The organism is Phocaeicola paurosaccharolyticus JCM 15092 (assembly GCF_000613805.1).
GTDB classification, from domain to species: Bacteria; Bacteroidota; Bacteroidia; order Bacteroidales; family Bacteroidaceae; genus Phocaeicola; species Phocaeicola paurosaccharolyticus.
Genome location: NZ_BAJR01000014.1, coordinates 1 through 57,671, shown reverse-complemented (window position 1 = coordinate 57,671; position 57,671 = coordinate 1). Strand labels below are relative to the sequence as shown.

General features: G+C 37.0%; 34 protein-coding genes and 4 pseudogenes (1 of these 38 running past the window's edge). 25 read left to right on the top strand and 13 right to left on the bottom strand.

All coding sequences use genetic code 11. The features are described from left to right. From recQ to JCM15092_RS07520, 14 genes and pseudogenes are all read left to right on the top strand, one after another. Positions 1 to 2,176 carry the 3' portion of a DNA helicase RecQ gene (recQ, locus tag JCM15092_RS07585; RefSeq protein WP_024994140.1) on the top strand. Its footprint begins 5 nt before the window's first position, so the window shows 2,176 of its 2,181 coding nt (coding positions 6–2,181); its start codon lies off the left edge, out of view; its stop codon occupies positions 2,174 to 2,176. A 169-nt stretch (positions 2,177 to 2,345) separates the two neighbouring features. Next, positions 2,346 to 3,824, top strand: a complete 1,479-nt coding sequence (gene guaB, locus JCM15092_RS07580; RefSeq protein ID WP_024994139.1) for an IMP dehydrogenase — start codon at positions 2,346 to 2,348, stop codon at positions 3,822 to 3,824. Between the two features lie 3 nt (positions 3,825 to 3,827). Beyond that, positions 3,828 to 5,117 (top strand): peptidylprolyl isomerase, encoded by a 1,290-nt coding sequence (locus JCM15092_RS16565; protein WP_024994138.1) that lies wholly within the window; start codon positions 3,828 to 3,830, stop codon positions 5,115 to 5,117. Between the two features lie 74 nt (positions 5,118 to 5,191). Beyond that, complete coding sequence (locus tag JCM15092_RS07570) at positions 5,192 to 6,559, top strand: peptidylprolyl isomerase (protein ID WP_024994137.1); 1,368 nt, start codon at positions 5,192 to 5,194, stop codon at positions 6,557 to 6,559. A gap of 16 nt (positions 6,560 to 6,575) precedes the next feature. Then, positions 6,576 to 8,239 (top strand): annotated as a pseudogene (locus JCM15092_RS15370) (OstA-like protein). 5 nt (positions 8,240 to 8,244) lie between these two features. Beyond that, positions 8,245 to 8,541, top strand: coding sequence for a hypothetical protein (locus tag JCM15092_RS07560; RefSeq protein ID WP_024994136.1), 297 nt, complete (start codon positions 8,245 to 8,247; stop codon positions 8,539 to 8,541). Positions 8,542 to 8,555: 14 nt separating this feature from the next. Continuing rightward, on the top strand, positions 8,556 to 10,421 hold the full coding sequence (gene mutL / locus JCM15092_RS07555) for a DNA mismatch repair endonuclease MutL (RefSeq protein ID WP_024994135.1): 1,866 nt from the start codon (positions 8,556 to 8,558) through the stop codon (positions 10,419 to 10,421). Positions 10,422 to 10,684: 263 nt separating this feature from the next. Beyond that, positions 10,685 to 12,624 (top strand): annotated as a pseudogene (abc-f, locus tag JCM15092_RS15365) (ribosomal protection-like ABC-F family protein). A 17-nt stretch (positions 12,625 to 12,641) separates the two neighbouring features. Continuing rightward, the gene (locus JCM15092_RS07545; RefSeq protein ID WP_024994134.1) at positions 12,642 to 14,672 is read left to right on the top strand and encodes a M13 family metallopeptidase; all 2,031 of its coding nucleotides are present in this window, start codon (positions 12,642 to 12,644) and stop codon (positions 14,670 to 14,672) included. 167 nt (positions 14,673 to 14,839) lie between these two features. Then, positions 14,840 to 15,265, top strand: a complete 426-nt coding sequence (locus JCM15092_RS17045; RefSeq protein ID WP_148296619.1) for a DUF6769 family protein — start codon at positions 14,840 to 14,842, stop codon at positions 15,263 to 15,265. A 72-nt stretch (positions 15,266 to 15,337) separates the two neighbouring features. Further along, the gene (locus JCM15092_RS07535) at positions 15,338 to 16,546 is read left to right on the top strand and encodes an efflux RND transporter periplasmic adaptor subunit (protein WP_024994133.1); all 1,209 of its coding nucleotides are present in this window, start codon (positions 15,338 to 15,340) and stop codon (positions 16,544 to 16,546) included. Positions 16,547 to 16,560: 14 nt separating this feature from the next. Further along, positions 16,561 to 19,653 carry an efflux RND transporter permease subunit gene (locus JCM15092_RS07530; protein ID WP_024994132.1) on the top strand — a complete coding sequence of 1,031 codons (3,093 nt, stop codon included), beginning with the start codon at positions 16,561 to 16,563 and terminating at the stop codon, positions 19,651 to 19,653. Then, positions 19,650 to 20,837, top strand: a complete 1,188-nt coding sequence (locus JCM15092_RS07525) for a TolC family protein (protein ID WP_024994131.1) — start codon at positions 19,650 to 19,652, stop codon at positions 20,835 to 20,837. Before JCM15092_RS07530 ends, JCM15092_RS07525 begins: the two co-directional genes overlap by 4 nt. Positions 20,838 to 20,979: 142 nt before the next feature. Continuing rightward, positions 20,980 to 22,647: a peptide-N-glycosidase F-related protein gene (locus tag JCM15092_RS07520; protein WP_024994130.1), complete on the top strand. Its 1,668-nt coding sequence runs from the start codon at positions 20,980 to 20,982 to the stop codon at positions 22,645 to 22,647. Between the two features lie 68 nt (positions 22,648 to 22,715). On the opposite strand, the gene tatC is transcribed toward JCM15092_RS07520, so the two are convergent. Next, on the bottom strand, positions 22,716 to 23,501 hold the full coding sequence (gene tatC, locus JCM15092_RS07515) for a twin-arginine translocase subunit TatC (RefSeq protein ID WP_024994129.1): 786 nt from the start codon (positions 23,499 to 23,501) through the stop codon (positions 22,716 to 22,718). A 2-nt stretch (positions 23,502 to 23,503) separates the two neighbouring features. Beyond that, a complete protein-coding gene (locus JCM15092_RS07510) occupies positions 23,504 to 23,704 on the bottom strand; it encodes a Sec-independent protein translocase subunit TatA/TatB (protein ID WP_024994128.1) in 201 nt (66 codons plus the stop codon). A gap of 190 nt (positions 23,705 to 23,894) precedes the next feature. Here JCM15092_RS07510 and JCM15092_RS07505 point away from each other — a divergent pair, with 190 nt between their 5' ends. From JCM15092_RS07505 to JCM15092_RS07495, 3 genes are all read left to right on the top strand, one after another. Next, entirely contained in the window at positions 23,895 to 25,013 is a 1,119-nt protein-coding gene (locus JCM15092_RS07505) for a glycoside hydrolase family 88/105 protein (protein ID WP_024994127.1), read from the top strand. 182 nt (positions 25,014 to 25,195) lie between these two features. Further along, entirely contained in the window at positions 25,196 to 28,828 is a 3,633-nt protein-coding gene (locus tag JCM15092_RS07500; RefSeq protein ID WP_024994126.1) for a beta-sandwich domain-containing protein, read from the top strand. Positions 28,829 to 28,896: 68 nt separating this feature from the next. Further along, positions 28,897 to 30,039, top strand: a complete 1,143-nt coding sequence (locus tag JCM15092_RS07495; protein ID WP_235782303.1) for a glycoside hydrolase family 76 protein — start codon at positions 28,897 to 28,899, stop codon at positions 30,037 to 30,039. An 88-nt stretch (positions 30,040 to 30,127) separates the two neighbouring features. Here JCM15092_RS07495 and JCM15092_RS07490 read toward each other — a convergent pair whose 3' ends face one another. Further along, positions 30,128 to 31,267: an aldose epimerase family protein gene (locus JCM15092_RS07490; RefSeq protein WP_024994124.1), complete on the bottom strand. Its 1,140-nt coding sequence runs from the start codon at positions 31,265 to 31,267 to the stop codon at positions 30,128 to 30,130. Positions 31,268 to 31,519: 252 nt separating this feature from the next. On the opposite strand from JCM15092_RS07490, the gene JCM15092_RS07485 reads away from it, so the two are divergent. Beyond that, entirely contained in the window at positions 31,520 to 33,337 is a 1,818-nt protein-coding gene (locus JCM15092_RS07485) for a glycoside hydrolase family 2 protein (protein ID WP_024994123.1), read from the top strand. A 592-nt stretch (positions 33,338 to 33,929) separates the two neighbouring features. Here the strand turns inward: JCM15092_RS07485 and JCM15092_RS07475 are convergent. The 3 genes from JCM15092_RS07475 to JCM15092_RS07465 all read right to left on the bottom strand — a co-directional run bounded on the left by JCM15092_RS07475 (position 33,930) and on the right by JCM15092_RS07465 (position 35,950). Next, positions 33,930 to 34,892 (bottom strand): glycoside hydrolase family 43 protein, encoded by a 963-nt coding sequence (locus JCM15092_RS07475; RefSeq protein WP_024994122.1) that lies wholly within the window; start codon positions 34,890 to 34,892, stop codon positions 33,930 to 33,932. 59 nt (positions 34,893 to 34,951) lie between these two features. Then, a complete protein-coding gene (locus JCM15092_RS07470) occupies positions 34,952 to 35,353 on the bottom strand; it encodes an alpha-glucosidase domain-containing protein (RefSeq protein ID WP_024994121.1) in 402 nt (133 codons plus the stop codon). 246 nt (positions 35,354 to 35,599) lie between these two features. Then, the gene (locus tag JCM15092_RS07465) at positions 35,600 to 35,950 is read right to left on the bottom strand and encodes a DUF4890 domain-containing protein (protein WP_024994120.1); all 351 of its coding nucleotides are present in this window, start codon (positions 35,948 to 35,950) and stop codon (positions 35,600 to 35,602) included. Between the two features lie 188 nt (positions 35,951 to 36,138). Here JCM15092_RS07465 and metA point away from each other — a divergent pair, with 188 nt between their 5' ends. From metA to JCM15092_RS07450, 3 genes are read left to right on the top strand one after another with little or no spacing between them, the layout of a single operon-like run. After that, positions 36,139 to 37,056, top strand: coding sequence for a homoserine O-acetyltransferase MetA (gene metA, locus JCM15092_RS07460; protein ID WP_024994119.1), 918 nt, complete (start codon positions 36,139 to 36,141; stop codon positions 37,054 to 37,056). Next, the gene (locus tag JCM15092_RS07455) at positions 37,056 to 38,885 is read left to right on the top strand and encodes a peptidase U32 family protein (RefSeq protein ID WP_024994118.1); all 1,830 of its coding nucleotides are present in this window, start codon (positions 37,056 to 37,058) and stop codon (positions 38,883 to 38,885) included. The genes metA and JCM15092_RS07455 overlap by 1 nt, the downstream gene beginning before the upstream one ends. Beyond that, positions 38,872 to 39,834, top strand: coding sequence for a hypothetical protein (locus tag JCM15092_RS07450; protein WP_024994117.1), 963 nt, complete (start codon positions 38,872 to 38,874; stop codon positions 39,832 to 39,834). Before JCM15092_RS07455 ends, JCM15092_RS07450 begins: the two co-directional genes overlap by 14 nt. Before the next feature lie 69 nt (positions 39,835 to 39,903). Here the strand turns inward: JCM15092_RS07450 and JCM15092_RS07445 are convergent, their stop codons facing one another. After that, a complete protein-coding gene (locus JCM15092_RS07445) occupies positions 39,904 to 41,265 on the bottom strand; it encodes a glycoside hydrolase family 43 protein (RefSeq protein ID WP_024994116.1) in 1,362 nt (453 codons plus the stop codon). 893 nt (positions 41,266 to 42,158) lie between these two features. On the opposite strand from JCM15092_RS07445, the gene JCM15092_RS07435 reads away from it, so the two are divergent. Next, positions 42,159 to 43,295, top strand: a complete 1,137-nt coding sequence (locus JCM15092_RS07435) for a hypothetical protein (RefSeq protein ID WP_024994114.1) — start codon at positions 42,159 to 42,161, stop codon at positions 43,293 to 43,295. A 212-nt stretch (positions 43,296 to 43,507) separates the two neighbouring features. On the opposite strand, the gene JCM15092_RS07430 is transcribed toward JCM15092_RS07435, so the two are convergent. From JCM15092_RS07430 to radA, 6 genes and pseudogenes are all read right to left on the bottom strand, one after another. Further along, positions 43,508 to 45,940, bottom strand: a complete 2,433-nt coding sequence (locus tag JCM15092_RS07430; RefSeq protein WP_024994113.1) for a TonB-dependent receptor — start codon at positions 45,938 to 45,940, stop codon at positions 43,508 to 43,510. 74 nt (positions 45,941 to 46,014) lie between these two features. Next, positions 46,015 to 46,614 carry a response regulator transcription factor gene (locus tag JCM15092_RS07425; protein ID WP_034541736.1) on the bottom strand — a complete coding sequence of 200 codons (600 nt, stop codon included), beginning with the start codon at positions 46,612 to 46,614 and terminating at the stop codon, positions 46,015 to 46,017. Between the two features lie 7 nt (positions 46,615 to 46,621). Beyond that, positions 46,622 to 48,229 (bottom strand): NAD(P)/FAD-dependent oxidoreductase, encoded by a 1,608-nt coding sequence (locus JCM15092_RS07420; protein WP_024994111.1) that lies wholly within the window; start codon positions 48,227 to 48,229, stop codon positions 46,622 to 46,624. 11 nt (positions 48,230 to 48,240) lie between these two features. Beyond that, entirely contained in the window at positions 48,241 to 48,921 is a 681-nt protein-coding gene (locus tag JCM15092_RS07415) for a hypothetical protein (RefSeq protein WP_024994110.1), read from the bottom strand. After that, positions 48,918 to 50,774, bottom strand: coding sequence for a WD40 repeat domain-containing protein (locus tag JCM15092_RS07410; protein ID WP_148296618.1), 1,857 nt, complete (start codon positions 50,772 to 50,774; stop codon positions 48,918 to 48,920). Before JCM15092_RS07410 ends, JCM15092_RS07415 begins: the two co-directional genes overlap by 4 nt. 30 nt (positions 50,775 to 50,804) lie before the next feature. Next, a pseudogene (gene radA / locus JCM15092_RS15360) lies at positions 50,805 to 52,171 on the bottom strand (DNA repair protein RadA). A gap of 460 nt (positions 52,172 to 52,631) precedes the next feature. Here radA and thrA point away from each other — a divergent pair. The 3 genes and pseudogenes from thrA to thrC all read left to right on the top strand — a co-directional run bounded on the left by thrA (position 52,632) and on the right by thrC (position 57,597). Beyond that, positions 52,632 to 55,062: pseudogene (thrA, locus tag JCM15092_RS15355) on the top strand (bifunctional aspartate kinase/homoserine dehydrogenase I). Between the two features lie 5 nt (positions 55,063 to 55,067). Continuing rightward, positions 55,068 to 56,285 carry a cofactor-independent phosphoglycerate mutase gene (locus JCM15092_RS07395; RefSeq protein ID WP_024994108.1) on the top strand — a complete coding sequence of 406 codons (1,218 nt, stop codon included), beginning with the start codon at positions 55,068 to 55,070 and terminating at the stop codon, positions 56,283 to 56,285. 7 nt (positions 56,286 to 56,292) lie between these two features. Beyond that, positions 56,293 to 57,597, top strand: coding sequence for a threonine synthase (gene thrC, locus JCM15092_RS07390; RefSeq protein ID WP_024994107.1), 1,305 nt, complete (start codon positions 56,293 to 56,295; stop codon positions 57,595 to 57,597). Positions 57,598 to 57,671: the final 74 nt, after the last annotated feature.

The window sequence follows — 57,671 nt, the reverse complement described above, 5'->3', positions numbered from 1 at the left end:
TGAGAAATCATATTTAACTGATGCACTTAAAAAGTATTTTGGATTTGATAAATTCAAAGGTAATCAGGAGGCAATCATAGTCAATCTGCTTTCTGGTAATGATACCTTTGTTCTCATGCCAACAGGTGGAGGAAAGTCACTTTGCTATCAATTACCTTCGCTTTTGATGGAGGGGACAGCAGTTGTTATTTCACCTTTGATTGCTCTTATGAAAAATCAAGTTGATGCAATGAGGAACTTTAGTGAAGAAGATGGCGTAGCTCATTTTATAAATTCTTCGCTAAACAAATCTGCAATAGATCAGGTTAAAGATGATATAGTTTGTGGTAAGACAAAATTGTTGTATGTAGCTCCGGAGTCATTGACCAAAGATGAGAACGTAGAGTTTCTAAAAAGTATAAAGATATCTTTCTATGCTGTTGATGAAGCTCATTGTATCTCTGAATGGGGACATGATTTCCGACCTGAATATAGAAGAATTAGACCTATTATTAATGAAATAGGTAAAGCACCTGTCATAGCTCTGACTGCAACAGCTACTCCTAAGGTGAAAATGGACATTCAGAAGAATCTTGGCATGCAAGATGCTGTCGAGTTCAAGTCTTCTTTCAATCGTCCAAACCTTTATTATGAAGTAAGGCCGAAAACCAATAATGTCGACAAGGATATTATTAAGTTTATAAAGAATAATCCTGGTAAATCCGGAATTATCTATTGTCTTAGTAGAAAAAAGGTAGAGGAGTTGACTGAAATACTTCAAGCAAATGGTATCAGCGCAAGAGCATATCATGCAGGCATGGATTCAGCTACACGTTCGGAAAATCAAGATGCCTTCTTAAAAGAGGATGTTGAAGTGATTGTAGCAACCATTGCCTTTGGAATGGGTATTGATAAACCTGATGTAAGGTTCGTTATTCATTATGATATTCCAAAGAGTCTTGAAGGCTATTATCAAGAGACCGGTAGAGCAGGAAGAGATGGCGGAGAGGGATTGTGTGTTACTTTCTACTCAAGTAAAGACTTGCAGAAATTGGAAAAATTTATGCAGGGAAAACCTATAGCCGAGCAGGAGATAGGAAAGCAACTTTTGCTTGAGACAGCAGCATATGCAGAATCTTCTCTTTGTAGACGTAAATCATTATTGCATTATTTTGGTGAAGAATATACAGAAGATAATTGCTGTAATTGTGATAATTGTTTAAATCCTAAAAAGCAAGTGGAAGCTCAGGATTCATTGTGCGCTGTGATTGAAGCAATCATAGCAGTAAAAGAAAATTTTAAAGCAGACTATATAATTGATATACTTCTTGGTAAAGAAACTACAGAGGTATTAGACCATAAACATGAAGAGCTCGAAGTATTCGGCTCATCTATGGGAGATGATGAAAAATTATTGAATGCTGTTATCAGACAGGCATTAATTGCCGGATATTTAAGTAAAGATGTAGAAAATTACGGTTTACTTAAGATAACTTCACAAGGACATAAGTTCCTGAAGAAACCAGTATCATTTAAAATAGTAGAGGATAACGATTTTGACGAAGAAGAGGAGGAAACTCCTGCAAGAGGTGGCGCTTCATGCGCTGTAGACCCTGCGCTATATTCTATGCTAAAAGACCTTCGAAAGAAGTTGTCTAAGAAGTTAGATGTTCCGCCTTATGTTATTTTCCAAGACCCATCGCTTGAGGCTATGGCAACTATATATCCTGTTACACTGGATGAGTTGCAGAATATTCCTGGAGTTGGAGCTGGTAAAGCTAAAAGATATGGTAAGGAGTTCTGTGAACTTATAAAGGTTCACTGCGAAGAAAATGAGATTGAACGTCCTGAGGATTTGAGAGTAAGGACCGTAGCTAACAAGTCTAAGCTTAAAGTCTCTATAATTCAAAGTATAGACCGTAAGGTTGCTCTTGATGATATCGCTGTATCGAAAGGTCTTGAATTCGGAGAACTTCTAGATGAGGTTGAGGCAATAGTATTTTCTGGAACAAAACTGAATATTGACTATTTCCTCGTTGAGATAATGGACGATGATCATTTGCAGGATATATACAGCTACTTCAAGGAATCTACTACCGACAAGATAGAAGATGCTATCGAGGAGTTAGGTGATGACTATTCTGAAGATGAAATAAGACTTGTAAGAATCAAGTTCATTTCTGAAATGGCAAACTAATATACTTATATATATTGAATAGCTGTTCCGGGTGTATTTAAAACAAATTGTAGTTTTAAATAACACTCGGTTTTTTTGTTGTCTTCATAATAAAACTCATAATATTCAACAAAACATATGAATAAAATATGTATATTTGCACGCAATAAAAATATAAAGCATATTCCTTATGTCATTTATTGCCGATAAAGTAGTTATGGACGGATTAACTTACGATGACGTACTTTTAATCCCTGCCTATTCAGAAGTATTACCTAAAACAGTCGAGCTCTCGACTAAGTTCTCACGCAACATTGAGTTGAAAATTCCTTTTGTGACAGCTGCTATGGATACTGTTACCGAGTCAAAAATGGCTATTGCCATAGCTCGTGAAGGTGGTATTGGTGTTATCCATAAGAATATGTCAATAGAGGAACAGGCAAGACAGGTAGCGATAGTAAAACGTGCCGAAAATGGTATGATTTATGATCCAGTCACAATCAAACGTGGCTCTTCTGTGGCTGATGCTCTTGCTTTGATGGCTGAATATAGAATTGGTGGTATACCGGTTGTTGATGACGAAAACCATCTTGTTGGTATCGTTACTAATCGTGACTTACGTTTTGAGAAGAATATGGAGAAACGTATCGATGATGTAATGACTAAAGAGAATATAATAACAACTAACCAAGCTACTGACTTGGAGGCTGCTGCAGATATACTTCAGCAGAACAAAATCGAGAAACTTCCTGTTGTTGATAAGAATAACAAACTTATTGGTCTTATAACATATAAAGATATAACAAAAGCTAAGGATAAACCTATGGCTTGCAAAGACAGCAAAGGAAGATTGCGCGTTGCTGCCGGTGTTGGTGTTACTAATGACACTCTCGACAGAATGAAGGCATTGGTTGAGGCTGGTGCAGATGCTATAGTTATTGATACAGCTCATGGCCATTCAAAATCTGTTATTGAAAAGTTGAAAGAGGCTAAGAAAATGTTCCCTGGAATTGATATAGTTGTAGGTAATATAGCTACAGGAGCTGCTGCTAAAGCTTTGGTTGAAGCTGGAGCAGATGCAGTAAAAGTAGGTATCGGCCCTGGTTCTATCTGTACAACTCGTGTTGTTGCAGGTGTGGGTGTTCCACAACTTTCAGCTGTATACGATGTTGCAAAAGCACTTGAAGGAACAGGTGTACCTCTTATTGCAGATGGTGGACTTCGTTACTCAGGAGATGTTGTTAAGGCCTTAGCTGCCGGTGGATACAGTGTTATGATCGGTTCTCTTGTAGCTGGTACAGAGGAATCTCCAGGTGATACTATAATATTCAACGGACGTAAGTTCAAGTCATATAGAGGTATGGGCTCTTTAGAGGCTATGGAGAATGGTTCTAAAGACAGATATTTCCAAAGCACTACTACAGATGTTAAGAAACTTGTTCCAGAGGGTATCGCAGCACGTGTACCTTATAGAGGAACACTTTATGAAGTAATATATCAGCTTGTTGGTGGTCTTCGCTCAGGTATGGGATATTGTGGAGCTTCCAATATCGTTGAACTTCATAATGCTAAATTTACTCGTATAACAAATGCGGGAGTATTGGAGAGTCACCCACACGATGTGGCTATCACAAGTGAGGCTCCAAATTACAGCCGCCCAAATAATTAATAGATGTATCGTCTATTAGTAACAATAATAACATATCTTCTTGTATCTGTGCATATAGCACAGGCACAAGGAGATATTGTAATGAAAATAGGGGGCAGTCCGGTATACAAAAGCGAGTTTATAAAGGAATATAGCAATAGCCAATCTATTTCTGTTGACGAGTTCCTTCCTAATTTCATTTTGCGTAAGATACGTATTATGGATCTTCAGCAGAGAGGGGTAGATACTCTTACTTCATTTAAGATTCTTCTTGCTAATTATCAAGGTGAGAAATTAAAATCTCAACTTATAGATAAGTATAAAAACTCTCTTGTTAAGCAGGATGCAAACAACCGATTTGCTGATAACCGCTGGGTTAAACTTCAATTAATAGAGAAATATATTCCTCAAAATAGTTCAAAGCAATTTATCGATAAGCAGAAAGCTAGTTCTGATTCTATTTATAATGCATTAAACAGAGGCGCTGACTTTGATGCATTATCAATAAGCTGTTCTGATAGAAAGGATGAGCTAGTTCCGCGGTGGAATAGGAAGAGTTTATTGCCACTAGAGGTGTTACCTATGATAGATAAGGCCAAATCAGGTGATATATTACCTCCAGTATTGACTCCATCAGGCTATATTATAATAAAAGTTCATGAACAGTCAGAATCTCTTCCTGTTGAAGTGGTTGACAGAAACTCTGTGAGATATCTTTCGGATATTGATAAGAAAAGATTGCCTGAAAACCTGGATATAGATGCTCTAAAATCGGAACTACTTTACAAACTTGCTGCAGAGAAAGACACAGCATCTGAGGAGATAAGTGAATCCGATCTTAAGGAGTATTTCAATAAAAATTCATCAATTTATCGTTATGACGAGCCAAGATTTAAGGGTGCAGTGATTCATTGTTCATCAAAGAAAATGGCTAAGGTTGTAAAAAAATATCTAAAGGATTATGATTTTGCCAACTGGCAGAAAGCATTGGATAATTTGACCGGTAACGATAAGGTGAAGATGATAAAGATGGAAACCGGTATCTTTAAAAAGGGTGATAATAAGTTTGTTGATAAGTTGGTCTTTGAAGTAAAGGATGGAGATGTAACAGCTCCTCAGTCCTTGCCTTACTCTTTTAAGATGGGTAAGAAGCTAAAAAAGAAACCTGATAGCTATTCCGATATACGTGATATAGTGAAGTCCGATCTTATAAGCAGCCGTTTGATGTTAAAAAATCAGGACTTGGTAGAGAAATATAAGGTGGAAATAGATCATGACGTTTTAAAAACCGTTAATAATAGTGGAAGTAATTAATTATTCCATTATCTTCGTTCGTTATTTCATTTTTAGAGAGTTATACCAAAAATATAAGATATATTTATATTCAAATGAATAAATTCAGAAATATAAAGGTTTGTTCCTTATTCTTTTTACTGTTTGCCTCCGTTACGACACAAGCTCAAGACAATGTGATTGATGAGGTAGTTTGGGTAGTTGGAGATGAAGCTATTCTTAAATCAGATGTTGAAAGTGAGAGACTGAATGCTCAATACGAGGGCAAAAAATTCGATGGTGATCCATACTGTATTATACCAGAACAATTGGCAATTCAGAAATTATTCCTTCATCAGGCTGCAATTGATAGTATTGAAGTCTCAGAACAGCAAGTAATAAACCAAGTTGACCAACGTTCTAACTGGTTAATAGACCAGATTGGTTCAAAGGAAAAAGTTGAAGAATACTATAATAAGACATCTTCACAGATTCGTGAAATGCTCCGTGAGAATATCAGAGACGGACTTACAGTTCAGGAGATGCAGAAGAAGATTATAGGTGAGATAAAAATTACACCTTCCGATGTAAGACGTTATTTTAAAGATCTTCCACAGGATAGTATACCATTCATCCCTACACAGGTTGAAGTTCAGATAATAACTAGAGAACCAAAGATTCCACAAGAGGAGATAGACAGAGTTAAGAAGACTCTACGTGATTATACTGACCAGATAAACGCCGGCACTATCTCTTTCTCTCTATTGGCTCGTCTCTATTCAGAGGATGAGGCAAGTCGCCGTAATGGTGGTGAGTTACCTTTTATGGGTAAGGCTGAGCTCGTTCCTGAATATGCTAATGTAGCATTCAACCTTCAGGATCCTAAGAAAGTATCTAAAATTGTAGAATCAGAATTTGGTTACCATATTATTCAACTTATTGAGAAGAGAGGCGATAGAGTTAAGACTCGCCACATCCTTCTTAAACCAAAAGTTGAGGAGAAAGATATTGAAGCTTCATTGGCTCGCCTAGATTCTATTTCGGATGATATACGTAATCAGAAATTCACTTTTGATGATGCTGCTGTATTGTCACAGGATAAAGATACACGTAACAACCACGGATTGATGGCAAATCCTGGTTCAGGAACAGCTAAATTCGAGATGCAGCAGTTGGCACAGGTGTCTCAGGAGATTGCAAAAACTGTTGAAGGTCTTCAGATTGGTGAAATCTCTAAGCCATTTACAATGGTTAATAGTAAGGGTAAAGAGGTTTGTGCCATCGTTAAGTTGAAGAGCAGAATAAATGGTCACAAAGCAACAATGAGCGAGGATTATCAACGTCTTAAGAGCATTGTACAAGAGAAAAAGAGCAGCGAAAAGATTGAGAAGTGGATAAAGGATAAGCAACAACATACCTATGTTCGTATTAACGACAAGTGGAAAAAATGTGACTTTAAATATCCAGGCTGGATAAGCAATTAAAAATATTGTTTTGCATATGCTTGATAATAAACGAGAAAAAAAATATACAAGCAGGCATAGGATATTATTATTAAGTATCTTATGCCTGTTTGGCTTTTGTCTGCTGGCACAGAGACCTGTGAAGAAAGGGGCAACAAAAGCTCCAAAAAGCAAGGTTTTCTTGCTTCATTCTGATATAATAAAGAAAGATCCATATTCTGCAGAACCTGATGCTCAGATATTGGTTGGAAATGTAGCATTCAAGCATGACAGCCTCTATATGTATTGCGACAGTGCTCTTTTCTTCCAAAAGAACAACTCCTTCAAAGCTTTCAATAAAGTGAAGATGAAACAGGGAGATACCTTGGCATTGTATGGTGACTATCTCTACTATGATGGAAATACTCAGATTGCGCAAGTCCGTTATAATGTAAAGTTGGAAAACAGAAAGACCACACTTCTTACCGATAGTTTGAATTACGATAGAATCTATGAGCTTGGTTACTTCTTTGATGGTGGTACCTTGATGGATGAGCAAAACGTCCTTACATCGGAATGGGGAGAGTATAGTCCTAAGACTAAGATGTCTGTCTTCAATTTCGATGTTAAGTTGGTAAATCCTAAGTTTACTCTTACTTCGGATACACTTAAGTATAACACAGCTACCAAGGTTGCAAATATTGTGGGACCATCGAATATCATTAGTGATAAGAACCACATCTATTCTGAGTCAGGGTTTTATAATACAGCTAAAGGACAAGCTCAGCTGTTGAACCGTTCGGTAATTACTAATGAAGGAAAGAGCCTTACAGGCGACAGTCTTTATTATGACAGAAACAAAGGTTTTGGAGAGGCATTCAATAATGTTTTGATGAAAGATACTATTAACAAAAATCTCCTGAAGGGTGATTATTGTTACTACAATGAGAAGACCAAATATGCTATGGCTACCAAAAGGGCTGTCGCTGTGGATTATTCTCAAGGAGATTCACTTTTTGTGCATGCCGATACTCTGAAACTCTTCACATACAATATTGATACAGACTCTCTTTTCCGTCAGGCAAGAGCTTATCATAAGGTGCGTATGTTCCGTAGTGATGTGCAGGGAGTATGCGACTCACTTACATTCTCATCAAAAGACAGCTGTCTTACTATGTATGGTGAACCTATTCTGTGGAATGGAAATCGTCAGCTTCTAGGAGAGCAGATAATGGCATATTTTAATGACAGTACTATAGATTGGGCTCATATACACAATCAGGCACTCTCTATAGAGAAACTTGACTCGGTTAACTATAATCAGGTATCGGGTAAGGATATGAAAGCCTATTTCAAAGATGGCGATATGAAGATGGTGGATGTCATTGGTTCTGTTCACTCAATCTATTATCCTACGGAGAAAGATAGCTCACTCATAGGCATGAATGTATCTGAGACAAGTCTCCTGAAGATATATCTTGAGAATAGGAAACTTAAAAAGATGACTATGAGTCCTAAGTCTACCGGTACTCTATATCCGATGCTGATGTTGCCGAAAGATAAGATGAGACTGGATGCTTTTGCTTGGTTTGACTATATTCGCCCTATTGACAAGAATGATATATTCCAATGGAAAGCTAAGGCAGAAGGCAGGGACTTAAGAAGAATACACGTGGTGATGTCCCGTTGCCTAATCGTAATTTGTTTAAAAAGAAAAAATAGTTACTATGGGACTTTTTAAATCACAAAAACCGCGCCGTTTCTCACATCAATATATTTATGTTGATGAGAGGAAAGAGAAACTTGATAAAATAGAAGAACAGGCTAAAAGAGATTTAGGAATGATCCCTCCAAAAGAGTTCTCTCCTGAAGATATAAGAGGAAAATTCATTGAAGGGACAAAACATCTTAAACGCAGAAAAGAGAGCAACCGTAAACCTCTTGCTTTCGGAACCATTTTAATGGCTATAATTGTACTTCTTTATATTCTTCGCTACCTTGTTACGGGAGAGTGGAAATTTTAAATGTTTGATTTCTTATGAGTGATATAATACGTCTTTTGCCTGACTCTGTTGCTAATCAGATTGCAGCAGGTGAGGTTATTCAGCGCCCTGCTTCTGTAATAAAAGAACTTGTTGAAAACTCTATTGATGCTGGGGCTAAACATATTGATGTCATTGTAACAGATGCTGGAAAAAGCTCTATTCAGGTTATTGATGATGGAAAGGGAATGTCGGAGACTGATGCACGACTATCTTTTGAAAGACATGCAACATCAAAGATAAAGGAGGCTTCCGACCTGTTCGCACTTCACACCATGGGCTTTCGTGGTGAGGCTTTGGCATCTATCGCTGCTGTTGCTCAAATTGACTTGAAGACACGTCAGGAAGGTGATGACTTAGGTACTCATCTCGTTATCTCAGGCTCTAAATTTGAAAGTCAGGAGGTTATACCTTGTCAGAAAGGATGTAACGTATCCGTTAAAAATATATTCTTCAATATACCAGCACGTCGTAAATTCCTGAAATCAAATCAGACTGAGCTGACTAATATATTGAATGAATTTGAACGTATTGTTTTGGTAAATCCTGATATAAACTTTACTCTTCATAACAATGATTCAGAGATGTTGAACCTACCGGCTACTCAATTACGCCAGAGAATAATGGGTGTATTCGGCAAGAAGATTAACCAGGAACTATTCTCTATAGAGGTCAACACAACTATGATAAATATTTCCGGTTTCATTGGTAAACCGGAATCTGCAAGAAAGAAGGGAGCAAGACAGTTCTTCTTCGTTAATGGCAGATATATGCGCCATCCATATTTCCATAAGGCAGTCATGGATGCATACGAACATCTTATACCTACAGGTGAACAGGTATCATACTTTATATATTTTGAGGTTGATCCATCAAATATTGATGTGAACATACATCCTACAAAGACAGAGATTAAATTTGAGAATGAACCTGCAATATGGCAGATACTCGATGCAGCTGTAAAGGAATCTTTGGGTAAGTTCAATGCTGTACCTTCAATTGATTTTGATACAGAGGATATGCCCGACATCCCAGCTATAGATACAAGTTACTATTCTGGAATAGAGCCTCCTAAAACTACATTTAATCCTGATTATAATCCGTTTAATACATCTACTTATTCGCCATCTTCATATTCTAACGAAACTCGTAACTGGTCATCACTATATGAGGGATTAGAGAAGGCAAATGGTGATGAATTAGCACCTTATGATATTGATCTGGAGGATAGTCAAACTTCCGGTACACAATCATTTCAGATTACACATTCAGAGAGACTCACAGATGCCGTACAAGAGAACTCTACACAGCATTATCAATTTAAAGGCAGATTCATACTTACATCTGTAAAGTCAGGCCTTATGATAATAGATCAGCAGAGAGCTCACATACGTATACTCTATGAGAGATATCTTAACCAGATAAAGAATCGTCAGCACGCCTCACAAGGAATGCTGTTCCCTGAAATAGTGCAATTCCCTATGTCAGAGATTCCTGTTCTTGAAAATATAATGGAAGATCTTTCATTTCTTGGATTTGAACTTACACCACTAGGTGGAGGAAGCTATGCTATTAATGGTGTTCCATCAGGAATAGAGGGACTAAATCCTGCTGAGCTGGTAAAAAACATGGTGAATTCTGCCGTAGAAAAGGAGTGTAAGGTAAAAGATGAGGTAGAAAATATACTTGCTCTTACTCTAGCTAAATCGGCTGCTATTGTTCCGGGACAGGTATTGACCAATGATGAGATGAATAGTCTTGTAGATGGTCTATTTGCTTTGGCAACACCAAACTATACACCAGATGGTAAGACTGTTTTGCATGTACTTGAAGAGGATGAAATTGAAAAAATATTCAAATAAAAAAAGGGAATAAAAAAAGGCTATCTTCCCAGACAGCCAATCTTTGTTAACCTTAAATCTAATACTATGAAAAACACATTACAAAGGTATGCCTTTTTTATTATCAGCAAATATTATATTAAAATTGAGCTCATTTATAACACGTTTTAATAAATAGTTGCAACTTATTAATAATTAGGGGTATTCATCAAAGCTTTATTTACATTTTTTGTGTATTAAATTATACCTTTGTTTGTAATTATATAGGAAAAAAAAGATAGACGATGGTTTCAGTCGATAATTTAAAAGTTGAATTTGGAGTTACTCCTCTTTTTGAGGATGTTTCATATGTAATAAATAAACGTGACCGAATTGCACTTGTAGGAAAAAATGGTGCAGGAAAGTCCACAATGCTTAAGATTTTAGCAGGAAAGCAGCAACCTACAGGAGGAACTGTATCTGTTCCTAAAGAGGTTACATTAGGCTATCTACCTCAGGTAATGATACTGAGTGATAACCATACAGTAATGGAGGAGGCTGAGACAGCCTTTGAACATATCTTTGAACTGCAGGAGAGCATAAATAAGATGAACAATGAGCTTGCAGAACGTACAGATTATGAGTCGGAAAGTTATCATAAACTTATAGAGCGATTCACTCATGATAATGACCGTTTCCTGATGATGGGCGGTACAAACTATAAATCTGGAATAGAACGTACTCTTGTTGGTCTTGGATTCAATCGTGAGGACTTTGATCGTCCCACATCTGAGTTCAGTGGTGGATGGAGAATGCGTATTGAACTAGCTAAACTATTGCTTCGTCAACCAGATGTACTGCTTCTTGATGAGCCTACCAACCACTTGGATATAGAGAGTATTCAGTGGCTTGAAAATTTTCTGAAGACAAGTTCAAGCGCAGTGGTATTGGTAAGCCATGACCGTGCATTTATTAATAATGTAACCAATAGGACTATAGAGATATCCTGCGGACACATATACGATTATAAGGTTAACTATGATCAGTTTGTAGAACTTCGCAAAGAGAGACGTGAACAGCAAATTCGTGCTTACGAGAATCAGCAGAAGCAGATACAGGATACTGAGGATTTCATAGAACGTTTCCGATATAAGGCTACTAAGTCTGTTCAAGTACAGAGCCGCATTAAACAGCTTGAAAAGATTATCCCTATAGAGATTGATGAAGAAGATAATTCGGCACTAAGATTAAAATTCCCTACAGCAATCCGCTCAGGAAATTACCCGATTATCTGCCAGGATGTTAAGAAAGCATATGGTGAGCATGTTGTATTCCATGATGTCAATCTTACAATTGAGAGAGGAGACAAGGTGGCGTTTGTAGGGAAAAATGGTGAAGGAAAATCTACTCTTGTAAAGTGTATAATGGACCAGATACCATATGATGGGAAACTAAAGATTGGACATAATGTGCAGATAGGATATTTTGCACAGAACCAGGCACAACTCCTTGACGAGAATCTTACAGTATTCGATACCATAGACCGAGTTGCCGTGGGTGATATACGCCTTAAAATACGTGATATCCTCGGTGCATTCATGTTTGGAGGAGAGGCTTCGGATAAAAAGGTTAAAGTACTATCGGGAGGTGAGCGTAGCGACTGGCTATGATAAAACTCCTTCTTGAACCAGTGAACCTTTTAATTCTCGATGAGCCGACAAATCACCTTGATATTCGTTCTAAAGATGTACTTAAGGATGCAATAAGGGATTTTGATGGAACAGTAATCGTGGTATCTCATGACCGTGACTTTCTGGATGGCCTTGTGACTAAGGTTTATGAATTTGGTAGAGGAGAGGTCAAGGAACATATCGGAGGAATTTATGAATTCCTGAAGAAAAAGAATATTGATAACCTAAATGAGATCCAACTATCTACTTCACCTAAGAAGGGGACTGATGAAATAGTGCAGAACACTCCTGTAAGCGAGAATAAAGTATCATATGAGAATCAGAAGGAGCTCAATAAGAAGATAAAAAAGGTCGAAAAAGTCATAGCCGATTGTGAGAAGAGAATAGAAGAGCTGGAGGAAGAGGTCGCTAAGATTGAGACAGAGATGGCAACTCCTGATGGTGCTTCTGATATGTCGCTATATGAGAAACATCAAGCAAAAAAGAAGGAGATAGACAAGATTGTTGAAGAGTGGGAGAATGCATCTCTTGAGTTGGATGAACTAAAGAAATAATATTTAATGATAAAAAAATGAAAGCAAAAGATTATTTACCTATTGTTGCATTTGGACTAGCTATGGCTAGCGGATGTCAATCAAAGAAAGATGTAGTATCATCGGGATTGAATTATGCCAATATGGATACTACTGTTGCAAGAGGAACCGATTTCTATAATTATGCTTGTGGAGGTTGGATGAAAGCTAACCCTCTTTCAGCTGAATATTCTCGTTTTGGCTCATTCGACCTTCTTGCTGAGAACAACAAGAAGCAGCTTAAAGAGCTTATATCTGAAATCGCATCTAAACCTCAGAGCGAAGGAACTGTTTCACAGAAGATAGCTGATGTATACAACCTTGCTATGGATAGTGTGAAACTTAATGCAGATGGAGCAAAACCAATTCAGCAGGAACTTCAGGCTATCGCTTCAATTAAAGATAAGTCGGAAATCATTCCAATGATTACTAAACTTAACTTCTTTGGTATATTCCCATTCTTCTCATATTCTGTAGATGCAGATATAATGAACAGCAAGAATAATCTCTTTCAGATAGGTCAAGGCGGGCTAAGCTTGGGACAGAAGGAGTATTATCTTGACAACGATGATGCGACTAAAAATATTCGTGATAAGTACAAAGAACATATTGTTAAGATGTTCGAACTTGCAGGGTTTGATGAAGAGACAGCAAAAAAGAACATGGAGTCTGTACTAGAGATTGAGACAGCTATAGCTAAAAAGTCATCTAGTAATGTGGAACTTAGAGATCCTGCAGCCAACTATCACAATATGACTATGGAGCAGTTGAAGAAAGAGTTCCCTGGCATAGACTGGACTAATTTCTTTAAGGGCCTAAGTGTTGATGTCAAGACACTCTCTGTAGGACAGATTGCTCCTATTAAGGAGGTAGAGACTATAATCAATACTATTCCACTTGATAAACAGAAAGCATATATGCAGTGGTTCCTTATAAATGAATCATCTAGTTATCTTAGTGATGACTTCGTTGCACAGGACTTTGATTTCTATGGAAAGGTTCTATCAGGTAAAAAAGAGAATTCTCCTCGTTGGAAAAGAGCTGTAGGTACAGTTAATGATGTTTTAGGTGAGGCTGTCGGACAGATGTATGTTGAGAAATATTTCCCTGCTGCAGCAAAAGAGAGAATGGTAGAGCTTGTTAAGAACCTTCAGCAATCTCTTAAAGAGAGAATCATGGTCCAGGAGTGGATGAATGACAGTACTAAAGCAAAAGCTATAGATAAACTCAACTCTTTCTATGTGAAAGTTGGTTATCCTGATAAATGGAGAGATTATTCATCTCTGAACATTAAGAAGGACTCTTATTGGGCAAATATTAAGCGTTCAAGTAAGTTCGCTGTAGATTATATGTTGGCTAAGGCAAACAAACCTGTTGATAATAACGAGTGGTACATGACTCCTCAGACTGTCAATGCATACTATAATCCTACAACAAATGAGATATGCTTCCCAGCTGGTATACTTCAGTATCCTTTCTTTGACATGAATGCCGACGATGCTTTCAACTACGGAGCTATTGGCGTTGTCATTGGTCATGAGATGACTCACGGATTCGATGATCAGGGTCGTCAGTTCGATAAAAACGGTAACTTAAAGGATTGGTGGACAGCAAATGACTCAAAACAGTTTAACGAACGTACAAAAGTTATGGTCGATTACTTCAACAATATAGAGGTATTACCCGGACTAAAAGCTAACGGTGCACTTACACTTGGTGAGAACATTGCAGACCATGGAGGTTTGAAGATTGCTTATAATGCATTCAAGAATGCTACAAAGAATTCTACTCTCTCTTCAGAGAACGGATTTACACCTGAACAGCGTTTCTTCATAGCTTATGCAGGACTATGGGCTGCCAACATCCGTGAAGAGCAGATGAGATTACAGACTAAGGCTGATCCTCACTCTCTTGGTAGATGGAGAGTTAACGGAGCTCTTCCTCATATTGAAGAGTGGTATCAAGCATTCAATATAAAGAATACTGATCCTATGTATGTTGCTCCTGAAAAGAGATTATCTATCTGGTAAGAATTTAATCTATATATAAATAATAGGGCGAAGTATCTTTCAAGATATTTCGCTCTTATTGTTTATATATACTAATAAGCAATAAGGTTTTAGATAAACTTAGATTTATTTATACAAAAGATATTCATTTGAGGTAATATATAGTAAAAAAGATATATTTTTGCACTATGAAAAGAAGGAGTTTTATAAGCTATGTACTTTTAATGGTATGCATGATAATGCTTACTGCCTCCTCTATGCCTCATCACCATCATCAGCAGAACATATGTATTCAGCATGATTTAACTGAGTGTGAATGTACATGTGCCAATAATCATCATTCTTCTGATAATAGTATGAGCAATGAACATCATTCATGTTCATCATTATGTGTGACAAAGTTCAGCAGCGTCACACCTCACACTATAGATGCCGTTGCCAGTCCTGATTTAACCTTTGTGGCAATACTCTTTTCCATTAATAATGTTTTAGATTTATCATCATATATATCTGCTCGGATTACTCAAAAAGATTACTACTATCTCGAGCATCTCCATTCCACGCTTCTATACCAGAGTGTAGGACTTCGTGCACCCCCATATTCTGTTATTTGACCTTTTATCATTATTTGTTTATCCATAATATGGATAGACTAATTTCTTGTTCAAATAATTAGAATAAACAAAATGAAGAAATATTTTCTATTTTTAATGTTACTGAGTACAGTAACTCTATTTTCTTGCAGTAAAAACAGTTCAGCCAATGATGGTCATGACCATAGTAATGAATCAGAGCAAGCTGACGCACATGGGGCAGAAGGCGAAGATGTCCATTCAGAGGAAAGCCATAGTGAAGGAACTAAATCAGCTCATTCAGATGAGATAGTAGTAACTCCTGAAAAGGCTAAGGAAGCCGGTGTTGAGACTTTGGTTGTAGAGCCTAAATCATTCCGTCAGGTTATAAAGACAAGTGGACAGATCGAGTCTGCTCAAGGTAATGAGTCGACTGTTGTTGCCAATGTTGCTGGTATTGTATCTTTCAATCGTCCTGTAGTAGCTGGAATGAGTGTCACTAAAGGAACAGCACTCCTGTCGGTAAGCTCAGAAAATCTTCCTGATGGTGATCCGGTAATAAGAGCACGTAACGTTTATGCTACTTCAAAGTCTGAGTATGAAAGAGCGAGTAAGCTTGTAAAAAGTCAGATAATTTCTCAAAAAGAGTTTGAACGCATAAAGGAAAATTATGAGAATACACGACTCTCATATGAGGCAATATCCAAGCATAGAAGTGGTAAAGGTGTCTCTGTAGTATCGCCTATTAGTGGATATATAAAGTTGTGTATGGTAAACGAGGGGGATTATGTCACAGTAGGCCAGCCGCTGATGAGGGTCACTCAGACAAAGCGTCTATACCTCCGCGCAGATGTATCTGAGAAATATTACAGCGACCTTGCAAATATAAAGTCGGCTAATTTCAAGACTCCATATAATAACCAAATATATCAATTGGATGAGCTTAAGGGGCGTCTCCTCACTTATGGAAAGTCTTCGGGCGAGAACTCATATTTTATTCCTGTGACATTCGAATTCGACAATAAGGGAGATATTGTTCCTGGAGCATTTGTCGATGTTTATCTTCTCTCGTCTGAGATGCAGAATATCCTCTCTCTTCCTATCTCTGCTATAACAGAAGAGCAAGGATTATATTTCATATATAAGAAGATAGATGAAGAGGGCTATAAGAAGCAAGAGGTTAAGCTTGGTATGAACAATGGCAAAGAGGTACAGATTCTCTCTGGTCTTCAAGCCGGTGAGACCATAGTTGTAAAGGGTGCTTATCAGATAAAACTTGCTTCAGCTTCAAATGCTATTCCATCACATAGTCATGAACATTAAAAGTTGAGTAGACTATGTTGAATAAGATAATAGCATTTTCGCTGCATAACCGTATTACGGTTCTGTTGGCGTCACTCCTGCTTATAATATGGGGTTTATATATTGGTAGAAACACAGAGGTAGATGTCTTTCCTGATTTGAATGCACCTACAGTAGTTGTCATGACCGAAGCAAAAGGTATGGCAGCCGAGGAGGTGGAGCAGTTGGTTACATTTCCTATAGAGACATCTGTAAATGGTGCCAGTCATATCCGTCGCGTCCGCTCTTCATCAACAAATGGTTTTTCTGTAGTGTGGGTTGAGTTCGATTGGAATACCGATATCTATTTAGCCCGTCAGATAGTAAGCGAAAAACTGAGTGTAGTAGGTGAGACTTTACCTGAGAATGTAAGCAAACCTACTCTTGGTCCACAATCATCTATTCTCGGTGAGATGCTCATTGTGGGACTTACTTCCGACAGTACATCTATGCTAGACCTACGCACATTAGCCGACTGGACTATACGCCCACGACTTCTCTCCATGGGAGGTGTTGCGCAGGTTGCCGTTCTTGGAGGTGATGTGAAAGAGTATCAGATATCTCTTGATCCAGCAAGAATGAAGCATTATAAAGTCACACTCGATGATGTGCTAAAAGTTACTCGCCTGATGAACCAGAACTCAAATGGTGGAGTGATAAATGAATATGGTAATGAGTATATAGTCCGTGGAGTAATATCTACTCATGATGTTGATGAGATAGCCCGTGCTGTTGTAAAGAGCAGCGACGGTGCACCTATCACTCTAGAAGATATTGCAGATATAAAGATTGGTTCGCAACAGCCGAAAATGGGGACAGCTTCCGTAGAGGGTAAGCCTGCAGTATTGATAACTGTCACCAAGCAACCTAATACAGGGACAATAGAGTTGACAGGAAAACTCGATGCAGCAATAAAAGATTTGCAGAAGACAATGCCGAAGGATGTGCATGTCTCTACAGATATATTCCGTCAGAGTAACTTTATAGATAGCTCTATAAACAATGTAAAGGATTCGCTTTATGATGGAGGTATATTTGTTATAATAGTGCTCTTCCTTTTCCTTGCCAATGTAAGGACTACATTAATTTCACTTATCACTTTACCTATATCACTCATTGTTTCGATATTGGTACTCTATTATATGGGACTAACTATAAACACGATGAGTCTTGGAGGTATGGCTATTGCCATTGGCTCTTTGGTAGATGATGCTATAGTGGATGTTGAGAATGTATGGAAACATCTACGACAAAACAGATTGTTGCCTAAAGAGGAGCAGAAGCCGGTATTAAAAGTTGTATATGATGCCTCTCGCGAGGTGCGCATGCCTATACTAAACTCTACTCTTATAATAGTAGTGAGCTTTATTCCTCTCTTCTTCCTTACAGGTATGGAGGGTAAGATGCTTGCTCCTCTCGGCATAGCATTTATTGTAGCTCTCTTTGCTTCTACTATAGTGGCACTTACGCTTACCCCGGTACTGTGTTCATATCTTTTAGGTAGTGAGAATGACAAAAAAGTCCATAAAGAGGCTTTTCTCTCTACATTCCTTAAAAAACATTATGCAACTTCATTGAGATGGGCACTTAACAATAAGAGGATTGTCGTTGGAGGTACATCTATACTATTTATTGTTTCGTTCGTAATGTTGTTCACCCTTGGACGCTCTTTTCTACCATCATTCAATGAGGGCTCATTTACTATAAACGTAAGTTCACTTCCTGGAATTTCTCTGGAGGAGTCGGATAAAATAGGACAGAGGGCAGAGAAACTCCTGATGACCGTACCTGAGATAAAGACAGTTGCTAGAAAGACCGGTCGTGCTGAACTTGATGAACATGCTTTGGGAGTTAATGTCAGTGAGATTGAGGCACCTTTCGAATTGAAAGACCGTTCTCGTAAAGAGGTTATTGCTGATGTCCGTCAGAAACTATCATCAATAACAGGAGCTAATATTGAGATTGGTCAGCCTATAAGTCACAGAATAGATGCAATGCTATCTGGAACAAAGGCAAGTATTGCCATAAAACTCTTTGGTACCGACCTTAATAAAATGTTCTCTATAGCAAATAATATAAAGGATAAAATAAAGGATGTTGAAGGTATCGTCGACTTGAATGTAGAACAACAGATAGAGCGTCCTCAGCTTAAAATTGTTCCAAAGCGTGAGCTTCTTGCACGTTATGGCATCACACTCCCTGAGTTCACAGAGTTCGTGAATGTTAATATGGCAGGTGAAGTGGTATCTCAGGTTTATGAAGATGGAAAGACATTCAACCTGGTAGTTCGTAGTGGTGATGAATATCGTGACGATATGGAAAAGGTGAAGAATCTTATGATTGATACCGGTAACGGTGAGAAAATACCTCTGGCTTATGTAGCCGATGTAATCTCCGCAATGGGACCAAATACCATAAATCGTGAAAATGTTGAAAGAAAAATTGTAATTTCTGCCAATGTTGGCGAACGAGATTTAAGAAATGTTGTTAATAATATAAGGGAGAGAGTTGAAGACAATATAAGTTTGCCGGAAGGCTATCACATTGAGTATGGCGGACAGTTTGAAAGTGAACAGGCAGCAAGCCGTACCCTGCTTATTACATCTATAATTAGTATTGTGATTATATTCCTTCTTCTCTATTCTCAATTTAGAAGTGCAAAACAGAGTGGAGTGATACTTTTGAATCTTCCACTTGCTTTGATAGGTGGTGTTTTTGCTCTTGTGATTACAACAGGTGAACTGAGTATTCCTGCTATAATAGGTTTCATTTCACTCTTTGGAATTGCTACGCGTAATGGAATGCTTCTTATAAGTCACTATAACAGTTTGAGAGATAGCGGCCTTGATCTGAGACGAAGCATCATAAGTGGCTCACTGGATAGGTTGAATCCTATACTTATGACAGCTCTCTCATCAGCTTTGGCACTTATTCCTTTAGCTTTACGTAGTGACTTGGCAGGTAACGAAATACAGAGCCCTATGGCTAAAGTTATACTTGGAGGTCTGCTTACATCTACGTTCCTGAATGCATTTATAATACCTATCGTGTACGAGATGTTGAATAAGAATAAAAAAAATAAGATATGAAAAAAAGGACTCTCTTAGGCGCTATTTTATTACAATTTGCCTTTTCTATATATGCTCAGACAGTTCCAAACACTGTAGACAAGATTCTGCAGAGTATTGACAGGAACAATAAGGAGATTAAAGCTATGAATGAAGATGCTAAGGCAAAGAAGATGGAAAACCTGTCGGTTAATAACTTGTCGGACCCAACTTTGAGCTATGCCTCTACTTATGCTAATGATGCTGATAATAATCATAGCACAGAATTTATTGCATTGCAGTCATTCGATTTTCCTACTCAGTATATATCAAGACATAAACAGGCTAAACTACAGAATGTAGCAGTGACTAAGGAACAGGAGATTGGAAGAAGAGATCTTCTTTTAAAGGCAAAACACTTATGTCTTGATATCATTCTCTTGAACAAGGAGAAGGAGTTCCTTAACAAAAGAGTAGAGGTGAGCAATCATCTATATTCACTCTTCAACAAGAAAATGGAAGAGGGAGAGAGCAATGCCATTGAGTTTAATAAGCTGAAAATGGAGGTGATGAATCTTAAAACTCAGGTTTCACAGAACAATGTTAACCATCGTACTGCACTGCAGCAACTGCTTGCCATGAATGACAACATACCGGTGGAACTTGAACAGGCAAGCTATCCTGAGGTAAAGAGTGTAGACGATTTGAACAAGTTCCGTGAAGAGATGATGGCTTCGGATATTGACTTGCAAGCGATAGCAGCATATACAAAGGCAGCTGATAAGCAGGTGACTGTGGAGAAACAGTCATGGTTGCCAAAATTTGAGGTCGGTTTTCGTCGCAATACAACAAGTGTAAATGCAGAGAATGGATTTATCATTGGAGGTACTCTTCCTATATTCGAGAACAGGAAAAAGGTAGGTATAGCTAAAGCCAAAGCTCTAAGTACTAAATATATGCAGGAGTCAGTTCGTATAGATAGAGAGAATGCAATAATAGCTATGTTCAATGAGATACAGCAGATGAAGGCATCTATAGATGCATACGATCTTAGTCTGATGTATAACTACCTCGACTTGCTGAAGATATCTCTTGAGTCAGGTGAGATATCTCTGATAGAATATTATGTTGAAGCTGAAGATGTCTTCTCAAAGTTCCAGTCATTTTTTGAACTCGAGAACAGATATCAGAAGCTTATAGCTGATGTCTATAAGAACAGTTTATAGTAATATACAATAGGGGACAAATCTACTATTATTTATGAGAGTAGGTTTGTCCCCTTTATAATCAAAAACAAGTGAACATTGGTGAATGATATTTTAGTGTTATATAATTTGTCTATTTTTGTATAAAATATAATTAATACAAATGAGAACCAAAACCTTACAACTATTATCCCTGTTCTTGTGCTGCAATTTAGCACTGAATGCTCAGGATCTTGCAAAGAAATTGAAGAATGCCAAAGGCATCGAAGTTACTTACCAAACCCTTTATAAGGGTAAGGTAATTCCCGACGAGATGATTATGAGAGTGAAAGGTGATGAGGTATCACTTACCTCTTCAACTCCACAAACAGAGTTCCCTAAGACAGAGAGTTTCTTAAACTATTCGTCCGGCAAATTCTATCGACGTGCCGTCCTTAGTGGAGGCAAAGTAATATCTACCATAACACTATTCAAGTCTGGTGAAGGATTCAAAGATATTGGTAAAGAGAAATTTCTTGGTCTTGATTGTACTCTCCTAAGGACTTCAATAAATTCTAATACCATAGATGTATGGTATACTACAGCCATTCCATTTCGTGGAACTCCTCAAGCAGGAGTTGGAGTACCTGACGGATTAGTATTGAAGATTGTACGTAACGGTGACATGATTCAGCAGGCTACTTCCATAGTAAAACTAAAGGATACAGCTTCTATCTTGCCTACAAACTGGGGAGAGGAGATGGATGCATCTTACTATCAATATAGCATAAACAATAGCAATGTTATCACTGTTCCTGTCTTCTTGCATCAAAGCATAAACTTCACAGGGGCTAAGTTGCCTGCAGAGTTGAATGGTGCTGAGGTATATAATGCAGGTGGCGGTACAATCATCCTTAAGAAGGTGAAACTTCCTGATAATGTAAAAGATAGAAGTATCTTTGCTGAGGTAGCGCAATACTCTGATGGTGATGCATATGACCGTACAGGCTCAATCTTTATGATACCTGTTGATAAGAAACTATCTTTTCTAGATGCAATGAGAGATTTGAAGAGCGTACCCTCTTTCAAAGCAAAGGATGGTGATTATCCGGCTTTAGTTTCCGATTCTACTTATGATGTTCCTGTAGAGTTGATGCGATTCTTCACTGGCTTCGGAGTACGTAAGTTTAATAACAACAAAGTACCAGGTCAGAATTGGGTAGACTCTGTACTATATAAGAGTGAAATAACTCCTCTTGCTGAAAGACTGAAAGGAGAGGTATGGATAGGTGCTTATATAGGTAACTGGGATGCAAAGGGTCACAAGCTCTCATTAACTTTGAAATATTATCCTGAAGGTGAGAGGAGGGCTTATCACACCATACCTCTCTTCAATACATTAAACTATCTTGAACAGGCTGGACAGAAATATCCTCTCCTTTTTGGCAGCGATTCACTGAGGGCTACATTCACTATTGAGGAGCCGATAAAGAATGCATTGCTGTTATATACAACTACCGGACATGGTGGTTGGGGTAATGGCGATGAGTTTAATCAGAAGCCAAACAGTATATTCCTTGACGGACAGAAAGTTATAACATTCATCCCTTGGCGTGACGATTGTGGAACATACAGAAACTGGAATCCATGTTCAGGTAACTTTTCTAATGGATTGAGCTCTTCTGATCTAAGTCGCTCAAACTGGTGCCCTGGTACTGTAACCAATCCTGAATATATATACTTGGGTGACCTTTCTGCAGGAACACATACCATCTCTGTAGAGATACCTCAAGGAGCTCCTGAAGGTGGTAGCAACAGCTATTGGTGTGTTTCAGGTACACTGCTATATTGAATATCTACAATTATAATAATTCTTTGATTAAATACTGCCTAATAAATAGAAAGGAATCAATAACTTAATTATTCTTTGCAAGAATGATTAACAATGCATATGCTTATTTCGTATAGTAGATATATTGGTATAGCAACCATTAATAGAGTAATTATATCACTTGTAGGAGTAATTATTGCTGCTATTACAAGAATTATAATGATAGCATGCCTCCTATGCTTCTTCATAAATGATGAACTAAGGAAACCAAGTTTTGCGCAGAACCAACATATAATTGGCAATTCAAAGACTATTCCCATCATCAAGCTTAGCATAATAAGTGTATCCATGTAGGAGGTAAGAGTGATAATATTTTCAACCTCTGTGCTTACCTGATATGTTCCAAGGAAGCGAAATGTAAGAGGAAATATTATAAAGTAATTAAGTAATACACCTGAAATAAACATAACATATCCCCACGAAATTATCATTAATGAATGACGTCTTTCGTTTTCGTATAATGCAGGAAGTATGAATTTGAAAATTTGGTATATTATATATGGAGACCCAAGAATGAGCCCTGCATATAGAGCTGCATTCATATGTATTAGAAACTGTGATGCAAGTTGGGTATTTATCAGAGTAATATCAAAATCATCAGGACTAATAGATGGTATATCAGTAATTCTGGAAATCTCTGTAAAAATCCTATATGTGATAAAATCGCTATTCTTTGGAGCAAGAATAATGCTAAAAAGGGTCTCTTTAAAACAGAAAGCAGCAGCCATTAATGCAACAACAGAAATTGCGACACGAAAAAGTACGCGTCGCAATTCCTCTAAATGGTCCCAAAAGGTGAGTTCTGTCTTTTCCATTATTATTTTTTCTCTTCTTTTGAATCGATTTTATCTAGACTCTCTTCAATACCATTGATACCATCTTTAAAACTTTTGACTCCTTTGCCTAGTCCTTTCATTAGTTCAGGGATTTTCTTTCCACCAAATAGGAGTAGTACAATAAGTGCAATAAATATAATTTCAGACCCTCCAAGACCTAAAAGTAATAATGTCATTTCCATGTTATTTTATTTTTTTTTGCCAAAGATATTGAAATGAAGTTCTTTTGCAATAAATGATTTATCTTTTATTCATTCGTATGCTCCTATTGATTGTTTTGTTTTATTTTTTGATTTAAAATTTATATTATCTATCATTACGAATAGCTTATTTTGCTTTACAATACTTTTTTAAAATTAAAATAATTAATTGATTATGAAAAACAGATTCATTTTTAGTCTTCCTGTAATTTTATTAGCTTTCCTTTTTTCAATAAACTTAGAAGCTCAAAACTATTTTGATAATTTCCCAGTTAAAGCTGATCCTAAGTTAGTAGGTAATAATTTATGTAAACGTCTTCTTGAAACAAAACATCAATTGTATTTTGATAAAGGCATCCATTATGCAGAAGTTTGTACATGGTATGGTGCTTTGAGATTTGCAGAACAGACAGTTAATAAGGATATGATAAAAAAACTAAGGGCAAGATTTGAACTATTGTTTGAAATCGAAAAAGAGTTGCTTCCACCTCCTGTTCATGTTGATCAGAATATGTTTGGATGTTTACCTTTACGTTTTTATAGCATCACAAAAGACAAGAGATACCTGGACCTTGGTTTACCATATGCAGATTCTCAATGGACTCTTCCAAAAAATGCAAATGAAGAGGAGCAGAAATGGAATAAAAAAGGTTATTCTTGGCAAACACGTCTGTGGATTGATGATATGTATATGATTACAATAGTACAGTCGGAGGCTTATAAAGCAACAGGCGATGTTAAGTATATTAATAGAGCAGCTAAAGAGATGGTTTTGTATCTTGATGAACTTCAACATGATAATGGGCTTTTCTTTCATGCTCCAGATGTACCATATTATTGGGGTAGAGGAGATGGTTGGATGGCTGTTGGTATGACTGAATTATTGGCAAGTCTTCCAGATAATGATTCTAACAGAGCAAGAATAATGAAGGGCTATCAGTTAATGATGAAAAATCTTAAGAAATATGTTAATACTGATGGACTTTGGAATCAGTTAATTGACCAGCCTGATTTTTGGACAGAGACATCTGGCTCTGCTATGTTTGCCTATGCTATGATTATCGGTGTTAAGAATGGTTGGCTTAATAATGAAGAATATGCACCAATAGCAAGACGTGCTTGGCTTGGACTATGCAACTATTTGGATTCAAACAACGACATTACAGAGGTGTGTGTTGGTACTGGCAAGAAGAATAGTAAAGAGTACTATCTAAAACGTCCTCGTATTGCCGGAGATTATCATGGACAAGCTCCAATTCTTTGGTGCGCTTATGCTTTGCTTGAAAAATAATTATTATAATAAATAAGATTATATTCCTTCTTCTGACTATGTAGATAATGTTTTTCAATAGATTTATAATATTATAAGAAGAGGGTCAATAATATGGATAGTACAGTAATTTGTGTAGTGGAAATTGTATTGCAAGGATTTGTACTAATAAAAATAAAACATTAACCCATATAAATATTACTATGGAGATTAAACAAGTATTGACATCTGGCATATTGATAGGAGGATTCCTTTTGCCTAGTAGTGTCGCTTATTCTCAGAATACACAGAATGAAAAGAGTAAAGTATATGTAGTTGCGGATGCTCATCTTGATACCCAATGGAATTGGGATATACAGAAAACAATAAAGGAATATGTTTGGAATACAATCAATCAGAATCTTTTCTTACTTAAGAAATATCCTGATTATGTATTTAATTTTGAAGGTGGAGTAAAGTATTCATGGATGAAAGAGTATTATCCACGTGAATATGAAGAATTAAAGAAGTATATAAAATCGGGTCGTTGGCATATCTCAGGTAGTAGCTGGGAGGCATCTGATGCTTTGGTACCTTCTGTTGAGTCGTTTATCCGTAATATTATGCTTGGACAGACATATTATCGACAGGAGTTCGGTGAAGAAGGTACAGATATTTTTCTACCAGACTGCTTTGGCTTTGGATGGACCCTTCCAACAATTGCAAATCATTGTGGACTTATAGGTTTCTCTTCTCAGAAACTTGATTGGAGAGTGAATCCTTTTTATGGTGATAGTAAGCATCCTTTCACTATTGGTTTGTGGAAAGGTATTGACGGGTCTTCTATTATGCTGGCTCATGGATATGGCTATGGAAAACGTTGGGATGATGTAGATTTGTCTAATGATAAAGAACTTTCAACTCTGGTAAAACGTTCACCTCTGAATAAATTGTTCCGTTACTATGGGACAGGTGATATGGGTGGGTCACCAACATTGGAATCTGTATCATCGGTCGAAAAAGGAATAAAAGGTGATGGACCTTTACAGATAATCAGTGCAACAAGTGATCAGCTCTTTAAGGATTATCAGCCTTATTCAAGTCATCCAGAACTACCTTCTTTTGATGGCGAACTATTGATGGATGTTCATGGAACAGGATGTTATACATCTCAAGCTACAATGAAACTATATAATCGTCAGAATGAACTATTGGGTGATGCTGCTGAACGTGCATCAGTAGCAGCTGAATGGCTAGGAATGTCAACATATCCTAAGAAGACACTAACAGAATCATGGAAACGTTTTCTTTTCCACCAGTTCCACGATGACCTTACAGGAACAAGTATTCCGAGAGCCTATGAGTTTTCATGGAATGATGAATTGCTATCACTTAAGCAGTTCTCTGGTGTACTCTCTTCTGCTGTTGCTGATTTGTCGGAAAGACTTGATACAAAAGTTAGTGGTATACCTGTAGTATTATGTAATGCATTAGGTTTTGAATCAACTCAGAATGTAGAACTTCATATAAAATCAAAGACTATTCCTGCTAAAGTAACAATTCTCGATGCTTCTGGCAATAAAGTTCCTTCACAGATTCTTTCATATAAAGACAACAAAGTAAATATTCTTGTTCAGGCAACAGTTCCTGCTAATGGCTTCTCTGTTTACGATGTACAACTGACAGGAAGAGGTTCACAGCCAATTGTTAACATAGCAACAACACAGATTGAAAATTCAGTATACAAGATTGTTTTTGATAAGTTTGGTGATATTGTTTCTTTGATTGATAAGAAGAACAATAAAGAGTTGGTCAAGAGTGGCAAAGCTATTCGTCTTGCTATGTTCGAAGACAATAAATCATACAGTTGGCCTGCTTGGGAGGTATTAAAGAGTACTGTAGACCAGTCTCCTGTATCCATAGGTCAAGATGTAAAGATTATTTTTTGTGAGAATGGAACTTTGCGCAAAGCTGTATGTATAGAGAAAAGACATGGAGAATCTTTATTCCGTCAATATGTTCGTCTTTATGAAGGAAAACTGGCTAATAGGATAGACTTCTATAATGAAATAGACTGGAAATCAGCTCATTCATTACTGAAAGCTGAATTTCCATTGAACATTGAGAATGAAAAGGCAACATACGATCTTGGTGTAGGAAGCGTACAAAGAGGTAACAATACAAAGACTGCCTATGAGGTCTATTCACATTACTGGGCTGATATGACAGATAAGAGTGGTGATTATGGTGTATCTGTACTAAATGACTGTAAGTATGGATGGGATAAGCCTGATAACAATACTTTCAGACTGACATTACTCCACACACCTGAAACGAAACGTAACTATGCTTATCAGAATCGTCAGGATTTTGGCTTTCACTCATTTACTTATAGCATTATAGGTCATAATGGTGTTCTTGATAAGGTAGCAGTTCGTCAGGATGGTGAGGAGTTGAATCAGGCAATAAAAGGTTTTGTTACAACCTCTCATAAAGGTGAATTGGGACGTTCGTTTTCTTTTGCTTCAAGTGACAATAAAAACGTACTTATCAAGGCTATCAAGAAGGCGGAATGTTCTGATGAATATGTTGTCCGTGTATATGAGACAAGTGGTATAGCAGCTCAGAAAGCAAATATTATTTTTGCAGGTGATCTTGAATCTGCAGTTGAGGCTGATGGTACTGAGAAGAATCTTTCAAATGCAAATTTCTCTGGCTCACGTCTTGAAGTATCAATAAAACCAAATAGTATTAAGACATATAAAATACGCTTGAAAAAATATTCTAATGCTATTGTATCAAATAGAAAATACGAAGTGCTGTCAATTCCTTATAACAAAAGTTGTTTTAGTTGGAATGAGTTTCGTAAAGATGCCGATTTCGAGTCTGGCTACTCATTTGCAGCTGAATTGTTACCTGAGTCATTGACTGTTGAACAGATTCCTTTCAAGTTAGAGATAAAGGAGTTGAAGAATGGATTATTATGTAAGGGAGATACATTGAAGTTTTCTCCACAGAACAAATCACGACGTCTTTATATTTTGGCTGCTGCTGCTACCGATGGCAGAGATGTTAATGGCCAATTTGGTGTTGACAAGAAAAAGGTAAGCTTGACTATTCCGTCATATACTGGATTTATTGGTCAGTGGGAACATGAAAATCATACAAAAGGGTTCTTGAAGGATGCTGATGTAGCATATATCGGGACACACCGTCACTCATCTGATGGAGATCATGCTTATGAGTTTACTTATATGTTCAAACTTGCTATTGATATTCCAAAGAATGTATCTGAAATCTGTTTACCCAACAATAAAGATATTGTGATTTTTGCTGCTACTCTTGCAGATACTGAACCTTCGGATGTAGAGGTTACAACAACTTTGTTCAGGACAAACAATAAAAGTGAAAATCTTGATTCTGTAAAGGACGTTCGTAAGCATAGTGTCCTTAGTGTGAAGAATATTATTGGTTGGTCAGGCTTTGTGAATAATAGCGAGAAGCCTGAGATGTTGGTAGACGGTAAGGAGGACACAAAATGGTGCGATGTATCTCTTCTCCCAAATTATGTGGATTTTGATTTGGGCGAGGAGAAAAAGCTATCTTCTTGGCGCTTGTTGAGTGCTGCAAGTGAGGATGGATCATATATCACAGGTTCATGTTTCCTTATGGGAAAGAATAAACAGTCTGATGAGTGGCAGTCGTTGGATTATGTTGTAGGAAATAAGAAGAATGTAATTGACCGTTCCTTCGAGAATCAGAATAAGTTCAGATATCTCAGACTTATGGTTGTTCAACCAGATCAGTCTGTGGCTGGTGGAGCTTCAAGAATATACGAATTGGAGGTTTTTGAATAATAGTAAAAACGATGTCTATGATAAGAGCGTATATTGTTATAACAAATTTGCTTATATGCTTGTTTTCGATGTTTGGATATAAAAATTATCACGTTGAAGCTGAGTATAATAATCAGTTTTTAGAAAGGGCAGAGCAAACTTTGGATTCATTGTATTCAAACTACTCTTGTAAAGGAACTTTTCTTCTTCGTGAGAACTATTCTTCCAAGGACAACTATACAGCTACATATCTAGCATCACAGAGACCTAAAAGCCCGAATAATCCCTATTCATATTTATGGCCTTATTCGGGTACTTTCTCGGCTGTTTCCGCTATAATGTCATCTGATATTAATTATAAGAAAATTCTTGATAGGAAGGTATTACCAGGATTAGATGAGTATTATGATAAAAAACGGAAGCCATATGCATATTCTTCTTATATCTCTTCAGCACCATTATCTGATAGATTTTATGATGATAACATTTGGTTGGGTATTGATTACACTGATGTATATATGCTTACTCATGAATCAAAGTATATCACTAAAGCTAGAGATATATGGAACTATATAGAGAGTGGTATTGACGAAGAACTTGGAGGAGGTATATATTGGTGTGAACAAAAGAAAGAATCGAAGAACACTTGCTCAAATGCCCCTGGAACTGTATTGGCTTTAAAACTTTTTATAGCAACTAATGATAGCTCTTTACTTATCAAAGGAGAACGTTTGTATGAATGGACTAAGTCTCATTTGCAGGATCAGAATGATGATCTTTATTTTGATAATATTGGTCTGTCTGGAAAAATTGGGAAAGCAAAGTATGCATACAATAGCGGGCAGATGATGCAAGCGGCTTCGTTACTGTATAAGGTTACTTCAAAGAAGAAGTATCTTGATGATGCACAACGTATAGCAGCAAGTTGCTATCAATATTTTTTCACAGAATTCTTACCTATGAATGGAATTTCATTCCGTATATTGAAGAAGGGTGATATATGGTTCAGTGCTGTAATGTTACGTGGATTTATAGAGCTATATCATATAGATAGAAATAAAACCTATTTGAATTCTTTTATTAAGACACTCGATTGGGCTTGGGAAAAAGCTCGCGATGAAAAAGGATTGTTTTATACAGATCTGAGTGGAAGAGTAAAAGATAATCGAAAATGGTTACTTACTCAGTCTGCTATGGTTGAAATGTATGCGCGATTGGCTAAAATAGAATGACTAGATAATTATTTATCTTTGGCTGAATTATTAAATAAGTGCAGGTGCTCATCAACACCTGCACTTATTTATAATAGAGAGATTATAATTATTTTTCAGCCGAGAATTTGAATATTGTGTGGCTACTATATTTCTCTCCAGGAAGTAATACACATGAAGGCCATAAAGGTTTGTTTGGTGAGTCGGGATACTTTTGTGTCTCAAGACACACAGAAGCTCTGAATTGGTAAATTATATTATTCTTGCCAGTCTGTGTGCCATCAAGGAAATTGCCTGTGTAGACTTGAATGCCTGGCTCAGTGGTATATACATCAAGCTTTATTCCTGTATTTGCTGATTTTAGTGAAGCACATATCTTGTTTATATCGCCTTTTGTATTCAATACCCAATTGTGATCTATTCCATGTCCGTTTTCAATTTGTTCATCATCTAAATCCATTCTGTCACCTAACTTTGTAGGTTCTCTGAAATCCATAGGAGTATTCTTTACACTTGCTATTTCTCCAGTTGTCATGAATGTACTGTCTACAGGAGTGTATGAGTCTGCATTAATTGTGAGCAAATATTCTGAATTGTCTTTTGAAGGATCTCCGTCAAGATTGAAATATGAGTGATTGGTCATATTTATAATAGTAGGTTTATCGGTTTCTGCCTCATATGATAGTTCTATAGCATTATCATCAGTAAGATGCATAGTCACAGAACAAGTAGTGTTACCTGGGAATCCTTCTTCTCCATCTTTTGCATGATATGTAAGTTTTATCTCATTATCCTTTATTTCATCTACATTGAACATTACATCCTGAAAGCCCTTTAATTCTCCATGGAGGCAATGTCCGTAATTATTTTGTGGAAGTTGATATTCTGTGCCCTCCAATGTAAATTTCCCATTTTTTATTCTATTGGCATATCTTCCAATAGTTGCACCGAAATTGGAAGGGTTGTCAATATAATCTTGAATAGATGGGAATCCAAGAACTACATCTCTCATAGCTCCGTCTTTATCAGGAACCATAATTGAGACAATTCGTCCACCGAAGTTTGTTACACACACTTCCATTTTGTTTTTGTTCTTTAATACAAAGAGTCCTGTCTTGACACTATCAATCTCAATTTCAAAATGGGCTGGATTCAAACCTGAATCTGTTAGAACTTCGCTTTTCTTTGTCGTGTTACATGAAAATAGAGTTGTAGCAGCAAGCACTGAAATAAGCAGTTTGTTTTTCATAAATGTATAATTGTTTTTTTGTTATTTTCAAAAGAATAAAAATATCCTCTTTACAAGCAAAAAAATAAATTCAAATAATGTAAATTATTGAGCAATCTACAGGATACTATCTATTTCTAGATGTTTTGTATTTACAAAGAAAGAAAAGGTACAATATTACTATTATTTGAATTATTTGTTTTCTGTCGTTTCTCTTCAAAAGAATAGCTTTGCGCAGCGGAAATCAACAATAAACACAAAAAATAATAATATATGAAGAATATCTTTTTGTTGATGTTTATTCTTATACTTACTCCTTTTAAGGTTGCTGCGCAATGGAAGCCGGCAGGTGATAAGATAAAGACGGAATGGGCATCAAAGGTTAATCCTGAGAATGTATTACCAGAATATCCACGTCCTATTATGGAGCGTAACGAGTGGCAAAACCTTAATGGGCTTTGGAAATATGCAGTCATTAATAAGGGTGACATAATTCCAAAGGTGATGAATGGAGATATATTGGTTCCATTTGCAATAGAGTCTTCTCTTTCTGGTGTAGCAAAAAGAGTAAACGAAAATCAGGAACTTATATATAAAAGATCTTTTTCTGTACCATCTAAATGGAAAGGAGAGAATATCTTGCTGCATTTTGGAGCTGTTGACTGGAAGGCTGATGTATGGGTGAATGGTATTAAGGTGGGTGTTCATACAGGTGGATTTACTCCTTTCTCTTTTGATATTACAAAAGCTTTGTCTTCGAAAGGGAACAATGAGTTGGTCGTTAAAGTTTGGGACCCTACAGATAAAGGGTATCAACCAAGAGGAAAGCAGGTTACTAACCCTAGTGGTATATGGTATACTCCTGTTACTGGTATATGGCAGACTGTATGGATGGAACCTGTTAATAAGAACCATATAGAGAATCTACACATCACTCCAGATATTGATAATAAGATATTGACTGTTGATGCTCAGATTGCAAATAATAGTTCTAATGCTTTGTTACAGGTCAGTGTATATGATGGAGATAAATTGATCGCCTCTAGTAAAAGCATCAATTCACAACCTGTAGAGATTGCAATGCCTGAACATATGAAGCTATGGAGTCCTGATTCTCCATTTTTATATACACTAAAAGTTTCTTTAATAAAAGACGGAAAGGTCGTTGACAATGTAAATAGCTATGCTGCAATGCGTAAGTATTCAACAAAACGTGATAATAGCGGCATTGTGCGTATGGAATTGAATAATAAGGCATTGTTCCAATATGGACCTTTGGATCAGGGATGGTGGCCTGATGGTTTGTATACAGCTCCTACCGATGATGCTTTGGTTTATGATATAAAGAAGACAAAAGACTTTGGATTTAATATGATCCGCAAGCATATTAAAGTTGAACCAGCTCGCTGGTACACTCATTGTGATAAACTTGGAATTATTGTATGGCAAGATATGCCAAGTGGCGATAAAAATCCTGAGTGGCAGATGCATAAGTATTTTGATGGTGTTGAAAGAAAGCGTTCTGCAGAATCAGAGGCTTGTTATAGAAAAGAGTGGAAAGAGATTATGGATTGTCTGTATTCTTATCCATGCATTGGAACATGGGTTCCTTTCAATGAGGCTTGGGGACAGTTCAAATGTCAAGAAATTGCAGAATGGACAAAACAGCACGATCCTACGCGTCTTGTAAATCCAGCAAGTGGCGGAAATCATTATCCTTGTGGTGATATCCTTGATATACACAAGTATCCTCATCCGGAATTGTTATTGTATGACGCAAATCGTGCAACTGTACTTGGAGAGTTTGGAGGTATAGGTCTCGTTCTAAAAAATCATCTTTGGGAGCCAAATAGAAATTGGGGATATGTACAGTTTAATAGCACCAAGGAAGCAACAGATGAATATGTTAAGTATGCAAATATGCTTTATGATTTAATAGGTAAAGGTTATTCTGCAGGTGTATATACACAGACAACAGATGTAGAGGTTGAGGTAAATGGATTAATGACATACGATAGGAAGGTAATAAAGTTGGATGAAAAAATTGTTAGGGAAATTAATTTTAAAGTTTGCAATTCGTTAAGTAAATAGTTCTTCATTCTTTAGGTATCAAAGTATAGTTTTTTAGAGAACTTCAAGTTTATCTTGAAGTTCTTTTTTATAGTATAACTCTAGTTTTGTCATTAACGATATTGAATCATTATGCGAAAAACAATTGCTCACTCCTTAACTTTGGTGATTTAACAAATTCTATTTCTTCTTGATTAATAATATAATCTTTGCTTCATTCAAATAAAAAAACAGGATCAATTATTTTCATTGTTCAACCGATCATGATTCATTGATTAACCAATCATGATCTATTCATAAACCGATCACGACAGATTTTGAGACACGGATAATAGATCGGTCTCATGTACAGAAACAGATGCAGGAGGCATTGCAGGATCTCAGAGTACAATATCGTTGGTGTGCGATAGAAGATGAAAATAATAAAATAAAGAAGGCAAGAAAAGAAAAGGGAAAATACGTAGCAGAAACTTTTAAGTATTAAGTCTATGGAAATGAAGTGAAATTAAAGAGTTTCGATTTGGGAACTCTTATGCCTAAATCAATATGGAATAATTAAACTATGTTTGCAGATAAAGGGCATGAGATAAATAATAACTCATGCCCATATTGTTTATTTAGAAAGTAAAGTGGGAGTCTCATACTTGTCACTGGTTCTCATTCTGTCTGTTCCATTTACTTTTTCGAATGAATAGGTTCCTATATGTAGTACTCGTGGATGTATTTTATCTATAGAATTATGTGAGTGGAATACTATCCTTTTATTCCCTTGCTTGTCATTGAATAGAGAGTGGTGCCCTACACCTACGAGTCCTTTAGGAGACTGTAATATTGGGTTTTCATTGTATTTTGTCCATTCTCCCATAATTGATTTAGCAGTACAGCATCCTACGCCATATTCAGGACTTTGATAATTATTTGCTGAATATGTCATATAATAGACATTGTTGTGCTTTATAACAAACGGTCCTTCTGTTACTCTTGGCCAGATTTTTTCCCAGCTCTGAGAAACAGATATGCAGTGATGCATTGTCTCTTTTTTCATAGTACATAGGTCCTTTTCCATTTCAGCTACCCATATATTGTTACCATCATTGAATCTTACGAAGAAGAGGTATGGTGTTCCATCATCATCAATAAAAAGAGAGTTATCAATACTCTTCTCCTCTTCAAGAATAGGTTTCTTAATTTCTTGCTTAAATGGTCCCAATGGTGAATCGGATGTTGCCACACATATATGCTCATTGGCAGAATAATACATATAATATTTATTGTCTATGTGATATACCTCTGGAGCCCAGAACCATCTGTCACCCCACACATCTTGTTTATTCAGAGCCAATCCCTTCTTTTCCCATTCTTTCAGGTCGTCTGATGTATATACAATAATTCCATTGTCAGCACTTGTACCATAAGCATAATATCTATCTCCATCGCATAGAATATATGGATCGCCAAGCAGTAGAGGAGCTTCTATAGTCTTTTTTACTACTGGTGAATCTTGATTTGAAGCATTACATGAATACCCAATGCTTGTAAAGGCAAGTATCATGAATAATAAAGTTATTCTTTTCATTTTTGTATATTTTATTTTTCTATTTCACCTGTATACATTCAGTACCAAAATATGATTTATTAATTACTCCCATATGTACCTTTAAGATTATATTTCTGTTTCATTCCAGGTTTCCATGTGAAAGCAGGAGTAACACCTTTTGCAGATATAATCTGACAGTTCTCCGCGGTAAAAGCACCACTATTCTTTTTATAGCGTAGCTTCATTTTTGCTGTTGATAGCTCAATCCATTTTCCTTCTTTAAGTTTATAATTTACTTTTGGATAATCACGCTTAATAGCAAGAAATGAATTTTTGTTTACAAATTCACCATTAGGGGCATATTCTATGCGAATTGTGCCATCTGTAATGACTGTAAATCTTACGTGCTCATCTTGATATGCAACATTTGCTGATTTTTGTTGAGCATTTAAAGAAAAACAGGTGAATAACAAAATAAAAAAGAGGAAATAGTTTTTCATTTATTTCTGTTTATTAGATTAATAATAGTTCATATTACAAAGTAAATCATTAAATATATGTTATTATGAATTATTGTGTCATAGTCTGAAATAATTGTGGCAATAATATTATTCTGGAGCCAGCCTCTGTATTGCTTGATAATATTTATAGGCAATAGGCTTATAAAAAAGGAAAGCAAATGAGATTTATTCCCAAATGCTTTCCTCAAACTCTAATTATATTAAATGTATAAATACAAAAGTTCTTTACTGATTTTGGCTATTTCCGTCTGGACGGTTATTATGTCTTTGAAACATTTCTTGGTATTTTTTGTACTGTTCTTCTGTAAGTATGTTCTTTATTTTTTCATTCATTTCATCTCTTCTTTTTTTCATCTCTTCTCTGGAAGGGCGTTCGTTTTCAGAAATCTTTCCAGGTCTCATATCTTCCATGATTTTCTTGAAATCTTTTGCCTGGTTATCATCAAGGCCGAGCTCTTTGATAATCTGTTCTGTTCTTTGAGACATATTCATTCTTTGAGGCCTTTGCTCCTGAGCTGAAACTGTTACAAAACCCATTATTAGGGCTGTTGCAATAAATAGTAGATACTTTTTCATTTTTTTGTTATTTAGTTATTATATTTTTTTGATTATAAAAAGTCTGTTAGGTTTAATCTTAAACTGTTTTTTTTATATTTTTCATATAAAACAGATATGATTGAAACAAATAATTAAAATGAGGATGATAGATTAATAATATATTTGTTTTTTAGTAAATTTGTGATTTAATAAAAAATGATATTGATATGCCACTAAACCTACCGGATAGACTTCCTGCAATTGAACTTCTTAAGAAAGAGAACATCTTTGTCATAGACAGTTCAAGAGCTGAAACTCAAGATATTCGTCCATTGAGGATTATTGTTCTCAATCTTATGCCTTTAAAGATAACTACCGAGACAGATCTTGTACGTCTGCTATCGAATACACCTCTTCAGATAGAGCTCTCTTTCATGAAACTCAAAAGTCATACATCAAAGAATACTCCTATCGAACATATGAAGGCATTTTATAAGGATTTTGACTTGATGAAAGGGGAGAAATATGACGGCATGATTATAACTGGAGCTCCAGTGGAGCAGCTGGATTATGAAGAGGTAACATATTGGCCGGAGGTGACTATGATATTCGATTGGGCACGTACTCATGTAACATCAACTCTATATATCTGCTGGGCTGCTCAGGCAGGACTTTACCATTTCTACGGTATCCCAAAATATAGCTTGGATAAGAAGATGTTTGGTGTATTCAAACATAACCTTCATAACTCACAACTCTCTATCTTCCGTGGCTTCGATGATGAATTTTATGTTCCTCATAGCCGTCATACAGAGATAAGAAGAGAGGATATCCTTAAAGTAAAGGAGTTGGAACTTCTTTCTGAGTCCGATGACTCGGGTGTTTATATGGTTATGGCAAGAAAAGGTAGAGAGTTTTTCATAACAGGACATTCTGAATACTCACCTAACACTCTTGATACAGAGTATAAGCGTGACCTCAGTAAAGGCCTTGATATTGAGATGCCAAAAAACTACTACAAAGATGATGATCCTAATAGTGAGCCATTAGTAAGATGGCGTGCTCATGCTAATCTGCTTTTTGCAAACTGGCTGAACTACTATGTATATCAGGAGACTCCATTTGATATAAATAAGATTGAGTAATGAAGAGTCCTAGATCTATTGAACTTTTAGCTCCGGCAAAGAATCTGGAGTGTGCTATGGCTGCTATTGATCATGGTGCCGATGCCGTTTATATAGGTGCATCTCGTTTCAGTGCGCGTGCGGCGGCAGGTAACACATTGGAAGACCTTGAGGAGCTTGTAAAATATGCCCATCTTTATAACGTTCGTATTTATGTAGCTTTGAATACTATTCTGAAAGATGAGGAGCTCAAAGATACCGAGGAACTTATATGGAAACTTTATAAGATAGGAGTTGATGCTCTTATCGTACAGGATATGGGTATCCTTAAACTGAATATTCCGCCTATACCACTTCATGCAAGTACTCAGGTCGACAATCGAGATGTTGAGAAGGCTATTTTTATGAAAGAGGTTGGCTTCCGTCAGATTGTGCTGGCTCGTGAACTCTCTATTGAGGAGATAAGGAAGATTCATGAAGCAGTTCCCGATACCTCGCTCGAGGTGTTCATACACGGAGCTCTATGTGTAAGTTATAGCGGTCAATGCTACATAAGTCAGGCATGTTTCAACAGGAGTGCCAACAGAGGAGAGTGTGCACAGTTTTGCCGTCTCTCTTTCGATATAATCGATTCAGAAGGAAAGTTTATAACAAAGAATAAACATCTTCTATCACTTAAAGATGTGAACCATAGCAATAATCTTGAGGAGATTATTGATGCAGGTGCATCATCACTAAAGATTGAAGGCAGACTGAAGGATGTGGCTTACGTTAAGAATGTTACAGCCTATTACCGACAGAAACTTGACAGTATAATAAAGCGTCGTCCGGACCTGAAACGTGCTTCGTCAGGAAAAGAGAAATATAACTTTGTACCACAGTTGGACAAGAGTTTCAGCAGAGGTTCTACTGACTACTTTCTTCATGGACGTAGCAGCGATATATTCTCTTTCGATACTCCTAAATCGTTAGGCGAGGAGATGGGATATGTAAAAGAGATTCGTGGCAACTACTTCACTGTAGCAGGAGTAAAATCTTTCAATAATGGTGATGGTCTTTGCTACATTGATGGTAATGGTAAGTTGCAGGGATTCAGAGTAAATAGGGTAGATGAGAACAGGTTATATCCACAGGAGATGCCTTCTTTCAAACCTAAGACAGTTCTATTCCGTAACTTTGACCAGGAATTTGATAAGATAATGCAACATAAATCTTCAGAGAGGAAGATTTATGTCAATATAGAGTTGGCTGAGACACCATCAGGTTTCTCTCTTACTATACGTGATGAAGATAGAAATATGGCATGCATAGCAGTAGAGAGAGAGAGAGTTGAGGCACATACTCCGCAAAATGATAATATCAGAAATCAGCTCTCAAAGCTTGGCAACACACCTTTCCTTGCACAGGATGTAAGAATTGACCTTGATGGTAACTGGTTCATTCCATCTTCTGAACTTTCTGAGATAAGAAGAAAGGCTGTTGAGGAATTGTTGATGGTGATAAAGATTAACTACTTCCAGGAGATAGCTGTGTTGGAGAACAAGAATGTTCCTTTCCCAAAGAAGGAACTTACTTACCTTGGTAATGTTATGAATGAGAATGCCTTTTCATTCTACAGAGATCATGGAGTAGAGAAGATTGCTCCTGCATTTGAGAAGAAGGAGGAGAAGGGTGTTGCCCTTATGTTCTGTAAACATTGCCTGAGATATAGCATGGGTTGGTGTCCTGTTCATCAGAAACAGAAATCTCCATATAAAGAGCCATACTCATTAATCAGTTCCGATGGGAAAAAGTTTCGTCTTGAGTTCGACTGTAAAAGATGCCAGATGAAGGTCTATGCAGAAAATTAAGTATATATTGCCTATTATAATATTGATGACTACACTTATCAGTTGTCATTATTCTCATCCTGTCTTACCTAAAGAGGCTCAGACAGAGAAGAGTGCCGACTCAATAAATCATCTCATACATAAGCATTATACTCTTAATACTAATTTTGAGGTAACATCAGATACTCTCATGCTTCAGCAGCTACCACTTATTGATGTCATACCTGTTTATAAGGGTGATAAGGTTGTTGTTGCCGAGTTCATGATTCAGCCTGCCGACAGTGTTGACTCTGTATGGGTAAAGGTTGCCCGTGACCAGGATGCAATAGGGTGGGTAAGAGAGAATGATCTCTTACGCAAGGTTGTTCCTCTTGATTCAGTCTCTCAGTTCATACATTTCTTCAGCAATACACATACAATAATATTCCTTGTTATTTTAGCTTTTTTCGGTGTGGCTTATTCCTTAAGGGCTGTAAAGAAAAAGAGAATACAGCTGGCATGGTTTAATGATATTGAGAGCTTTTTCCCTGCTCTTCTATCATTCCTCATTGCATCAGCTGCAACAATTTATGTCAGTATTCAGAATTTTGTACCGGAGACCTGGCAGCAGTTCTATTATAATCCATCTCTTAATCCATTTGAACTGCCATTTATCATCTCTCTCTTTATGATAAATTTCTGGATGATAATACTTGTAGGTATTGCTACTTTAGAGGATATCATTCATCAGACACGTATTGAGACTATATTTTTCTATATGCTGGGATTGATGTCATATTGTATACTTCTCTATCTCTTCTTCAGCGTTGCAACATACCTTTATATTGGATATATATGTCTGCCAATTTATGGGTGGTGGTCGTATACAAGGTTAAAGAAGAGTTCCAAGTTCCAATATACATGTGGAAACTGTGGAGCGAAGATGAAATCAAAAGGAGTATGCTCACATTGCGGAGCAATTAATGAATAAGGGAATGGCTATAATTTCAGATAAGCACTGAAGATTATAGCCATTTTTATTTGGTATTATCTATATCTATTATTCTGAGAATGACCAATAGTCAAATCTGAACAATTCGTATGGTGTGCCACCTTTGAATATCAGATAGAGATCGTGCACCCCTTTGCTGCTTTTAACAGCTGTACTCAACTCTTTCCATTGATTCCAATCACCTATATATGGAATGTTTAGTGTACCGATAAGTTCTCCCTCTTTAGAATCTAACCTTAGTTCAATCTTTCCACCGAAATATCTGCTCGATACTGAGGCGGTAAATTTAGATGCACCTTTTTCTCCGAACTGCACATCTTTTACCTTTATATAATCACCATCGTGTATTGAACCTATAAATACGCCAACCTTACTATCATCTACACTCTTCAACCCTTCAGACCAAGCTATAGTCTCTGCTTCAGTACGTTTATATGGGTTAAGAGTGCCTACTCCTTTTGATATACCTTTAGTCATCTTCATTTGTGGAATAGTACCATCTGCATTATAGTTGAATTGTTCCACACAAACAGAACGACAGAAACTATGTCCTCCCGGAAGTGAATCATTATGGTAGAAGAAGTATGAGTTGCCCTTATAATCTATAATTCCAGGATGGTTGGTGCTGCTTCCTCCCTCTAATGGCATTACTATGCCACCTGCCTTCCATGGACCTTCTGCTCTCTTTGCAGTAGAATAATGTATAGACTCCGGAAATTCCGCTGCATATATCATGTAGTATAGATTTTTGCGCTTATAAATCCATGGAGCCTCTGTGTATTTGCCATAGAATGCTGTCTTGTCTTTAATGTCGTAAGCTTTTATGTCTCCGTCAAGTGAAATCATATCCTTATTAAGCTTTGCCTGATAACAAGCTCCATTTCCCCAGCAAAGATAAGCCTGGTCTTTATCATCTATAAAAACAGTAGGATCAAGGTCATCCCAAGAGTGTTTTGCTTGCAGTGTCATGTTATTTGTTACTAAGCCACGTCCAATTGCATCATCAAATGGTCCGTATGGAGAGTTGCCTACTGCAACACCGATTGAAGATCCGGGACTTACTCTATTCTGAGAAGAGATATACCAATAGAATTTTCCATTGCGTTGAATACATTGTGCTGCACTGGCATCACCTGCCGACCATTTGAAAGCACTTATTTTCAAAGGGGCACCACAGTCGGTCCAGTTAACCATGTCGGTTGTTGTATATAGACGATATTCCCTCATAAGATATCCACCTTTAGGAGAAGCATTGTCTTCATCGCATCCTACATATAGAAATAGTGTATCATTTATTACCATAGGAGCAGGATCGGCCGTATACCTTGTCTGAATTATTGGGTTCTGTGCTTGCATAGATGCACTCATTCCCAATGTGAGTGCCATCATAATTAATTTGTTTAAACTCATCTTTATATTTTTATTATCTAATTATTATCTTATTATTTTAGAATGGTGTAAGAGAATGTATGGAAGCTATAGTCGAAGTCTAACTGGATATAGTGTGTATACTTCTGTATGATACCCTTCAGGCATCTTTAACCCTTCAGAAAATCTGCTCTTTATCAGCTCAGCATAGAGAGCGCCGTTGTCTGCTTGGTTAATTTCTCCAGAGGAAATGCCATACATATAAGGAACAGCATATTTTTCAAGTAAGTTAATAAAAATTTGTTCTTGCGGTGTGGATTTGTTACCGTAAGAACTAAAGAACAGTGTAGATACCCTTAGGCATAAAAGTGTCTTTCTCATGTAAAATCTTAGATTTATATTAATATTAGTAATTGTCCTTCTGTCGTACCTGTATTTTTAAGTGTGTGAAAATATGGTCTCTATCATTAGGCATATCACTAAATAAAATAATCTAGGATGTTTAAAATAAATAATCTTTGATTGTTTATTAAATTAAAGATGCTTCTTTTTAATATAATTTACAATATGTCATTATAAATGATTTATCACTTAACAGTTGTAAACTATATAAACTTCACTGAAGAGTGAATACTCTACAGATTTGGAGTATATAATTCACAGTTGTGGAACGTGAAATTGATTATGATATGCAATAAAAGTTTCTCAATTCTACAACAATGTGAGTATTATATATACTCGGACAAGAAAAGCCCCTTTACAATTATGTGTATAATCCGTATGGTATCTTTGTTTAAAATTAGAATGTCATCTCTGATTACAAAATCTACTCTATGTGGTAGATTATATTTGCTCATTATTTCTTTAATTTGTATCGGATACTTTCTATAGGATTTATAGAAAAAATAAATATTATATAGTAAACACAAAAAACAATGCACTTAACACATCCATCATATATTCAGGCAGACAATCTAAGCTTCAAGCAAAGCCTCAAAGTAATGAGTAATCACGACTATCTTTTATATTCATCACTTTGGATGTGGTGGAAAAAGACAACGTCTTTTTGGGGATTGCCACTTCTCATCGTTTGTATATTAATTTATCTCTCTTTTTTCTTTGCACATTATGTAAATGGACATTATACAGATACATTTCTATTTACAACAGCTATAGCAGTTTCATTCGTTCCAATTATGTTCACTCTTCCATTTTTTTTGGCATTGTCATATTATTTTTCCTTCATAGCTCCTAAAGTTGTAACCAAAAGAATAAAGAAGCTTCTGGATAACGATATACCGGATGCAACAAATATTATTTGTTATTCACCGACAAGCTACACTTTTGAAAGAAATGGAATTGAATATGAGTTGACTTATACAAATCTTCCTGAAAAAAGCCAAAATGGTAATGTGAAGAAAGAGCATGCATGTTTCATTATTTGTGTATATTATGCGCCTAAACCAAGCACTCGCTTATTGTGGTTCGATGAAAACGCTTACATTAGAGATGAATTCATTAGTGCATTTAAAGTCTATTGCAATGGAAAAGAGGCATGTCGACATTTGGAATTACAGGACTATGCTATGTTTGCTGTCTTTGATGCAAAGGAGCATAAGGCAACAAATGATGTAACCAGATCTTTAGACGAAATGGAATATCTTCTGTCAAAATTTAGCCTGTTGCCATTAATCAAAAGCTGGTCATACATGCAACGTGCTATCAATACATGGCTGAAGGGAATTGACAGTTCGGCACCTGAAGGCATTGCTGCAATTAATATCAGAGTTCTCAAGACCGAATGCGGCTATGGATTTTATATTTCTGGTGCCCGTCATTCTGATAATATGAATTATGGTTGGACATGTAATAAAGACTTTATACCGGAGAATGATTGTTTGGAAATTAATACAGGAGAGTTATCTGCTAATGATCAGAAATACTTCCAACAAATGACAGCCAAATTTATAGAGAACTATATAAACAAATATTCTATTGAAAGCACATCTCTATTTCATGGCATGATTGTTACACTCAACCATGGTGATTATAATATGGTTAGGATAAAATAAATATAAATGGCTTTTTATTATCATTAAATCACATTCCAAAAATAGTGCCTTGGTTTATGACCGTTATAAATGAAAAGAACCTTTGGGAAAATTCTTTATGCATTAGTCAGCAAAAAAAAGAGAACAGATGTGTAGGCATATATTCTCTGAGAAAAAAATACAATCCGAAATTTCTTCGGATTGTATTATATAGTAAAAAAGGCTTATATAGATTAGAAATGATATTTCAAATCAACACCGAATTGTATTGGTTTGTTATATTGCTCGAATCCTCTGTTCATGCTTTCAAAGTAGAAAGTTGTATATTTCTTGTCAGTAAGATTTCTTCCCCAGAAGTCAACTTTCAGGTTCTTGAATCCTAATGATAAGTATCCGTTTAGTGAGCCTACGAAATCCTGGCTCTGGTCATTGCTCTCACTCCAATAGATATTACCTGCTCCTGTATAGTTCGCACCTATAGTGATGTTCTTAAGTGCGTTGTCGTTTAAGAAGAATGTGTAATCACCTCCTATAGCAAGAGTGTGCTTAGGAACGAATGGAACATAGTTGCCAGTATAGTCTATCTCAACTCCGGCTCTGTTTATGCCACCATCATATTTTCTGAATGTAGAGTATGTGTAACCATAGTTCACATTAAAGTTGAGGCTCTTTGTTATTGCTGCTATAAAAGCTGCCTCAGCACCGATACTGCGACTCTTTCCTGCATTGACCATTATTCTTCCGAGGCCACTCTCAACGAATTTTACAATCTGCTGATCGTGTGTGTTCATAAGGAATGCAGCAACATCAGCTTTAACCTTTCCATTGAACAGGTCAAAGTGTGAACCTACCTCAAAGTTCCAGCTATATTCAGGTTTGTATAGTGTTGTGCCCTTAACATCTATCTCTTTTGCAGCGGGTACATTAGTATTGATCATGTTCTGAACAACTGGTACCATGTTAGCTGGCAGACCTTGAATATTTGGAACTCCATTAACAATTGCTCCAGTCATAGCTGTTTGCATTTCCTTTTGTATAAGGTCGGAGAACATCTGTATGTTGTAGCCTCCTGAGCGATAACCTTTTGTTACACTGGCGTAGATATTTGAACTCTTTGATAAATCATATTTCAAAGCAAATTTAGGTAGTAACTGCCAGTAGTCTGTTCCTGTCTTTCCTGCAATACGTGGAGCAGCATTAAGATTCTTCATAGGGAATTTCATTGTAGGGCTTACCTCAACGTTGAAATCAAAATCTATAGAACTTGATGCATCATATCTCATCCACTGTTTTTCATATTCCAGACGTAGCCCTGCTGTGAAAGAGAGTCCTTCGACGAAGATATCATTGAAAGTAGACTGATGGAATAGTGCTGTGCTCAATGATGGAGTGCTGAAATCATTGTTCATCATAAGAGTGTTGTTAAGCACGTCCATAGTCATCTTTGGAGCACGTGGGTTACTAGCCTTAATCATTGAGAAGACGCGATTCATGTTATCTTCGATAAGGCTTGACACCCCTTCTTCCATAAATCCTACCGGACTTGATGTCTTTAGCGATTGATAGAATGCAGAAGCTCCATTAACCCATTGCCAGCGACGGTTGTTCTTGCTTTTGAATGTAATCTCTTCTGTGAGGCTATTCAACTTCTGTCTCTGCTCCAGAGTGTAGATGTTCATAGGCAAAAAGTCCTGATCCATAAACATACGGTCGCTAAGATTCTGGTAACCTGTAACAGCATTGAAGATAAACTTGTCTGATTGTATCTCGAAGTTAAGACCTGTATTGAGAAGACCTCTTCTATAGGTACAATCCTGGTTATAGCTTATTTTACCTTCATAATCTTTATATTGCTCGTTTGCCTGTTCATAACCTTTGACAGGACCTGAATAGAAGTATGGATATCCACCTTCATCGCTATAGTCGTATGATATAGAGAAATCCAATTTCATATTATCTTTTGGAAGCCATATAGCGCGTGCTCTTCCTCCTCCGGCTTCTAATTTATCAATTTTCTTGCCTGTATATGAGTTACGGAAGAAACCGTCGGAACCCTCATAATATCCACCTACGGAGAAGGCAAATCTGTCACTAACTCTGTGATAGTGGCTAAGAGAAGCTGTACGACTGTTATTCTTTGTAGCATATCCAAGTTTTACGTCAGTTCCATTGTATGTGAAAGGAGAGCGTGTATTGACTTTGACAAGTCCACCCATTGTGTTACGTCCGTATAGTGTACCTTGAGGACCACGTAGGATATCAATACGCTCAATATCATAGAAATTAAAATCGAAAGCAGATTTGTCGAGGTATGGTATGTTATCAACATATAGTCCAATAGCTGGAGTATTCATTCTTGAACCGATACCGCGAATATATATTGCAGATGTAAGTTTCGAGCCGTAATCAGGCATGTAGAAGTTTGGCGATAAAACACTGGCATCTTTCAAAGATGTCACATGATGTGCTTGCATTTGTTTTTGTGAGATAAGTGAGACGCTTGAAGGAAGTTCTCTCAACTTTCCGGTCTCTTTTGGTGAGGCAATCACTACCACCTCTTCGATGTCTACAGCTTTTGTTGTGTCTGCAGGGTTGATGTATTTATCCTCCGCAAACATTGATGTAGATGCAGCAAAGAGTAATACAGGAATAAATCTGTTCTTCATTTATAGTCATTTTTATTTGAGCTGCAAAATAACTATATCATTTAAATATATGCAATCCTAATTAATGAGGATATTTAGATACTGTCTGCTTCAATATAGCCATTCATTATAGCATAAACAGTAAGTGATGAAACCGATTTTAAGCCAAGTTTTTCAGTAATATTTTTCCTGTGTGATATAACAGTGGTAAGGCTAATGTTCAGTTTATCAGCTATTTCCTTGTTGATGAGTCCTTTTGTTATCAGCACAAGTACCTCTATCTCTCTTGGAGATAGGTCCAATGAATCTTTCTCATGAACAGGATGATTCTGATTAGGTATAGTTTCGTTACTATGCCCATATTTTTGGAGTGAGAGTAAGCTCTTTATCAATTGTTTCTCATTCTGGTTAATATTCATTGTAGGAACACCTTTTAACTGAGGCAGGTTCTCTCCGTTAGCCAGAACTATTGCTTTAGGAAAACGCTCAAGGAAGAATGATGTATGTTCAAAATAGATCTGTGATGAAACAAAATAGTGAGCATACATGTCGGGTGTGTCACATATGAACTTGTCGAATGTGCTGAATACTCGTATTGTTGCAGATGGTATAATCTCTTCGAGTATTGTCTGCAGGCCTATACACGACAGTGTATTTCTATCAATTATGGCCATTTCGGGTGAAATGTTATGCATATATTAATTATTGTTTGTTTCCTAGATAATCAGCAAGAGCTTCTGCACATCTCTCTCCATCAATACCGGCAGATACAATACCTCCTGCATATCCGGCACCTTCACCGCAAGGGAAGAGTCCGGTAATCTTAATATGTTGAAGAGTCTCATTGTCTCTTAATATCCTTACTGGAGAAGATGTTCTCGATTCTACTCCAATCATAACAGCATCATTTGTAAGAAATCCGTTTGACATTTTTCCGAACTGTATGAAGCCTTTGCTTAGTCGTTCACTTATGAACTTAGGCATCCAAAAGTGTAGAGGTGAAGAGACCAATCCGGGAGAATATGATGATGGTGGCAAGTCGTAACTCAACTTCTTCTTTGTAAAGTCTAACATTCGTTGCGCCGGGGCTGTCTGTCGCATATTTCCCTGAATCCAACAAGCTCTTTCCAAAGCCTCCTGGAAATACATCATGGCAAGTGGAGATTCTGAATCAAACTCCTCCTCAGAGTTATGACTTATTATCTCTTTAATGCTATCATCATTCAAGTCTTCAGGACGTATCTCGACAACCATGCCTGAATTACTCCATTTCCCATTACGGTGACTTGGACTCATTCCATTTACAACAATCTGATGAGATCCGCTTGCTGCAGGAACAACAACTCCGCCGGGGCACATGCAGAAGCTATATACGCCACGTCCGTCAACCTGAGTGACAAAGCTATATTCTGCTGCGGGAAGATATTTGCCTCTTCCATTTCTATTATGGTACTGTATCTGGTCGATAAGCATTGATGGGTGTTCAAGACGTACACCTACTGCAATACCTTTAGCTTCAATATCTACATTGTTATCATGGAGCCATCTGTAAACATCACGAGCAGAGTGTCCTGTAGCCAATATCACAGGTCCCATAAATCTCTCTCCGTTATTTGTTTCGATACCTTTTACGGTGCCGTTCTCAATAATGAGCGAATCCATGCGAGTTTGGAAATGCACTTCACCACCAACATTTAGTATGGTGTTTCTCATCTCTTCTATAACTCTGGGGAGTTTGTCGGTTCCAATATGAGGGTGTGCATCAACAAGTATATTTGTGTTGGCTCCATGTTGACAGAATACATTCAGAATTTTATCAACATTGCCTCTCTTCTTGCTTCTTGTATATAGTTTTCCATCAGAGTAAGCGCCAGCACCACCTTCACCAAAGCTGTAATTACTTTCCGAATCAACCTTATGCTCACGGCTTATGTTGGCTATATCATTTTTACGTTCTCTTACGTTCTTTCCTCTTTCTACAACTATAGGTTTTATTCCCAGCTCTATAAGTCTGAGCGCTGCAAAGAGTCCGCCAGGACCTGCACCTACTACTATAGCCTGTTGCTTGTTATGTACATCAGGGTATATGGTATGAGCATATTCATCATCTTTAGGTTGTTCATTAATATACAATCTAACCGTTAGATTGATAAATATTGTTCTTTGACGAGCGTCTATACTCCTTTTAAGGATGCGTAAAGCTTTTATGGTACGTATGTCTATCCCTTTTTCACGACTCACATATTCTTTAACCACATCTTCATTTACACTCTTATCGGGTGAGACTCTGAGTTGGAATTCCTGTATCATAACCAGTTATATTATTTCTGCAAAGTTACAACAAAATCTAAACTTATCCTAAGTCCATCCCAATCTGCATTAACTGTTGTTTTATTTCCATTATAATTTAGTTTAGGTTTTATAGGCGACCATTGATATCCTGCATGTAACTGCAGATACATCTTGTTTATCTGATATCTTGCTACCAATGCCGGCTCAACGAAAAGATTAATGCCTTTCAGATTAGCCTCATCTTTCTTTGACTGTTCAGAAGCAGTAAGGTATAAAGAGCTCTTCATATTCACATTGTTGAATATTGCACCTGGAGCCATCTCTGCAAAGAGAGAGAGTTTGTCTGCCTTTGTTAATCTGTAACGATAGAATAGGGCAGTTTTATATCCTTTAGCACGAATCTGATATTTGTACTCTCCGGAATAGTCCTCAACAGCTCTTTGTCCGCCTGTGTTTTGGTATCCTAAGTTTATACCGAATGACGAATGTCCTTTCATAAATCCTGCATGTATACCATGTGTAAAGTAACCCGGGAAATTATTTGTTGTTTTTAATCCATCTACCGTATTGTCTTTACTTAGTAGAGATTTCAAATCTGCCATGTTGAATGTGCCATATCCTAAATTATACTCTACGAAGAACTGTGCTTTTGCTGATTGGGATACGAATATTCCAATTACCACAAAGAGCATTATTATTTTGCTTTTCATTTTATTAAGTAGTTTTTGATATTCATAATCAATCCGTAATCTGATACTAAATAGTTGTTCATAAGTAGTGCTCTGCTATTGTTTGGTAGCTGGAATAGTATTGCTCCGTCTTGTGAAGATATAACATATATTCTGTCTTGAGCTGATGCCAGTATGTATCCACTTACAGGGTCGCAGCAAGATGCACCAGTTGTTGCAGGCAGAGCAAATTCTCTTACTGTATTTCCAGTTGTAACATCGACTACATATATCTTTTCATCTCTATCTATCATTGCCTCGTTGTTGTTTTGAGGGTTGAATATGAAGAAATTGCCTGCTCGTTCATTATTCAGAGATTTAATTTCCTTTACCTCATAGTTATCGAGTTTCACCATATAAGGGTCATTATCCTCTTCATAAAACATAGTCTTACCATCGCTAGAGATAGTAGGGTATGCTGCGCCATATTTTGTGTTGAGAGAAAAACTTTTCTCCTTTACTCCGGTATACAGATTGCATGCTATACCTTTCATATTACCATTCTGCTCTGAAAAATATACCAATTTGTTATCATTGGTCATATACATCAAATGTTGTCTGCCTAATCCATTATACTTCATATCATTAGCCTCAATGTGACACACCTCATTCATTGATTTGCCATTTAGTATATAGATGTTTGTATTATCGTTTACTCCATCATTATCTACTCTTATTGCAACCAACTCATTTGTCGGAGATGAGCACAAATCGGTTATATAGCTGCTATTAAAATCTTTTGTTGCGATAAGTTTATAATCCGGAAGCTGATAGCTAATGAGTTTGTTTGAATATTGCACATATACTACATTCTCTTTTTTGTTCCATGTGAATTTTGACCATGGCTCACCAATCTGTTTTGCGTAATATGGGAATTTACTATATCTAGAAAAGATATTCTTGTTGGGCTCATCATAAGCCTGAATCTGTACAAGCACTTCAAAAAAAGAGCTCCATATATTCTCTGTTATAGGGGGAGTGGCAAATGTAATATATCTTTCCTCTTCCTGAGGCATATATTTCTTACCATCTTTGGTTATTACCGCTTTGCATCTGTATGGAGTATCCCAATTAATCAATATGTTACCATCGCTGTTTATTGTTGAATAGGTGGTAATTTTGTTCTCCATCTTCAACGTTCCCATTGGCCATACTATTTCGGAGCTGCTATTCTCCTTTTCAAAAAGAGCTACCAGAGAATATTCACATTTTTCACCTACATATAGTCTGTCGATATAGCTTGTCTGATCAGGAGCAATTGTAATATTTCTGTAGCCATCAATATTATCATTACTGTACCAAAGCCTGTAACCTTTCAAAACAAGGTGATTTGTCATTGGCTTCATCCAGGTCAACTTAAGATATTTGTCATTGGTAATTGATTGTGAGATAAGTTCAGGAGTTTCTATGGAGTAGTCGACAATAACAGGCCATGACATCTTCCCGTAATAAAATTCCTGATCAAATTGGTCGGCTATGCTTCCTGTATTAGTCTTTACATACATTTCACACTCCAAAGTATAATTTCCTGCTGGAATTTCATCTTGAAGGATATTAATAACACCCTCACTAGCTTTCACTTCCCATTTTTTACTGCCTAATGTAAATATGGCAGCAGAGACATTCTTGTCCAATGCTGATAGTGAGAATGCTATATCACTATTCCCGTTTATTAATATTGTTTGCCCATTTGTTATGACATTAAGGTCAATAGACATAGGAATGCTCTCTTGATGTGGTATCTCTACATGATAGCTATCATCGAATGGCATATCACATGAAGAGACAAAAAGGAGCAATAAATAAACTAAAAGATAGTTTACGTATTTTATCATAATATTTTTTGTTTTGTTGTTTTATAATTCTTATCCGAAAAGTATTCTGAAAGCCTCTTCGACTTTTTTTACAGGGGTAATCTCAATTTTAATGTTTTTAGTATCAAGACCTTGCAGGTTATGCTTTGGTATAAGAATCTGTTTGAAGCCCAGTTTCTGTGCTTCTCCAATTCTCTGTTCTATACGATTTACCGGTCGTATCTCACCGCTAAGCCCTACTTCTCCTGCCATACAAAGACCTGACTCAATATCACTATCCATATTGCTTGAAAGTATGGCACTGATGACTGACAGGTCTATTGCCGGATCATTAACTTTAAGCCCTCCTGCTATATTCAGGAAGACATCTTTTTGTGCCAGTTTAAATCCGACCCTCTTCTCAAGTACAGCCAGTAGCATATTCATACGTCGTAAGTCAAATCCTGTAGAAGAACGTTGAGGCATTCCATAAGCGGCTGTGCTCACAAGTGCCTGGGTTTCGATAAGGAATGGTCGTATTCCCTCAACAGCACATGCTATTGAGACTCCGCTCATTCCTTCGTGATCCTGACTGAGCAGTAACTCGGAAGGATTACTAACCTGTCGCAATCCATCTTGTCGCATCTCATAAATACCGAGTTCAGAAGTACTGCCAAAGCGGTTCTTTATGCTTCTAAGTATACGGTACATATAGTGCTGGTCTCCTTCAAACTGTATGACCGTGTCTACAATATGTTCCAAGACTTTTGGTCCGGCAATTGTTCCCTCCTTATTAATATGGCCGATAAGTATTACGGGGATGTTGCTCTCTTTGGCAAATTTCAGTATTGATGCCGAGCACTCCCTTATCTGTACTATACTTCCTGGCGAAGAGTCTATTCCTTCAGTTGAAATAGTCTGTATAGAGTCTATCACCACAATGTCTGGCGATGTATTCTTTATATGTGTAAAAATCTCCTCCATAGATGTCTCACATACTATCATGCAATCGCTGGAGTTATGTTTTATTCTGTCGGCACGGAGCTTGAGTTGCTGTGCACTCTCTTCTCCGGAGACATATAATACTTTCTTGTCGGGTAGGCGTAGTACAGTCTGCAATATGAGGGTAGATTTACCTATTCCAGGTTCTCCTCCAAGTAGGACCAATGAGCCGGGAACTAATCCACCTCCTAATACTCTGTTCAGTTCATCATCACGCATGTCAATTCTTCTCTCTTCACCACCGATAATATCGGATAGTATCATAGGTTTTGATTTCATGCCATTTGAACCTGAGATAGCTTGTTTGACGGCAGATTCCTTTCTGACAACCTGCTCAACATAGCTGTTCCAAGCTCCACACGATGGACATTTACCTACCATTTGGGAGAATCTTGTCCGCAATTGGTACAGACGTAAACTACTTTCTCTTTTGCCATTCTCTCTATATGTTAATGAAAATGTTATTTTCTTTCTCACAAAAGTAGCTATAATTGATTTATAATAACATTATAAAATAGGAACTTGTAAAAAAAATATAGGTTAATCCTATAATTATACAATATATCATGTAAAATGAATAAAGCATGACATTTTTATCGCAAAAAAAACTGAATTGTGATAGTTTGTATAAAATAGTTTTTATATTTGCATTGTTCTATCAAAAAGAACATATTTTAATGACAATATATTATCTATTTACAACCACAACAATTAGTATGTGGAACATGGCAACTACAATGTCCACATCAACTACAATGACCCTTAGGGGTTAATGATAATATTTTGTGTTTCTACGTGATACACGCTTGCAGGTACAAGCAATAAGCAATTTTTATTTTTTTAATCTATTATGGTGAAGGCCTTTTATCCTTTCCATGATATAAATATTCTAATTACATGAAAGTAATGAAATTTGGCGGAACATCCGTAGGTTCCGTAAATAGTATTTTGAGTGTCAAAGAGATTGTTGAAGCAGTAAAAGAACCTGTTATAGTTGTTGTTTCTGCACTTGGCGGAATAACAGACAAGCTTATTAGCACTTCCTTGATGGCATCAAAGGGAGATAAGAATTACGAGAAAGAGTATGCATATATTGTAGGACTTCATATATCAATGATTGATGAGATTATCAAAGATAAAGAGGTAAAAGATGATCTGCTTGTAAAGATTAATACCCTCCTAAGTGAACTAAGAGATATTTATCAGGGAATATATCTTATCAGAGACCTCTCTCCAAAAACATCAGATACTATAGTAAGCTATGGTGAGAGACTATCTTCTTTGATTGTTACATCATTGATAGACCAGGCTGTTTTGTTCGATTCAAGAGTATTTATAAAGACAGAAAATAAGCACTCTAAACATATCCTTGATTCAGAGTTGACAAATAAACTTGTAAAAAATACTTTTTTAGAATTGCCTAAGGTATCTGTAGTACCTGGATTCATTGCTACTGACAAGAAGAGCGGAGAGATTACTAATCTAGGAAGAGGTGGTTCCGACTATACTGCTTCAATAATTGCAGCAGCACTTAATGCAGACTCACTTGAAATATGGACTGATGTGGATGGATTTATGACTGCCGATCCAAAGGTAATCAGTACAGCATATACAATAAACGAACTTAGTTATGTGGAGGCTATGGAGCTTTGTAACTTCGGTGCAAAGGTTGTTTATCCTCCAACAATATATCCTGTGTTCCACAAGAACATTCCTGTTCTTATAAAGAACACTTTTAATCCTAAGGGAAACGGAACTATAATAAAGAGTCAGATCAATGATCAAAATAAAGCGATCAAAGGAATTTCATCTATCAATAATACAAGCCTGATAACTGTTACCGGACTTGGTATGGTTGGAGTCATCGGTGTAAACTACCGAATTTTCAAGACTCTAGCTCAAAACGGTATCAGTGTGTTCCTTGTATCTCAAGCCTCTTCAGAAAACAGTACATCTATTGGTGTTCGTAATGAAGATGCAGCTTTAGCATGCATGGTGTTGAATCAGGAGTTTGCTAAAGAGATTGAGATGGGTGAGATAAGCCTGTTGATGCAGAGATGAATCTTGCTACTATAGCTATAGTAGGTGAAAACATGAAACATACTCCGGGTATTGCAGGAAAACTGTTCGGCACATTGGTAGAAATGGTGTTAGTGTTATTGCATGCGCTCAAGGTGCTTCCGAGACAAATATCTCATTTGTTGTGGAGTCAAAATCATTGAGAAAATCTCTTAATGTAATACACGACTCATTCTTCCTTTCTGAATATCAGGTACTGAATCTGTTCATCTGTGGACATGGTACTGTGGGAGGAAGATTGATTGAGCAGATAAAGAGTCAGCAGGAGAAGCTTATAAAAGAGCGTAACCTTAAGCTTAAAGTCGTAGGTATAGCCGACAGACGTAAAGCTCTCTTTACTCGTGAAGGAATAGATTTATCAAACTATAAGGAAGAACTCGCAGAGAAAGGTATGAAGTCATCTTTACAGGTGCTTCACGATGAGATTATAGGGATGAATATATTCAACTCTGTATTTGTAGACTGTACTGCTAGTGGGGATGTGTGTTCGCTTTATAAAGGTTTTTTAAATCACAATATCTCTGTTGTTGCAGCAAATAAGATAGCAGCTTCTTCAGAGTATGAAGTGTATCGTGAACTAAAGGATATAGCCCGTCATCGTGGAGTTAAATTCCTTTTCGAGACTAATGTAGGTGCAGGCCTTCCTATTATTAATACAATAAACGACCTTATCAACAGTGGTGATAAAATTATTAAGATAGAGGCGGTACTTAGTGGAACACTTAACTATATATTCAATAAGATCAGTGCTGATGTTCCATTCAGCCGTACTATAAAGATGGCGCAGGAGGAGAGATACTCGGAACCTGATCCAAGAATCGACTTAAGTGGAAAGGATGTTATACGTAAACTTGTAATCCTTGCACGTGAAGCCGGTTATAAATTGGAGCAAAGCGACGTGGAAAAACATCTCTTTGTGCCAAATGAATTCTTCGAAGGCTCTTTGGATGACTTCTGGAAGAATGTTCCATCTCTTGATGCTGACTTTGAGTCAAGACGTAAGAGATTGGAAAATGAGAACAAACGATGGAGATTCGTTGCACGTCTTGAAAATGGAAAAGCAAGTGTACAGTTGGAAGAGGTTGGGAACTCTCATCCTTTCTACGGACTTGAAGGAAGTAATAACATTATTCTTCTTACAACAGAGAGATACAATGAATATCCAATGATGATACAGGGATACGGTGCAGGAGCAAGTGTTACTGCAGCAGGAGTATTCGCTGATATAATGAGCATTGCTAATATTTGATGATTATGAAACATATCATTATTCTTGGTGACGGTATGGCCGATTGGCCTGAAGAATCTATACAAAACAAAACTCTATTGCAGTACTCTTCTACACCCAACATGGATATGTTGGCAAAGATGGGAAGAGTAGGGCGACTTGTTACTGTAGCTTCTGGATTCCATCCTGGAAGTGAGGTGGCAAATATGTCGGTTATGGGGTACAATCTTCCTAAAGTTTATGAGGGAAGAGGACCTTTGGAAGCAGCAAGCATTGGCGTTGAATTGGGAGATGATGATATGGCTATGCGCTGTAACATAATATGTATTGAGGGTGAAATACTAAAAAATCACTCTGCAGGACATATTTCAACCGAAGAGGCTGATATGCTTGTGAAATACCTGGAGGAGAAGTTGGGCAATGATATTGTTCATTTCTATACAGGGGTTCAGTACAGACATCTGCTGGTTATAAAGGGAGGAAACAAGAATATTGATTGCACACCTCCTCATGATGTGCCATTAAAACCTTTCCGTCCGCTGATGGTTAAAGCACTCACACCTGATGCACAGCCAACAGCCGACTTGATTAATTATCTTATCATTAAGTCGCAGGAACTTCTTGCCAATCATCCTATAAATCTAAAACGTATAGCTGAGGGAAAAGATCCTGCTAACAGTATATGGCCATGGAGCCCGGGATACCGTCCGCAGATGGAAGAACTCTCTGAGAAATATCCAACTATAAAGAGCGGATCGGTAATATCTGCTGTAGACTTGATAAATGGGATAGGCTACTATGCAGGCTTGAGACGTATAAATGTTGAGGGGGCTACCGGTCTTTTTGATACAAACTATGAAAATAAGGTTAAAGCAGCCTTGGAAGCTCTGAAAAAAGATGATTTTGTCTATCTTCATATCGAGGCAAGTGATGAGGCCGGACATGAGGGTAATCTCAAATTAAAGCAACTTACAATAGAGAACCTTGATAAGAGAGCTGTAGGACCAATTTATAATGCAGTGAAAGATTGGGATGAACCGGTTGCAATAGCTATATTACCTGATCATCCAACTCCATGTAAGTTGCGTACACATACTGATGAGCCTGTGCCATTCCTGATATATTATCCGGGTATTGAACCTGATGAGGTGGAGACTTTCGATGAGATAGCTGCTGTTGAAGGTAGTTATGGAGTGATGAAGGAGGATGAATTTATGAACGAGTTTATGTCTACTGATAAATAATTATATTATGAAATATTACAGTACAAATAAAAAAGCACCTTATGCAACACTTGAAGAGGCTGTTGTAAATGGCCTGGCTTCAGATAAAGGTCTGTACATGCCTGAAAAGATAAACAAATTGCCAAAAGAATTCTTTGACAATATAGATAAACTCTCTTTTCAGGAAATAGCATACAAGGTAGCCGATGCATTCTTTGGAGAGGATGTTCCTGCCGATGTTCTAAAAGGAATAGTTTATGACACACTAAGTTTTGATATACCTGCCGTAAAGGTTAAGGACAACATATATTCTCTGGAGCTATTCCATGGACCTACTCTTGCATTCAAAGATGTAGGTGGACGATTCATGGCAAGATTACTTGGTTACTTTATTCATAAAGAGGGCGAGGAAAAGGTGAATGTACTTGTTGCCACTTCGGGTGATACAGGTAGTGCTGTTGCAAATGGTTTCCTTGGAGTAGATGGTATTCATGTATATGTGCTATATCCTAAAGGTAAGGTTAGCGAGATACAGGAGAAGCAGTTTACAACATTAGGAAAGAACATAACAGCAATAGAGGTGGATGGTACTTTTGATGATTGTCAGGCTCTTGTGAAGAATGCCTTCATGGACAAGGAACTTAATGAGCATATGAAGCTTACATCTGCAAATTCAATAAATGTTGCCCGCTTCCTGCCACAGGCATTTTACTACTTCTATGCTTATGCACAGATGAAGAAGATTGGTAAGGCTGATAATCTTGTAGTATGTGTTCCAAGTGGTAACTTCGGTAATATTACTGCTGGTCTCTTCGGAAAGAAGATGGGATTGCCTATCAAGAGATTCATAGCAGCCAACAATAAGAATGATATTTTCTATAACTATCTCAAGAGTGGTGAGTATAAGCCACGTCCTTCTGTCTCTACAATAGCAAATGCTATGGATGTTGGTGATCCAAGCAACTTTGCACGTGTACTCGACCTGTATGGATGTAGCCACGATGAGATATGTAAGGATATTGAAGGAGTGACCTACTCGGATGAACAGATAAGTGACATTGTATCTACAGCATATACCGAGACAGGATACCTTCTCGATCCTCATGGCGCTTGCGGATATCGTGCTCTCTCTGAAAGCTTAAAGAAAGGCGAGACCGGAGTATTCCTTGAAACGGCTCATCCTGCTAAATTCTTAAATACTGTTCAGGGTATAATAAGGGAGGAGATAGCAATACCTAAGAAACTTCAGGAGTTTATGAAGGGAACAAAGCAGAGCGTCCAGATGGATAAAAGCTTCGACTCATTCAAGAAATATCTGATGAACATTGATTAGCTATCTGTCTTAGAATCAATAAAAGGAAGAATCACTATAGTTGTCATAAAACAGCTTTAGTGATTCTTTTTTTA

Excerpts from the sequence above, each read along its gene's own strand:
- guaB (WP_024994139.1), top strand. The coding sequence starts at position 2,346 with ATGTCATTTATTGCCGATAAAGTAGTTATGGACGGATTAACTTACGAT.
- JCM15092_RS16565 (WP_024994138.1), top strand. The coding sequence starts at position 3,828 with ATGTATCGTCTATTAGTAACAATAATAACATATCTTCTTGTATCTGTG.
- JCM15092_RS07570 (WP_024994137.1), top strand. The coding sequence starts at position 5,192 with ATGAATAAATTCAGAAATATAAAGGTTTGTTCCTTATTCTTTTTACTG.
- JCM15092_RS07560 (WP_024994136.1), top strand. The coding sequence starts at position 8,245 with ATGGGACTTTTTAAATCACAAAAACCGCGCCGTTTCTCACATCAATAT.
- mutL (WP_024994135.1), top strand. The coding sequence starts at position 8,556 with ATGAGTGATATAATACGTCTTTTGCCTGACTCTGTTGCTAATCAGATT.
- JCM15092_RS07545 (WP_024994134.1), top strand. The coding sequence starts at position 12,642 with ATGAAAGCAAAAGATTATTTACCTATTGTTGCATTTGGACTAGCTATG.
- JCM15092_RS17045 (WP_148296619.1), top strand. The coding sequence starts at position 14,840 with ATGAAAAGAAGGAGTTTTATAAGCTATGTACTTTTAATGGTATGCATG.
- JCM15092_RS07535 (WP_024994133.1), top strand. The coding sequence starts at position 15,338 with ATGAAGAAATATTTTCTATTTTTAATGTTACTGAGTACAGTAACTCTA.
- JCM15092_RS07530 (WP_024994132.1), top strand. The coding sequence starts at position 16,561 with ATGTTGAATAAGATAATAGCATTTTCGCTGCATAACCGTATTACGGTT.
- JCM15092_RS07525 (WP_024994131.1), top strand. The coding sequence starts at position 19,650 with ATGAAAAAAAGGACTCTCTTAGGCGCTATTTTATTACAATTTGCCTTT.
- JCM15092_RS07520 (WP_024994130.1), top strand. The coding sequence starts at position 20,980 with ATGAGAACCAAAACCTTACAACTATTATCCCTGTTCTTGTGCTGCAAT.
- tatC (WP_024994129.1), bottom strand. The coding sequence starts at position 23,501 with ATGGAAAAGACAGAACTCACCTTTTGGGACCATTTAGAGGAATTGCGA.
- JCM15092_RS07510 (WP_024994128.1), bottom strand. The coding sequence starts at position 23,704 with ATGGAAATGACATTATTACTTTTAGGTCTTGGAGGGTCTGAAATTATA.
- JCM15092_RS07500 (WP_024994126.1), top strand. The coding sequence starts at position 25,196 with ATGGAGATTAAACAAGTATTGACATCTGGCATATTGATAGGAGGATTC.
- JCM15092_RS07495 (WP_235782303.1), top strand. The coding sequence starts at position 28,897 with ATGTTTGGATATAAAAATTATCACGTTGAAGCTGAGTATAATAATCAG.
- JCM15092_RS07490 (WP_024994124.1), bottom strand. The coding sequence starts at position 31,267 with ATGAAAAACAAACTGCTTATTTCAGTGCTTGCTGCTACAACTCTATTT.
- JCM15092_RS07485 (WP_024994123.1), top strand. The coding sequence starts at position 31,520 with ATGAAGAATATCTTTTTGTTGATGTTTATTCTTATACTTACTCCTTTT.
- JCM15092_RS07475 (WP_024994122.1), bottom strand. The coding sequence starts at position 34,892 with ATGAAAAGAATAACTTTATTATTCATGATACTTGCCTTTACAAGCATT.
- JCM15092_RS07470 (WP_024994121.1), bottom strand. The coding sequence starts at position 35,353 with ATGAAAAACTATTTCCTCTTTTTTATTTTGTTATTCACCTGTTTTTCT.
- JCM15092_RS07465 (WP_024994120.1), bottom strand. The coding sequence starts at position 35,950 with ATGAAAAAGTATCTACTATTTATTGCAACAGCCCTAATAATGGGTTTT.
- metA (WP_024994119.1), top strand. The coding sequence starts at position 36,139 with ATGCCACTAAACCTACCGGATAGACTTCCTGCAATTGAACTTCTTAAG.
- JCM15092_RS07455 (WP_024994118.1), top strand. The coding sequence starts at position 37,056 with ATGAAGAGTCCTAGATCTATTGAACTTTTAGCTCCGGCAAAGAATCTG.
- JCM15092_RS07450 (WP_024994117.1), top strand. The coding sequence starts at position 38,872 with ATGCAGAAAATTAAGTATATATTGCCTATTATAATATTGATGACTACA.
- JCM15092_RS07445 (WP_024994116.1), bottom strand. The coding sequence starts at position 41,265 with ATGAGTTTAAACAAATTAATTATGATGGCACTCACATTGGGAATGAGT.
- JCM15092_RS07435 (WP_024994114.1), top strand. The coding sequence starts at position 42,159 with ATGCACTTAACACATCCATCATATATTCAGGCAGACAATCTAAGCTTC.
- JCM15092_RS07430 (WP_024994113.1), bottom strand. The coding sequence starts at position 45,940 with ATGAAGAACAGATTTATTCCTGTATTACTCTTTGCTGCATCTACATCA.
- JCM15092_RS07425 (WP_034541736.1), bottom strand. The coding sequence starts at position 46,614 with ATGCATAACATTTCACCCGAAATGGCCATAATTGATAGAAATACACTG.
- JCM15092_RS07420 (WP_024994111.1), bottom strand. The coding sequence starts at position 48,229 with ATGATACAGGAATTCCAACTCAGAGTCTCACCCGATAAGAGTGTAAAT.
- JCM15092_RS07415 (WP_024994110.1), bottom strand. The coding sequence starts at position 48,921 with ATGAAAAGCAAAATAATAATGCTCTTTGTGGTAATTGGAATATTCGTA.
- JCM15092_RS07410 (WP_148296618.1), bottom strand. The coding sequence starts at position 50,774 with ATGATAAAATACGTAAACTATCTTTTAGTTTATTTATTGCTCCTTTTT.
- JCM15092_RS07395 (WP_024994108.1), top strand. The coding sequence starts at position 55,068 with ATGAAACATATCATTATTCTTGGTGACGGTATGGCCGATTGGCCTGAA.
- thrC (WP_024994107.1), top strand. The coding sequence starts at position 56,293 with ATGAAATATTACAGTACAAATAAAAAAGCACCTTATGCAACACTTGAA.